Raw genomic sequence first — 57671 nt, 5'->3', positions numbered from 1 at the left:
TGGCAATGACAACCCCGCCTTCGGCCGTTGTCATGTTCTTGTTGCCATAGAAGCTGAAGGCGGCAGCGACGCCATACGTCCCTACCTCCTTCAAGCCAGGAGCATGCGCGGCGTCTTCGATGATGTGCAATCCGCGGGCCCGGGCAAACCTCTGCCATTGTTCCCGATTGGCGAGGTACCCTGCAAAGTGAACGAGAATTATTGCCTTGGTGCGCGGTGTGCAGCGGGCTTCCGCTTCCGCAAGCGACATCAACGGCACGTCGGCCGATTCGATATCGACGAAGACGGGAGTGGCGCCGACATAGAGCACCGAATTCGCGGTTGCCACGAAAGTGAGCGAGGGAACCAGAACTTCGTCACCAGGGCCGATACCAAGTCCGTGCAAAATGAGATGAAGTGCTGCTGTGCAGGAACTGACCGCCACACAGTCCTCTGCGCCATGCATGCTGGCAAAGGCCTGTTCAAAGGCTCGCACCTGCTCTCCCATGGTCAGCCAGCCACTATCGATGACTTTTGATAGAGCTGCCTTCTCCGGGACACCCAAAATTGGGGCACTGACCAAGAGCATAATGTCCTCCTAGACTATTATTTGCGATTTGAACTCGTGACGTGATTTGTCAGGCCGCTGCTGCGGCAACCTCGATCGAAGCCGATTGCTCTTCCCAGGAAATGGCTTGGGCGTTTTGGAAGTCGTCCACGCGACCAATATCGAGCCACAGGCCCTCGTGCTTGTAGGTATGCACGACCGTGCCTTGTTGCATCATCTGCAGCATCAAATCGTCGAATCCGAATGCAATACCCGATGGAATGAATTTCAGAACATCGGGGTTCATGCAGTAGATCCCCATGCTCACGAGATGAGAAAGCGTCGGCTTCTCGCGAAACATCTGGACTGCATTGTCGACTTCGTCGATGACGCCAAAGTCCATCTTGATCAGGCGGTTGGCGGTAGCGATCGTTACCGGATCCTTGTGCTTGCGATGTGCCGCAATGAATCGGCTGAGGCTGAGATCGGTCAGAACATCGCCGTTGAGCACAATAAAGGGTTCAGTCAGTTCATCCCTGATCAGCGAGAGTGGCCCGATGGTGCCGAGCGGCTCCATTTCTTGAGTGTATCGTATCTTCAGGTTCCATTGCGAACCATCGCCGCATACGCTGCGGATAAGATGGCCGAGATATCCGGTTGTGATATAGACGTCTTCAATGCCATTGCGCCGCAGCCACTTCAAAAGCAGCTCAAGTACGGGGCGAGCACCAATCGGCATGAGGGGCTTCGGCAGGACCGATGTGAAGGGGCGAAGGCGCGTTCCCATCCCGCCGCATTGAATAACCGCTTTCATCCGATCCTCCTGATTTAATACCAAGTCGATGGTGGTGTCCGGGAAGGCGCGTTTGGGTCTTTTCAAACGTGAAGATCGGTTGAAATTTTTGCCGACCCCCGCGCGTCAATCCGAGCATCATAGGAGGAACGGTAAGTGACCGTTGGCTGGATGTCGTCGTGCAATCGAATGGTAGCGATCCAACACTTCTGGTGTTCAATAGCCGTGCTGAAGGTAGGTTGGTCGGTCAGGCTGAGGCCTGCCCCGGACGGCGGCGAGCAGGCGGAGTAGCCATCAATGTCTGCCAAGAGATATTCAAACGTCCGTGACTTCCCAGGCGCCAAAACCAAGGATTTCGCGACTGCTGGAACGGTCTGCTGAACTCCAGCAAGACGCTGAAAATCCCAGCGAAATTTCCTTAGTTGGGGCTGAATTAGCGAGATTTAGAATCGGACGTTCCACAACGCCAGGTAGGGCTAATTCAACATGGTTAAACGACATCTAAAAAAAACAGGAGAGTTTTCCGCTATTTAGTATTACATTAGCAAAAGTGATAGTTAGCGATACGCGGGTTCTGCTAACATTGCTTGGGTTGGTTCGACGAGTGGTTGGCCACGCTTCTGAATGCCTTTCACCGATCGATCTCCCAATCGTAAGGGATGTTTCAAGGGTCCAATTATCCTTGTTCATTGGGCTCGAGTACGGGTTGGGGTAATGCAATGTATCGAATCGTCATTGCCGACGATCACGGTCTGTATCGTCGCGGCTTGCGACTGGCGTTAAGCGCCGGCATTCCGAATATTGAGATATTTGAGGCTGCATGCTTCGATGCCGTGGTCAGCCTCTTGGCGGATCAAGCTCCCATACATCTTGCGATCCTGGATCTGAATATGCCGGGGCTGTTCAATCAGCAGGTGCTCGCCGACGTTCTGTCGACATACCCGGATACGCGCTTCGCAATCGTTTCGGGCAACGATTCACGTTCGGAGATATTGACGGCTCTGTCGATCGGCCTTCACGGCTACATCGTAAAGTCGCAAAAAGACGAAGAAGTCGTTTTGGCGGTGAGCGAAATTCTGTCAGGCCGCATCTACGTCCCGGCGCTCTTGTCGCGGACTTCTGCGGGCCAAGGGCTGCACGCGCCCCCGCCCGAGAGAGCCTCAACTCAACCGCGGACCGGTACCGGCAGTCTTAGCAAGCTGACCTTGAGGCAGAGGGATGTCCTCAAGCTGATGGCGGAAGGCCATTCAAACAAGGAGATCGCTCGCCATCTTGACATCGCCGAAGCGACCACAAAAATCCATGCTGCTGCCATAATGCGTGAGCTTGGAGTGCGAAACCGGACCGAAGCAGCCCTTGTGCTGCAGAATTGGCTTTCGAAAAACGCGAGCTAGGATTCGATTTCATGCCGTGACAGGCGCAGCGAGTACCGCAACCCGTGGTCCAATATCTCCAGTTTGGAGGAGTGGCCGATAAGGGGTGCGCCATCGATCCCGATTATCATTGAACCAAAGCCGCGGCCGATCATCTTGGCCTTCTTGCGTCGGCCCGATTCCACCCAGTGGAACACAACGTCGTTTCCCTCACCTTCTGGAGCGAAGGACCAATTAACCGCAAGCCGGCCTCCTGGCTCGCCAAGTGCGCCGTGCTTTACGGAGTTCGTCGTCAGCTCATGAACCACCATTGCAAAGCTCTCTGCCGCACCGCTTGACAATATGATGTCAGGGCCGTCGACCACGATATCGCGTGTTCCCATGTAGAGTTGCAGTTCCCGGACAACCAGATCGTCGAGCAGCACCGAAGCGCTGGTGCGGCGTGAAAGCAGCGTATGAGTCGCTTCAAGGGCTCGAATTCGATCGATCAGGTCCTCCTTGTATTTGGCGACATTGTTCTCGGGAAAATCGACCATTTTTACCAGCGCGGTGATCACCGGGAAAAGATTGCTGAACCGATGGCGTTGTTCGAGCATTACGCGTTCCCGCTTCTTTACCGCTGCGCGCAGCAGCGTGGTCTGCCGGCGCTCTGTCAGGTCAGCTGCTACCCCGATGCGCAGCAGATGGTCATCATGTCTTTCCTCGCGCCCACGCAGAGCTATCCAGCGGATGTTACCGTCCGCTCGCCGGACGCGTATCTCGATATCGTGATTAGTAGTGGAGGCAGGTTCTGTCGTGGCTGCAAGCTTTGGCCAGTCCGCCGGGTGCACGACAGCAGCAAGATCTTGCAAGGGCCGGCTGGCGGCTGGAGGCAGGCCTAGAGTGTCCCAGAATTTGTCGGAACCTGTGACAGTCCCATCGGTGAGGTCGATTTGCCAAGTGCCCAAGCGGCCAGCAGAAAGCGCGAGAGAAAGCCGCTCCTTCTGCGCCCGGATCGCCTCGCGCGCCGTTCGTCGCTCCGAGATATCGTCGACAACCACGAACATACCCCCCGAAAGGACGCCGTCGGGCCGGGATGAAGACAGGACTACTCGAGCCCAGAATGTCGTACCGTCCTTCCTCAACAAACGGACCTCAGCACCGGAAGGGGTCGTGGCCTTGCCCTGACCTTCAATCAATATCAACATCGAATCCCGGTCGTCGGGATGAACGAGGCTCACAAGCCGCAATTGGGCGAGCTCCGCTTCAGTATAACCCGTCAGCTCACACAGCCGTCTGTTGGATTGCAGTAGCTCACCGTTCTCATTGGCGTTGGCAAAGCCCATGGCTGCACGTTCGAATGCCCACCGAAAGCGGCCTTCGGTCGCCTCGACAGCAGCGAGCCTGGACTCGGCGACCTCCACCGCCTTTCGCAGGTCTTGTCGGAGCCGGTGAAAGACAAAGGCTATCACGCCACCCGACACCAGAAGGTAGATTGCCCGCAGCCAGTCTTCGTTGGAGATCCGACCGCCAAGGACGTTCTGGGCCCACAGGCCGGCGCCGGCGATCGCCAGCGTCGCAGCGATCGCGGCTCGACGACCTTCAAGATACACGATGACAATTATAGCCGGAATAGTTTCAATAAAACTTGGCCCAAGACCAGTATGAATTATGCCATTTATTTCGAATATAATCGTGGCAACAAGCACCAATATTGAAGCCACGTGAGCTAAAGGTGTACCCAGCAAGCCGAAACCCAACCTACGCAAGCGCGATCCCATAAACCAGTCTACATCTTTCGGACTAGTCCGTCGAGGCTAGGAGGCAACCGCCTAACTAGTACCACTGCCGGATTGCCACACCCAAACACCAGATTACTATCCGTTCGACAAAGGAAAAACGCAGGAGATATCGAAGAGTTTCCGTCGGGTAGAAACACTGGGCTTGGGGTAGGAACAATGTCTCTGATTGATAGGCGCAACGACACCGTTGCGGGCGGGCGGTATGTTGTCTTGGGGAATAAATATGGTTGCGTAACGCGTACGACGGGGCGCACGCCAGATAGGCTGGCCGATGTCGGCGACTCGAAGCGCCGCGGCATGGAATCCGTCACCGGCATGCTTGACCGCATCGGCTGTGGGTATCTCGTCCTGAATCGCGAAAAGAAGGTGGTTGAATGGAACGCCGCCGCCCAGGACACGTTCGAACGCCAGGATGAAGCGGCTGGTACAGCCGCCGAGCTTTCGGCCGCACTAAGGCGCCTGGTTGCGAATGTTCCGGCCAACTTTCTGCCAGGCTCGCTGTCATGGGTGGTGATCCGCAGCGCCGGCGACCGGCCGGTAGTACTCAATGAAGGGGGGGTCGTTGCTCCTGATGGAACGAGCATCGTGGCATTGTTGGACCGCGAGAACAGATCGTCGGCCAATCCTCAGACATTGCAAAAGATGTTCGGCCTGACGAGTGCGGAGACCCAGCTCGCCATGCGCTTGGCCCAAGGGGATGCGCCCTTGGAAATCGCCCGCAGTTGGCGGCTTAGCCGGACCACGATCAGGTCTCAACTGGCGTCGCTCTTCGCCAAGACCGACACAAAACGCCAGGGGGAACTGGTGGCTCTTCTGGGGCGTATTTCCGTATTGCCGTGAGGGTTGCCGTCTCGATCGCGAGGCGGCGTCACTTGGAATTCTGGCCGCTGTGGAGCTGCCCTTGCGCAGCTCCCAGCCTGCCACGGCGCCATGGTCGGCCAGCTCGACGAGCTCAATCTTGAGGGGGGAAAATTTCGACATGGTCGGACAGAATTCCGAGGGCCACAGGGTGGGCAATGGTCAACGCGACAGGTCCGGTCCGGCGGAGGCAAAATCTGGACCGGCCCCATCGGACCGCGCGATCCTGCAACTGTCGCGGAAAGGACCGATCGTCGTCACCGGCGCAGCGGGCTTCATCGGGTTTCATGTCGCTTGGCGGCTTTTGCGCTCCGGTGCGGAAGTCGTAGGGGTGGACAATTTCACGCCCTATTACGATCCAAGATTGAAGGAAGCGCGATTTGCGCGCCTGTGCGCCGAGCCAGGGTTTACTCCGATGCGTCTGGATTTGGCGGATCGGTTGCCTGTGCAGTCGCTGTTCTACGACTTTCGACCATCGCATTTTGTTCACCTGGCTGCCCAGGCGGGCGTGCGTCATTCGCTGGTCGATCCGCATGCCTATGTACAGTCCAACATTGTGGCGTTTCTCAATGTCCTGGAGGGCTGCCGGCACGCCGGCGTCAAACACCTGGTCTACGCCTCGTCGAGTTCCGTCTACGGCGCCAATCAAACCATACCGTTTTCCGAACACCACGGTGCCAACCACCCCCTCAGCTTCTATGCCGCGACCAAGCGTGCAAATGAAGCCATGGCGCATTCGTACAGTCATCTGTTCGGCTTGCCCACGACAGGATTGCGGTTCTTCACCGTCTATGGGCCGTGGGGAAGGCCCGACATGGCGGTCTACGCGTTCACTCATGCAATCGCCCAAGGGAAAACGATCGCAGTGGCCAACGCCGGTCGTGTGTGGCGAGATTTCACCTACATAGACGACATCGTCGAGGGAGTGGTTCGAGTGCTCGCCGCCCCGCCGCGTGCCGAACCGAATTGGGATGGTTGCGCAGCGGATCCGGCTACGAGCTCGGCGCCATATCGTGTGTACAATATCGGCAATGATCGGCCCGAGGAGATCAACCGGCTGATTGCAATCATCGAGACTGCCCTTGGTCGTCAGGCTCTTCGCAAAGATGTGCCCTTGCCTCCCGGCGACGTCCTGGAGACTCGCGCCGATGTTGGCGATCTTCGCAGGGCCGTAAACTTCGCTCCCTCTACGGCCCTCGAGGACGGTGTTCAGCGTTTTGTCGAATGGTATCGACACTTTCATGGAGGCGATACTGTGGCCTCGGCAGAACAACAAAACCTCATGCCTGTGTAAACCATTGACCGCGGGTCCCACCCCGCCCAACTCATCCCGTCCGATCCCCCATTCAAGACGTGACCTGTTACCGGCTGCTTCGGGCAGAGCTTCTTCTATGTCGGCGCGACGCGGCTATTGGTTCGAGCGCTCGCCGATCCAATCGGGGAGATGCGATCCATCCCAGACAGCAATGCGCGGATAAGCGGCTTGCGTATCGGGCTCTCGATGAAACGCCAGATCACGAACGAGGCAAGGAGGGCAGTCGCCACTACGAGAAAGAACGCGACGTTCTTGCCGACCAGCGGGGTTAGGGCGTTGAGCGAGATGTAACCGATATATTGGTGCAAAAGATAAAGCGGATAAGTCAATCCGCCGAGCATCAGGACAGTCTTTGAAGGTGTTACCATAGAACGGATAAGTATTGCGCCTACGAAAATCCCAAAAACTACAGTTTTGGCTGCAAAGAGAGCAGGATAGGAAATGGCTACACCGTGATGCTCCAGCATCCAGCCATGGTCAAACCTGATAGTCTGGCAAGACACCAGGAATGCCACTGCAAGAAGGATGAGCGCCGCCGGCGAACGACCTTTTGCAACGATTTGTTGGGTCAGAATACCGAAGGCAAAGAAAGGCGCATAGTCGGTGATAAAGAGAACTCGTATTGCCATGCTCCCGAGGAAAAGCTCATTTCCTGCCGAAACTGCGAGCCAGATGGCAACGATGGCTAGTTTCCAGCGCTGAAATGCACCCGCAAGCATGAGCAGCGCGATCCAGCTGTAGAACACGATCTCGAGCATGATCGACCAGTAGACGCCGTCCATGGATGGCCTGTGGAATGCGCGGGCGAACATGGTAAGATTGGCGGCATAGGTCGAAACATTAGTCGGAAAACGGGGGTCGTCGGCGATTGAGAGAACGACGAACGTCACGGTCATGCAGACGAGGAATCCAGGATAAAGCCGGACAAAGCGCGCGACTGCGAATTCCTGCCAGGTTCGACCTTCGGCCGACCAAGTTATGACGAAGCCACTGATCAGGAAAAACACACTGACGCCGAGATAGCCGTAGATGGCAAACGGTGCAGCTGCTGCATATCCAACGTCGACATCGCCGGTTATTGGCCCGCGAAAAAGATAGTGAAAGGCCACAACCCCCAAGGCCGCAACCAATCGCAGCAGGTCGAGCGATGCCAGGCGCGATGAGTTGTTGCCCGCCTGTTGCATTACTACCTCCCCGGTCGCGTCATCCCTCTGCCGGATGATCAGCGGCCTGATCCTGTGTCATGCCCACAGCGCCATAGAGAACCCGCCAAGCGAGCATTGAATAGTGATTGCCGCATCGAGGCACATCATCGTGCGTTTGCATGAGGACGCCCTTCCACAAGCTGAACCCCAGAAAGGATTCACAAGTGTCCAGAAGGGACGTCGCCGATGGATAGTTCGCATGCCGTCTGCATCGCTCTGAATTCGAGCGACCGGAAACGCCTGTCCGGACGCGGCTCCCGGCCGTCAGGTCAACGCAAGAACCAATACCGTTGGTGACTTTCGACCGGGCGCGCCTTGAGTGACATCAATGCAAAGATCAACCCGGGAATGATCCTCAGCCGCTTGCGGATATAAATCGCCATCGCCACATTCCAGACCACCAGGGCAAGCGCGAGCCCCACGGCCGCGCCCAGTGGACCGTAGATTTCAATACCCACTGCACAGCCTATGACGCCAATCGCAGCGCCGACTATCATGGTTATGGCCGCGGCCCATTCATTTCCGGTCATGGTCAAGAGGTTCAACTGGGGTCCGCAGAGCGCGACGAAGACATATCCGAGCATCAGCACGCGCGCGATGGGCGCCCCTGTGCCGAAATCCTCACCAAACCAGCTCAAAAGAGGTCGCACGATCACAAGCAGCGGGAGCGCCATCGCTATGGCGCCGGCTGCGGCAAGCAAGGTCGCTCGCGAAAACAGCGCCTGCAGGGCTTTGCGATCGTTTTGAGCATAGAGGGTAGCTGCAGTGGGCGAAAACATTGTGGAGACGGCCACCAGGGCAAGACTGACAAGCAACGCCACGTTGAGGCCCAGGGCGAAAATGCCCGCGTCACGGATATGCCCAGTCCAGCCCAGCACCATGACCCCAGCCCGGTTGATAAAGACATCGAGCCCGGCCATGAGCATAATAGGCGGAACCACCGCCCACCAGTCTTTCGATGCGTCGGCAGGTTCAGCGTGCCGCAAACCGGGAGGCTGGAACCTTGTGGCCATTATGAACACCAGTCCGACCGTAACGCCCGAACTTGTCAGCACTGCTTGCATCACCAATGGGGCATTCATGGTCCACGCGCCGGACAGGGCAGCAACTCCAAGCAACGTCAACAACAACCCGTCGCGCACAATGCGTTCGGGCAAAAGGGCTGAGACGCCGCCCCCGAATGCACGAACAAGTGCAGCCCCCAATGCGGAGGCGGTGACCAAAGGCACGGCTGCCATGCCGAGAAGCTGGCTGATCTCAAGTTCCTTGTTGGAAGGACCAGAAAACAAAAAGATGAAAGTGGCGCCAGTCAAACCGAATAGAGTCGCCACCACCAGCGATCGTTGCACAGCAAATCGGATTACACCGTGCGCCAGGTCAAGTCGACCTTGGGCCCGATAGGCGGACACGAAGCGCAGCAAGGATACGTTGAAGCCGAGCGTTGCCAGATAGGCAAGAACCGAAGTCCAGGACAGGACATAGGAATAGATGCCATAACTGGTGGAGCCGACGATGCGCGCAATCAACAACTGCGCCAAGCTGGTCAGCCCTGCGCCTGCGACATAGATCATAAGAGCAAAGATGGCGGCATAGCCGAGGCTACGGGTCAGATCTTCCTTCTTCGGCAAAATGGTATCTGCAGCTGCAAGAGAAGTTGCAACATTTTGTGCGGTTATCGTACCTCCACACTCCTCAATATAGCATCCTACGCCACCTTCAAGCATTGGATGGCCTGCTTCGCCGCGTGGCAAATATCTGACCCCATCGTGCTGAATCTTTGAGATTATCTTCCGTGCGATGCGCTGAATGCTCGCCAACGACGACCGATCATTGAGCGTCTCAACAGGAAGAATATTCCTTTCGTTTCCGAGCAGAATATCATTTATGTTTTGAAATACACCAAACGCTCGCATGCTTGTGTCAAGATCCGCATCGAGAATTCGCTCAGCAGGAGCATCGTGCTTCATCCGCTCCCGCAAGCGTGTCTCCACGATGGGACGTGGCAGAACAACTCTGAGCGTAAAATCCGCCACCGGCGTGAGTTTTAGCGTCCGTGCGATTGCAATATTATCAGCCGCGCCGTTGAAAATCGCCAGCGATGCAACTGCCTGAACATATCCCTGCTCGAATATTATTATTTCTTCGGATTGCTTCGCCTCATCCCAGGTATGAGAAAGCTTCAAAATATGTTGCCACACCCTAGCCCGCCATATGAATTTCTTTGGCGGAATAATTCTTATCATGGCAAGTGAAAGCGAAAGATACTTTACTAAGCCTCTCGGTGATATCAGTACGCTAAAGGCAGAAAATATTGCCGCCCCGACTCTAAAAAGAAATAGGAATACTCCAAGGTCGACACTGCCCCCCCTCTTTCTGCGCTGACGACTGTGGACAACCCTCGTACGGTAGCCTTGTCCACGCAACCGTCCTGCAAGCGCATCAGCAAAGGCTGCCTTGCCGGATCCAGGTGGTCCGAAGAGTTCGATGATCATTTGCCGCAACCGGTGCTTGAGTCCTTTGTCATGCCCCCACGAGCAGCAGGTCGCCGCCGTCTCCAAAATGATACGCTGCATGCTGTTTGAGGTTGACCTGCGTGAGCACGGTTCCGACTGGAACAGATCCGGGCTCCTCGGGCTGAAGCAATTCCAGGACACCGCGTGCAACGTTGCGCGGTGTCTTTGCCCAGCGTACCGCAAACAGAACGGAATCCGCCCAACCCGCCAGCAGGCGGGATTCCGGGCCTCCGAGCCCCGGCGGTCCGTTCAGGACGACGAGACTGTAGACTGAGCCCAGCCTGTCCATAAATTGTCGCGGTGCGTCCATTGTGAACAGCAACTTCAGGAGGTCATCCGAGAGCGCCGGCGCAGCCATGAAATCGACGCCGATCTCAGGCATGCTCGAAATTACACCCTCCAGATCACAGCGCCCCTTCGCATAGTCTCCAAAGGATCTGTGCGGTTTCAAAATACTAAACTCGCTCACGAAATCGCTCGTAAGCCGCGCGTCGTGGCGATCAAAGTCGATGAAAAGCACACGGCCGCCCAGGCGCGTTGCCGCGAGAGCCAGGCTCCATGCGAGCTCGGTCTTCCCATCGCTTTGGTCACTGGACGTAACAAGGACGACCTGCGACGGGCGCCCCCTTGCCTGAAGCGGCGTTGCATTGACCAGCAGGGACATTGCAGCCCGACTGTATATGGATTGCTGCTGCCCAAGAACCAGCTGTTGTAGGCGCCTGGCACTTGGTCTTGAGACCTTCGGGAGCAATCCCAGGCATGGGAAGCCGAGGGCTGTTTCAGTCTCCGCCTCACCGCGCAAAGTCTGATCGAGACGATTGCCGAGAAGGACAAGGATGCCGCCAATGAGGCCAAATACGACCATGCCGGGTGGGATAAGGTAGACCGGCGAAAGGCTCTTGGGGTTCCTCGGCGGCCATGCCGTCGAAATTATCGAAACTCCCGACGAGGGGCTTGCAATGCGCCGGCTCAGATCCTGTTGTCTGGTCAGGAGCTCATTGTATCGCTGCGTCAGGATAGTAACCTTTGGTTCAAGTGCGCGCATCCCTGAAAGTCGGCCCGCAGTGTCGGTTACTACGGCTTCGAGGACATTCTTGCGCGTCTCTAGCGCCGCGATCTGGGCACGGTACGTACTCGCCTCCGCAGCGATACGTGCGATGCCCTGTTCGATCTCACGGTTAATCGCACCCGCGGGATCGTTTCCTGCCGTATTGTCTGCCGGATGGGCCAGAAGGTCGGCGAGCGCCGGCGATCCAATGACGTCCGCAAGCGCGGCTGGTGAGGCGCCCGACTTTTGCAGGTCCTGGATTTTTTGAAGACGGGACTCTGTCGTGGTGAGATCGGCCTTCGACAAGGCAAGCTGTTGGTTGAGATCGGCAGTTTCCCTGGCGGCGTTGTCGGCTGCACCCTGATCGACAGTGCCATGGCTCAGCCGATATTCCTCCAGACGATCGGTCGCTTCCGCCAGATCGCTTTGGACCGTGGGCAGAGCGGCGACGATGGACGCGAGTTCCGCCCTGTCGGCGGTTTGGCTGTTGCGTGCGAGATCATCGACATAAACCCGGGCGAATGTGTTGGCCACCAGGGCTGCCCGCACAGGATCCTTATCGCTGAACCCGACGGTGATAACACGCGATCGCAGTTCCTGGCCAACTCGCAGTCCACGTCGCAACGTCTTCAGTTCTGCGGCATCGTCACTGCCATGCGGCAAGATTCGATCCAACAAATTGGCTGCAAACGAACGCTTTTCCGTTGGCGCCTCAGGAGCCGATCCCTGCGCGACAGAACCACCGACGTCAGCCTGTTGATCAGCTTCGGTCTTGCGCAATGCCGCAACAACGCGACGCAGGTGCCCTTGCGACAGGAGCATGGTCAAATGGTTGTCGATGCTTGTGTCCAACATGTCCTGACCACCTGTGCCGTCAGGCGCAGTCCTCATCGAACTATCGACGATCACCTGTGTGGTCGCTTCGAACACAGCCGGGCGGGAAAAGCCAACAAGCCCTGCAAATGCGCCGCCAAAAACGACCATGGCAAGCAGGAACCATTTCCGCCTCGCGATGGTGATGATCAGTTGGCCGAAAGGGGTCTGCGTGTCCATCGGTTCACGCAACCGCCGCCGCATGCGTGGATTGGTCTCGTGCACTGCTACCCGCATCTCTGTGGTGCGCGGAAGATGAATGCGACTGACAATTGAACCTTCCATCTCAAACTCCCGTCAACTCAAGCGCGCCCGGCAGGGCTGTTGATGCCACTGATGGCCGATCGGCGTCGTGGCGCCATGCAAGGAACATCAACGTCGCCCACAAATCACGAGAATGATCCCGTTTTCCATCGAGGTGATCGCGCCAGCACGTCTGAACTTTTGCCACGTCGAAAAGCTCATGTCCGGAGTGGCGCATGTCAGCCAGAAGATCACTCGCCCAGGCACGCAAAGGCCCTCTCAGCCAGAGCGCCATAGGAACGTCGAAACCCTGCTTTGGTCGGTTTATCAGTCGCTGAGGAACGTACCGGCGCAGCAACTGGCGAAGGAGCCACTTGCCTTGTCCATGGCGAACCATTGCATTCGCCGGCATCCGCCAGGCGAATTCGACAACTCGATGATCAAGAAGAGGGCATCGGCCCTCAAGGCTGTTGGCCATGCTGGCGCGGTCCAGTTTTACCAGGATGTCGCCGGGCAGATAGTCAGCCATGTCGTTGTACAAAAGACGGGACAGCAGGTCATCCAACTGAGGCGCGCGGCGAACTGATGTGCGTGGCCCGGGGCGCGTTAGATTAACTGTCGATGAGCCTGTCAGTCGTTGATACAGCTCCTCTTGATCGGCGGCAGAAAACAGCCGAGCCAGCCGATCCAGACGATCGCTGCGCAACGCGTGCCGAGTAAGCCCTGAAAGCGGCAGCTTGCTGAAAATATTGTGACGGGTTGCGCGAGCCATCAGCGCAATGGCCGCCGCAAGGGTCTCCCGCAGCGGCGAGGGCATACCATGCTGTCGATTTGCCCGCGCCGCCATAAGGTGGCGGGCGTAGCCGGCAAAACACTCGTCGCCACCGTCGCCCGTCAACGCGACCGTAACGTGCTGGCGAGCGAGCCGCGCCACCAGCAGCGTCGGTATTTGCGATTCATCGGCGAACGGCTCATCCCAAGTCTGAGGCAGTTCTGGAATGATGTCACGCGCCGAGGCCGGCGAAAGGTGGAGTTCAGTATGGTCTGTGCCCAGATGCCGCGCAACCGCGGCGGCATGAGGAGCCTCATCAAATCCGCGCTCGCCGAACGCTATGGTGAATGTGCGTACGGACTTTTGCGATTGAGCCTGCATCAGGGCTACAACGGTTGAGCTGTCAACACCGCCGGACAGAAACGCGCCCAGCGGCACATCGGCGTTCATGCGCTCCCTGACGGCAAGTCGAAGTAGCGCATCGAGTTCACTCGTCAGTTCTTCGTCGCTGCCGACCATAGGGTCCTGTCGGCCTTTGGTGGCCACTTCGGCCAGTGACCACCAAGCTCGCACACGATGTCGAACGGAGCCGGTGCGACGCGCCTTGGCGAAGTCTTCGGCCGTCAAGGACAGGACCGAGCCTGGGGGTAGTTTGAACACCCCTCGCCAGATGCAATTGTGATCCGGCACCCATCCTCGCGACAGCATGGCCCTGGCAGCATTGGGATTAAGTTCCGGATTGAAACCCGGGAAACACCTGATGGCTTTCAACTCGGAGCCAAAAACAAGTGCATGGCGTGTCGGGGCGACATAAATTGGCTTTTTGCCCATTCGGTCGCGGGCCAGGTGAAGGGTCCTTGTCTTCAGATCCCACAGTCCAAACGCGAACATGCCGGCAAAACGCTTGAGTGAGGCATCAAGCCCCCAATTTTCGATCGCGCAGAGTATAACCTCTGTATCGCATGCTCCGCGGAACTGATGGCCGGCGCTCTCGAGTTCCCGGCGCAGATCGCGGAAATTGTATATTTCACCGTTGAAGGTAATGACATACCGGCCACTCGCCGAACGCATCGGCTGAAATCCTGCCTCCGACAAATCGACAATGGCCAACCGGTTGTGGCCGAATGCAATGCCGGCTTCACCATCGCTCCAGAAGCCTTCGCCATCAGGGCCGCGGTGACGAAGGGCAGCCGTCATTTGCGATATTGCCCGCAGCGGCCTTGTACTGGCTGAGTCAGGGGCAAGCAGGATCCCGGCAATCCCGCACATGCTATCGGCCCGCCGCTCGTGCAGTTGCCGCAACCGGTTTGGCTGTTCCGGCAACCAGGCAAAGAGTGATTGAAAACCAAACGATCGGGTGGCGAATGACCAGGTGCGGGAAGCCGAAGATGCCTATCGACAACACGAGCGCCACCAGAGCGTCGAGGCCTTTGCGCCATGCCTGGATTGCCGCGGTGCCAAGAATCCACAACAGGGCAAGGACCGCGAGAATGCCCCCTTGAGTGTACGTATCAATCAACGTGCTGTGAGCCTCGAAAGGCAGATCGATAAACTCCTTGGTCACGACATTCCTGTCGACATGAGGCCCGGGGCCAAGGCCAAGTGAGGCGGAGCCCAAGCCCTTGCCCAAAGCATTGGTCCAGATGTTGATCCGCAGATTGGCGGTCTCGGCTGTCGCCTCGCCGCCTTCTCCTTTGGTCAGGCTCTTGGCAAAGTTTTCGACACTGGTCGCTTCCGCAAGCACATAGGGTGTTGCAGAGATTGAGAGAGGAAGCAGAGCAGCCAATGACAGGAGCAGGACCTGGCGGCCGAGCGAGGCTTGTCCGCCTGTGGTGACCCAGGTCCGGACACGCAGCAGCAAGAAGATCAAGCCGGTCAGAACGATCGTCAAAAGATAGGTGTCGCTCTTGGTCAATCTCCCGACATAGACGATGAGAGCAATGCTCGCGAGCGCGTACGCCCTGGCGATCATGCTATGGGTTGTTACCGCCAGATGCAGTGCAAGAGGGCCGAAAAGTGCGCAATAAAGAGCCAGCTGGTTTGGATTGTCGGACCAACCCGTGAACCGGTCCCAGAACCACGGGTTTACTCCGGACTGATGGATCAGATTGAATCCAAGTGCCAACTGGAAAGCAAAACATCCATTCGCAATTGCGATCACCAGCCATGAGGTGCGGCGCAGATGGCGATCCGCGTTCGGATCTGCCGCAAGCAGGCATGTGACGGAGGCCAATAGCAGGTAGGCGATAGTGTCGTGTATCGGCGCTTCCAGATACTGAACGGTTGTAAGCATGCCGACGATCAGGCCCAGGCTGAGGGCGAATGTCATGATCGCCCAGAAGGCACTGAGAATGGAAAGTGCCGGCGTGACCACGAGTTGGCCCCCCGCAAGTACCCGGCCCAACGATATGAGGATCCACAAGGCCAGAAATAGTTCGCTGATGCCGAACGGCGCTCCCGGGATCTCAAGTTGAGATGCGTAGGCCATCGCGACGCCGCCGGCCAATAACACGTCTCGAATCATTGGCGCACCTCGCCCAGTCGGCCGAGCGCGGCATCCTTTCCAGCCTGCGAACGCAAATCTGCATCGCCAAGGGATCTGGCGCCAAGGACCTGATTGTAGAGGTCGCAATACTGATCGATCACCAGCGGCAGCGCGAAATGCGTCTTGACGAATTCGATAGACCGATGACCCATGGTCCTTCCGCTGCCGCGGTCGGACAAGATTTCTATTATTCTTGACGCAAGACCATCTGCATCATGGGCTGGGACCAGATATCCATTCCAGCCGTCTTCGACTACCTCATTGCAACCGGGCATATTAGAGGCGACGATCGGCAATCCCGCCAGTCCCGCCTCAAGCAGGACACGCGGAACTCCTTCCCGATATTGCGTTGGAAAGGCGAACAGATCGGCCATGCCAAGGAGGGCGGCAACGTCCTGTCGTGGACCCAAGGCGATGACATGAGGGGAATACCGATCGATGTCCGATTTGGCGACGGCAAACGGACCCTCGGATTCCCATGGGCCGACCAGCACAAAACGCGCATCGGGCCTCTTGGCGAGGACGCGGGGGACAGCCTCAAGCAGTGTCGGTATGCCTTTTTGACGAGTGAGCCGGCCGACAAAAATTACAACTTCAGCGGACTGGAGCCCAAGCTCTTCGCGCAATTTCTCTGGCAACGATGTGAGATGGGTTGCGGCAGCGAATGCATCAACATCGATTCCAGAACTGCGGATCACTCTTCCGCTACCGCGTCCGATCAGTCGGTAGCGCTCAAAGAAAGCGTGATCGTCCCGATTTTGGAATACTGTCGCAGCCGTCCAGAATGACGAAAGCCACTGCAGTGCGCAAAAGACTGGACGAAGGGCCAGAGCCCTTGGCTCCAGAGATGAAAACGTCCAGCCCAGCCCATTGATTGTACGGACGACCGGAACCGTCCCGCGCACCGCCAGTGGTGTTAATAGATTGGGCTTCGTGTCAAAGCTTTGGACAATATCCGGACGGAGCTCCGAAATCAGTTTTCGAATCGTTTTGATGGCGCCGCTACTGCCGCTGGAAAACCGGTCGAAGCCATAACGACGATGCGTAATGCCATGCCGCGAGAACGCGGCCTCATCGCCGGTGGAGACGGCAGTGACCCGAAAGCCCCTTTCGCGCATCGACAGCAGGAACGGAATTCTAAAGGCGTGATCCTCGCCCCCCACACACACGAGATGCGGGTTCATTCCCCGTCTCCTGACCGTGCGCATAACTCCGATTGTGCGCACTGGCCGGCTGTTGGTCCTGCTTTCATTGTCCTTGGTTCCGCTGCCTGGAACTTGTAATGCCAAGCTCCACGGTACGGTCAGGCTTGCCGACTGTCCTCGTCCGTTTGAATGAGCGAGTTCCACTCGTGCGCGCAGGGTCTCAGGCTTGGACCGAAATGATGCGCGTCGTCTCCCGGCAAGGCGCCTGAAGGAGCGCTTCAGGTGGCCTTCCCGCGCTAGCGGTTTGGCCTGGTTCGTTTACCCACCGGCCATCTCCCCGATAATGCGACTGGGGTCGCAAGACACCGTGACCTGGCTCAACACCAGTACAGGCAGACGCATGTCGCGCAGAAAGCGGTTCCTTTTCCGCCGCCTTTCGACTGCCTTCAGTAAGACGGATTGCCGGATATTAAGATTCGAAGTTTCGACGCATCGCATGAGAGATGATCGGCTCGAGAAAGCATCCCAAAAACGGGGTTTCTTCCAAAAAATTGCAGGTTTAACGCCGATGTTTTGAGCTCTCAGTAACCACGCCAGTAATCAGTGATTGTCAGTGAGTATCGGTTTTGATTTGGTACCGACAACGCCGCCGATTAGGCAAGGCAAGCGTGGTGTTGGGCCTCGTTGGCTTGAGGTTGCCGAGGTGTTCAAGGCTCAGATCAATGTTTCTATCAACGCATTTCCGTATTTGATTTGGCGCTAATGTAGACTCTCGGCTAGGCAGGGGGTGGGGCGCTACCAGTCAGAAGAGAGAACCTTCGTATGGCTACGATGCACTACGCCTATGGCGCCCCTGCCGCAGCAGCTGCAGCCAACGGCTTCAACCTAGTCGATCTCCAGTACGCCTCATCGGTCAACGCCCTGCCGGATGGCTCCAAGGCCTTGATTTGGCTCAATGAAGGCAACGGGGTAACCGCTTCTTTCATCAACAAGGTGACCCCGCTTATCGGCAATTCAAAGGTCTTAGCTTTTTATCTCACCGATGAGCCGGATCCCACGGGCAAATATCATACTCAGGTCAGCGCTGCCAATCTGAAGGCCGAATCGGATTGGATCCACTCCCATTTCCCGGGGGCCAAGACTTTCATCACTCTGATGAATATGGGCTCGTTCAACACCCCCGACTACACCAACACCTACAATCCGGCCAACACCGGCATCGATTTCTACGGAATAAATCCCTATCCGGTGCGATCGACGGTCGTCGACTTTAGTTACATCGACCGTTCCGTGACGGCCGCGCTGAATGCGGGCATCCCGCTGAGCTCGATCGTTCCCGTCTATCAGTCATTTGGCGGTGGTGGCTGGGCGACCAATACAGGCGGCTCCTATGTGATGCCGACCACTGCGCAGATGCAGACTATGATGGATCACTGGGAAAAGCTGGTTCCTTCACCTGTCTTCGATATGGCCTACAAATGGTCCTCGCAGAACGGCGAAACGTCGCTTGGCAACACGCCGTCAATGCAGGCTTTTTTCCAGGATCACAACAGCCAAACCGGGACAACGACCCCGCCGCCAACCACGCCAACCACTCCTCCCCCTGTCGATCCTACTCCGACCACGGACAAAGTCGTCGGTACCAGCGGCGCCGATGTTCTTCAGGCAGTCGGCGCGCACACGATGACCGGCTATGGCGGCAACGACACATATTATGTTGACAGCGCTGGTGACCGGATTGTCGAGGTTGACGGCGGCGGCACGGACAAGGCTCTCGCATCGGTAAGCTTTGCGCTCTCCGCCGGCTCCTCGGTGGGGTCTCTAACCACCACAAATGTGGCCGGGACAGCGGCAATAAACCTGACCGGTAACGAGTACGCCCAGACGCTCGAGGGCAATGCCGGCAACAACACGTTGAACGGGGGCGGTGGCGCAGATACCATGATTGGCCACGGCGGAAACGACGATTACTGGGTAGACAATGCCGGTGACAAGGTGATCGAGACCGCTGGCCAGGGTCAGGACAGGATATGGACCTCTGTAAGCCATGCGCTCTCGGCCGGCTCGTCGATTGAAGTCCTTGGCACCACGAGGGAGTCTGCCACCACGGCAATCAACCTCTCCGGCAACGAGTTCGCCCAGACCATCCAGGGCAATGCTGGCAACAACGTCATCAGCGGCGGCGGTGGCGCCGACACACTGACCGGTTTTGGCGGCAAGGATGTTTTCGTCTTCAACACTGCGCTTGGCGCCGGAAATGTCGACAGGATCACCGACTTCGACCCGTCGAATGACAAGATCTACCTTGATGATGCTATCTTCAAAGGGCTCAAGGCCGGAACGCTCGCAGGCGGTGCTTTCTATGGCGGGACGGCAGCACACGACAGTACCGACCATATTGTCTACAACAGCACGACCGGAGCGCTCTATTTCGACAGTGACGGAGCTGGTGGCGCCGCTCAAACGCAATTCGCCACGCTTGCCCCACATCTCGCGATCACATCAAGTTCATTCGTTGTGATCTGAGACCGTCAACTGCCCTCGCGCCGGCTTCGTGATCAATGAGGCCGCGCGAGGGAATCGGGCGTGGTTGCTACCGGGCATATGGCCCACGGAGGGAACCACGATTTTAGGACGCTGCTTCTGCAGGCAGAGGTCACGGCAGGCGGTAGTGGCAACGGCGCTGACCATGCGCTGCCTACAAAGCCGACCATCATCGGCGAAATCCCGAGATGGAACAACCTGTTACAGGCTATAGCGCACCAGACTACGCGTTGGGCCTTGCTGCTCTTGACCATAACTCCACCTTACGAGATCGACGGATATCGCCGAGTTGGCGTTCCCAACCCTTGGACCCGCTCGGGAGGCGTCACCCGTTTCGCGCGCGCTCGCCAGAAGCAGCTGAGTCCCGTTCGCAATCGGTGCACGGCCGATATGTCCGCATCAGGCCTGCCTCGTCCGGGGCAGTTGAATCCCGATGCAATCGCCCGCAATTCCCCTCTGAGACTGAAGTCACATACGCCCGTCATCTTCCGGGATTAATGGAAGGTATCTGCAGTTTGGGGCGTGACCATGCCTATAGCTAACGATCTGCTCGACGTGGCGCTCCAGTTTGAGTGCCCGGCCTGCAAACATCCAATCATTCGAAATGGCTCATGGTTTAAGTCGATTTCTCGCTTCACCTGTGACGGCTGCGGGGCTGGGCTTCGGCTAGGTTATTTCGACAAACTGGCTCTGTTCGACAGGCACAAGCATTTGGTCCACTCGCGCTGGCGATCAGCGGGATCGATTGAATAGTTGAATCGTCGGATACCGCGATCCGGATCTGAGGCGATGTCTGACGCCTGCACGCACCGGCTGGCCGGAATGGATAGCGATCGGACAGCAGTAGACCAACCCGTCGATTTACTCATCCGGGGCAGGATGGTGTGTCGGCAAGTCCGCCCACTCGCGTAGCGAGAAATGCGATGTCGGATCAACCGGGGCGGCGTCGCTGGCGCATACCCGGTCGAACCGGTTGACCACCCGGCTCCACACCCGGGAGAAAAGATTGCGGTACCTGATATCCAGGTTCAAGCGCGCCACCTCGGGCTTTGATGGGGTAGCATCCAAAACGCAATTCACGAGAAGCAAGCAAGCCTTCAGACCATTCTCCACGGCCGCCTCTACCGTGCGGTCCCACGGGGAAACCGACAACGCATTCCCGCACACGTCTCGCAGTAAATTTGGTATGCATATGCGAGGGAGAGGGGGAAACAGATGAAACACGATCCTGGCTTGCCGTCCGGCGCGACGTCGACGCTCCTGTTTCCGAAGACCTGATGCAAAAGCAAAGTAAGATCTCATGTCTTCTTCAGATGTGACCGGCTCATCCAGCCCCGCAGGCTGGGGATTGGCTGCAAAGCTGTTTACAACCCTCGTCCTTCTTGGCGCGATCGCAGTCATGGTCACCGGGGCGCTGGGTTACTTCCGCGCCCGCGACGCTCTCGAAAAAGCAGTCTTCGACCAACTCACGGCCGCCCGTCAGGCCAAGACGCGCCAGGTCGAAACCTACTTCCGCACAATCCAGGCGGAACTGCGACTGCTTGCCACTTCCAAGATGGTGGTCGACGCGACACGCGAGTTCCGGATCGCAGTCGACCAACTCGACCAGGCAGGCGCTCCGCCTGAACTGCGGCAGAGGGTCGGCGATTGGTACGCCGAGAACTTCATCCCCGGAATGACGCGCACCCTGGGCACGGAACCGGCCCTGTCGGACTACCTTCCGGTCGTTGGTGCCCCCTACTATCTGCAGTATCACTACATTGTGGAAAATCCCAACCCGGCGGAGCGACGCAAGCTTCTCGACGACGCCGGCGACGGAAGCGAATACTCCAGGCTGCATGCCATATATCATCCATTGATGCGCGCTGCGGCTACCACGGTCGGCTTTTTCGATTTCATGATTGCCGATCCCAAATCAGGTCGCCTGATCTATACGGTCGAGAAGGAGGTGGATTTCACCACGTCTCTTCAGTTGGGTCCGTACCGCCGCACCAACGTCGCGGCCGCCGTCGCCCGCTGCTCGCAGATCGCAGACCCGTCAGCCATCTGCCTCGTAGATTTCGCCTCCTATGCGCCATCAGGCGGCGCGCCGATCGCCTTCATGGCAGCACCGGTGATTGCCCAGGGCGTCGTCATCGGCGTGCTGGTCGCGCAATTGTCGAATGATGAGATCGACAACGTCGTCACCGGTAACCGCCGCTGGCGGCAGGAAGGGTTCGGCAACACGGGTGAGGCCTATCTCGTCGGGCCTGATTATCTGGTGCGCTCTGGCCCGCGGGCGTTCTACGAGAACCGGGATAACTTCTTCGCCGACCTCAAATCCGTGGGCACTTCGGACGAGGAAATCGCCGTCATTCAGCGTTACGGGACACCAGTGCTGCATCAGCGCGTCGACACCGAGGCCTCCCGTGCCGCGCTCGCCGGTGTCGAGGGCACGGGCGAGATCATCGGATACCGTGGCGTCCCGACGCTCGCTTCATGGGGACCGCTTGCGATTTCCGATGTCAAGTGGGCTCTCGTCGCCAAGATCGACAGCACCGAGGCCTTCGCACCGATCGCCGAACTCCGCCGGGATCTGTTGCTCGTCGGCGGACTGGCGATGCTCGTGGTCGCCGCCACCGCCGCCTGGCTTTCGCGCGCGCTGCTCGGACCGCTCCGCGATCTGACTGCCGGGGTGAAACGCTTCTCCGCTGGCGACTATGCGACCAGCGTGCCGGTCCGCACGCGCGACGAGATTGGCGAACTCTGCTCGGCCTTCAATGGCATGGTTGAGGATCTGCATCAAAAGAATGTCGTGATCGAGAACAAGAACCGCGAGAACGAGCAGCTGCTGCTCAACGTCCTGCCGGAACCGATCGCCAATCGGCTGCGCGCTGGCGAGGAGAGGATCGCCGACGGCTTCGCCGAGGTCACGGTCGCCTTCGCAGACCTGGTGGGGTTCACGGCACTGACATCGGAAATGCCGCCGCACGATGTCGTGACGTTTCTCAACGGACTCTTCACGCGCTTCGACATTGCCGCCAATGATCTCGGCATCGAGAAGATCAAGACGGTGGGCGACGCCTATATGGCGGTGTGCGGCCTACCCGTGCCGGTGGCCAACCACGCCGAGCGCATGGTCCGGATGGCCATCCGCATGGTCCACATTACCCGCGAGCACGCGATGGAACACAACGTCTCGATGAAGCTCAGGGTTGGCGTCAACAGCGGGCCAGTGGTCGCCGGCGTCATTGGGAAGAGTAAGTACATCTATGATTTATGGGGTGACACAGTGAACCTGGCGAGCCGCATGGAGTCGGGTGGAGTGCCCGACTCTGTTCAGGTGACGCGCCCCGTCTACGAACAGCTCAAGGACCAATTCATCTTCGAGCCGCGCGGCGCTATCGAAGTCAAAGGCAAGGGAAAAGTGGAAGCCTGGGTGTTGAGATTTTAGTGGAGGGGCGGCTCCTATGCCGGCTTGCCCTCCACCTGCTCGCGGTCAATGGCTTTCGTCGCGGGCGCAACTGGGCGTCCTGAGGGGAGCGGACCCGAATGTCCGCTTCGCGCCTCAACGCGGTCATAGAGTTCATTTTTGCGGTAGCCAGAAGCAGACATAGCCGACGACCGTTCTGGAGGCCACGGTTGCGCCAGTGCCGACGTGCGGCGCCTGGCGCGCGACCTGGATATCCAGATCGGCATCGTCTGCGAGCTGGTTTCCCATCCATCGCAGCTACCGGAGGTGCTGGAGGCCGCGGTCCGCACCGCGATCGGGCGGCGTGGTGTGGCGGTGGTCGTCATCCCTGGCGACGTTGCGATTCAGTATTACGAGGCGCCTTCTCGGCGCCGGCCGCTCTCGCAATCCGACAGCCGGTCGTCGTTGCTGCGGCCGATCAACTCGATGCGCTCGCCGACCAGCTCAACCGAGCACCGCCCGGAGCCCTGAGTCGTTCTGGCGGAGACGTTCCTCGATCCATTGCCCGGTGCGGTCGTAGGCGTCCGAAAACAACTCGGAATGCCGACTCCAATCCATGAAGGTGCTCGAAACCTGCGGACAGACCAAGACATCCTCGTCGCCGACGGCAATGTCCTGTGGCCCGTGTGCCAGGATACTCGCGGCAATAACCTGAAGCATGCTGGGAACCTGCGGCAGGCGGGCACGGCCGAAAGGGTTCAGCAGGGCGATCGCCAGTTCCGATCTTCCGGGGATGCGGTCATAGTCGATGTGGTATTTTTGCGGTGCACTGGACCTGAAGCTCACGATGACATTGGGGCCGGTCTTGAGTTCCCTCATCTGTTCCAGCGGCAAATTGTTCATGATGGCGCCGTCCACCAGCATATCGCCATCAGCCGTAAAGAACGGCGGCAGGACACCCGGGAGCGAGCCGGACGCCCGAACGGCTTGCCAGAGTTTTCCACGACGGTGGACATGGGGCTGACGGCTGCTCAGATTGCTCGAAAGCGCAAAGAACGGAAGCCAAAGATCTTCGATCAGAACGTCGCCGTATTCCTCCCGGAGGGCTCGATCGAAGGCTTTGTGATCCAGGAGTGCGAAACGCGGCCAGGTGGGGCGCCGAAACGCCCGACTTTTGACAAATACGTTGTGCGTGCCGCGGTCGATCTGCTCCGCGTCCAACCCTCTTGCGAAGCCGGCCATCATCGCCGCTCCGGAACTCGTCCCGCCGAGATAGTCGAAGCGCCCGCCCGCCTCGACGAAGGCCTTGTAGACGCCCAGATGGGCGCTGCCCAGGGACCCACCCCCCGCCGCCACGAAGCCACGTGCCTTGCAGGAAATAAATCGGACCAGGCGCTGGATATCAGACGCGTCCTCCAGCGCAACATGATGATGCTGGCCGACATGGGGGCGCTCATCGAGCCACGCAGAGGTGCCGGAGACCGCAGCCGAGCGATTGTCGTGAATTAGGACAAGCCGACCGGTCGATGGTGGATGGACCGATAGCGCCAACTCCTCGGACGTGTTCAAGCGAGGCGAAGAGGACGCGTTCGCTAACAGCAGGACGGTATCGGCCTGGCGAATGCAGACTCGGGTCCATTCATTAGGTTCTTCATCAGCGACGTAGACAACGAATTCAGCTTGCGCCTCCAGTTCGTTCAACCAGTTAAGGACCGGCTGGTCGTCGATCGGACGACCTGCGAACTTCGCGTGGACGTCAAGCCGGGAAACGAACTGAGCGCGCGTGACCGCACCGAACTCTTGCTGTAGCTGCCCGATGAAAACCGGTGAGATGCGACTTCCGCCGGCTGCGATGATGGCAAGCGTTCGGATCTTGGCAGGTTTCTGACGTGACAAAATCGGAGATTGCGTGGCGAACCGGCGCGCCAGAGATATTGTGACCGCCTCTCTCAGGTTCGGCAGAGCCTCGGCCGCCTTCTCGAAATGATTACGACTGATTTCAAGGACGATCGAATCGCGCGCTGCAAGGACAGTGGCCGTACGGGGCAGCCCTGCAAAGAAACCAATTTCGCCGACCAGTTCGCCCTGTGCGATCTCGGCGACCGAGCCAATCTGATCTCCTTTGTGTACCGTAAAGCGACCGGACAGCACGACGAAGAACCTGTCCGATGGATCGCCTTCGCGAACCAGGACCTCACCGCGCCTTAGAACCCGACGGTCGGATTCGGCAGCCAAGGCCTCGAGCGCCAGCAACGACGCACGATCGAACATCAATGTCGCCGACAATAATCTCGCGGCGAGAGAATCGGCGGAGGACATTTTGAGCCATCCGGGGAACGCATTCGCTCCGGTAACTGTATACCGTACCGCTCGTGTTTGCAGCATCGCAAGGCGCGATCCGGGCCGAACCGCACCTTTGCCGCTGGGGCTCGTCTAGGGGCGGGCAGCTCCGATGCCGGCTTGCCCCTCCTCCTGTCCGCCGTCAATGGCTTTCGCCGCAGGTGTGACTGGGCGCCCTGAGGGGACCCGCCTCGCGCCTCAGTCCGCAATAAACTTCGAGAACCACAAGGCGGACTGCCGGGGCCGCAAGAAGCTGTCGTTTTCCGCACTGGTGCGATCCGATACTTTACATACTATGTGACCTTCAATCGGGGGCCATAGCAAATGAAAGAAGAGACCGGCGTTCAGAAGTTGGTGCGCACGCTACGTGCCCGAGCACCTGATGACGCAGCTGAATTGCTCGCCAGAGAGTCTCCCGAGTTCATCCGCGACACACTGAAGCTGTTACCGGACGGGCACGCCCGTAAGGTGGCCGAGCATTTGCCACTGCATATGCGGCCCATCGGATCTCATGGCGGTGGCGAGGATATCGCGATGCCCGAGTCGCTCATCGAGCTGATGGACCCGATTTCCGCCAGCGTTCCTGTCGGGACGACCGTTGCTGCCGCGGTTGAAGCTGTCAGACGCGCCCAGGTGCCGACCGAACTCACTTATCTCTACGTCACGGACGAGGGCAATAAACTGGTTGGCCTGGTGGTCCTGCGCGATCTGATGCTGAGCGAACCGAACGCGATTGTCGATCAGATCATGCTGCCCAAGCCGTTCGCTCTCAATGTCGATCTCCCTTTGAGCAACGCATGCGAGGCAGCGGTACGGCGTCACTACCCTGTCTACCCGTTGGTGGACGCCGAGAACCGGCTGCTCGGGCAGGTTCGCGGTTGGCGCTTGTTCGAGCAGCAAATCATTGAGATTTCCGCCCAGTCTGGCCAGATGGTAGGTGTCCAGAAGGAGGAGCGCTCTTTTACGCCCTTGTTTTCAGCCTTCTTGAAGCGTCATCCGTGGCTGCAGTTGAACCTCCTGACGGCCTTCCTGGCCGCATTCGTGGTCAGTTCGTTCACCGGCACGATCGAGAAGATCGTCGCCCTGGCGGCGTTCCTCCCGGTCTTGGCCGGGCAGAGCGGAAACACCGGCTGCCAGGCACTGGCCATGACGCTGCGTGGCCTTGCCCTGGGGGATGTGGACAAACGACCGAAGCTGCACTTGGTGATGAGAGAGGGCGCGCTCGGGATCGCTAACGGCTTGCTCGTCGGCCTTCTTGCGGCTGCGGCGATGTGGTTCTACGCCTCGAGGCAGCCGGAGTCGGCGGCCCAAGCGCCCATGCTGGCACTTGTGATCCTGCTTGCCATGTCCGGAGCGTGCTTCTTGTCTGGAATCTCTGGGGTGCTGATCCCGTTGGGCCTGCGCCGGGTCGGCGCCGATCCGGCGGTGGCTTCGGCGATCTTCCTCACCACCTTGACTGATATTGTAGGCATGGGCCTGATGCTGTGGCTGGCCACGATGCTCGTGCTGTAGCAAGGCGCGTCCAGGGACGCGTCCCTGGGAATTGGGGGCAACAAGCTGACCTCGTCGCCTTCGGAGAAATTGCGAGAGCCCGGCTCGCGCACACATCGTGAGGACCACCTCAGCATTTCGACCTTTGCGCAACGCGACGGAAGACCTTTGGATAATTCGTGAGTGACCTTGAAGCCTCTTTCGGTGACCGGGTACGCGCAGAATCGCGCAACAACATAGATCTTGTCCCACTTAGGGGTTTGAATTATTTGCCACTAGTGCCGGATACTCCAATTACGCTCAGCAACGCTGACAAGATGTTTTGGCAAACGGCGTAGCCGAAATAGGAATGAACCCGAAAATTTGTTGCGCAGCTGCAACAGCTGCTGAAGCTCGCACGGTCTGGTGACAGTTCCGTCGCCTTTTTTCTTGTAGTCGTGCTAAATCCTTCGCACTAGTCGGGTTCGGGTGGGTCCTCGGCATGCTATCTTCGGCTCGAACGATCTTCGGCTTCGCCGCGGCGCTGCTTTTTAGCGGCGTATTGCCGGCCGGCGCACAAGGTCTTTTTACGGTCTATGACGATGCATTTTCGGCCCGCATCGCCAATCCGGCCGACAATGGAACCCTCGCCCAATTCGTCACGGTTGCGGTCAACGCGGGGCAATACGATCAGGCGATCTCCTCAATCGAGCAGTATCTGATCAAATACCCCCGCGATGCGCGCGCTCGGCTTGCGGCCAGCCGGTTGTATTATCATGTCGGATCCTATGAATTGGCCCGGCGGCAGGTGCAGTACGGCATCGAAGTCGGCGGTCTGACCACAAGTGAGCAGCAGGAAGCTGTTCGCTTGCTGGCCCGCATCGAGCGCGCGTTGCGTGGCGTCACCTGGGAACTCGCCCTGACTGGAGGCGTATTCAGCGCATTCACCGATTTTGAGCCAGGCGGGGCGCAGGACGACGACAGCTTCGTCTCGCCCTATGGGCGGGCCGACGGCTTTGTTCGGTGGGACCTCGGCACGCCAAGTGCTGACGCCCTCGTTCTTTCGGGCTCGTTGACGGCGACCGAGCGTTTTTTCACGGAAGACCTGTCAGTTCCGGGTAGCGACAAGACTTTTGTCCACGGCAACGCAGCGATTACCTGGGACAAGGGGCTGCCCAACAGTGGGATCGATTCGCTTCGCCTGCTGCTTTCCGCGTTTACCGTTACCGATCGTTTCGACAGCGATATCCACGAAACCGGCGTCGGCGTCAGTGGACGATTCCTCGTTCGCCCGACGGTCGAGACGACCCTCTTCGCCGGTGGCGGCTACATCGATCTAAGCGCCTCGCAAGGCATTCTCGCCGATAGCAGGGTCTTCTATGAGGCAGGCGGCAGCTACCGCTTCCGTAATGGCCAGGCGCTCGGACTGCGCTTTGTCGGCTCGAATGACTTCGCTTCAGGATCTGGCGAAATCGGCCGCAGCTACACGGGCGAGGTCCGCTATGGCGGCCTGTTGATGACCGTACCGGATCTTTTCGCATGGTCGCACCAGATCGCCTTCTCGGCCGGCCACAGCGACACTCCCGATTTGTCTGTCGGCATCGGCACAAATATCAAGAGCGACTTCTGGCGCATTGCCTCGGAAAGCGATTTTCAGATGACGGAAGCCCAGAAGATCAGCGTTGATCTCGCCTACCGAGAGACCAACTTCGCCGTCCCTGACCGCGACCGAAAATCGTTCGAAATGCTCATGAGCTATACGTTGACGCTCAATTGAAAGGGCCGCGATGGGCTACCGTCTGATCGCCACTCTTGTCGCCTGCCTTGCCTTCGCGGCACCCTCCGCCGCTGAGACGGTCGGATCGATGACAGCCTATCAGACCAACATCGTTCGCAATAACGGTGGGACAATGAACGTTGGTGCCGGCGTCGAGCTCGGCGACCAGCTGCGCAGCGATCCCACTGGTCTTGGAATGCTGGTGTTCCGGGATGAATCGAGCGCCAAGATAGGTCCGAACACCAGCCTGACGATCGATGAATTCGTCTATAATCCGGGCTCCGGATCGGGAAAGATCGACATCGGCATGAACAACGGCCTGGCCCGTTTTTATGGCGGCCAGGTTTCGAAACGGGGCGTCATGCAGGTTGCGACGCCGCATATGGTGCTCGGGGCGAGGGGCGGCATCATCGAAGTTCTGGTGGCAGCCGGCCAGACCGTCGGCATACTGCGCGCCGGCCGTATGACCTGCACGATCAATGGCAAACGGATAGTTATCACAAACCCGGGCTACGCCTGCACATCGGAAGATGGCAAGCTGCTGGCCGGCTACGGTGGAATCGACACCTTCCCGATATTGGACAGTATCGACCGGATAGCCGGCACCGGCCTGCCAGGCGCACCGGGTCCTGGATTGGACGTAAGCGCAATTTGTGCGTCGGCACTCGGCGGCTCGCTCAAAGTCTGCGACTCCACGGACGGCGCATTGCCAGGAGTGGTCATGGAATTCCCTGACAGTCCAACGCCACCTGTGGGCAGCGGGGGGCGGAGGGGCGATGGCGAGGGCGATGGCTGCTCCCGCTTCTGCAATTAAGCCCGGGCGCCCGGTATGAGCCCCTTTGCTGATTGGCGCTGGGCTGATCGACGTTGGGCTGATTGGCACTGGACCGCGAGGCGCAAGATATCCGGTCTTGTGCTCATTCTTTTGCTGCTCGCTTGCCATTTGGCTTTCGACGGGCCGCTGTCGCGCCTGCGCGAACGCACGTACGACTTCTACCAGTTTCTCGCCCCACGCCAGGCGACGAGCAATCCTGTCGTGATCGTCTCGATAGACGACGCCAGCCTCAACGCACATGGGCGATGGCCCTGGAACCGTGGCCTCTTGGCCGATCTGGTCGATGGCATCACCCAATCCGGCGCGTCGGTGGTCGGGCTTGCGCTGGTACTCCCCGAAGCCGACACCTCGCCTGAGGGCATCGCCGGAGACAAGCGCCTGGCCGCGGCGCTGGCCAAAAATCGGACGGCGCTTGCCGTCAGCCTGGGCAATGAGGCGACGGTTTCGGAAGCAGAGCCCAAAGCCGGCTGGTCGATCGTCGGGCAGGTCCCGGATACACTTCCCGGCTTCACCGGGTTGACCGGCTCGCTTGCCGAGTTCTCGAACGCCGCCGTGGGCCTCGGCGTGATCCGCACCTTGCCCGATCCCGACGGCGTACTGCGCCATGTGCCGCTGCTTTGGCTTCGCAACACCGCTCAAGGCGTGCAGCTGTGGCCGTCCTTCTCGCTCGAGCTCCTGCGCCTTTACACCGGACAGGACGGTTACATAACCCGGATGAATGCAGCCGGGTTCGACGCACTCAGGATGGCCGGGGCCATTGTGCCGCTCGAGCCGGAGGGGGGTATCCGCCTCTGGGAAACCGCCACCGATACGCCCCGCCTATCTGCCAGCACCATCCTTTCGGGCCATGGCGATCCGCGGCTGCGGGACGCTATCGCCATTGTCGACCTGTCGGCTGTGGGACTGACGCAGTACCTGCCCACGCCGACACATCCAGCGCGACCAGGCGCGGACCTCCACGCCGATGCGATCGCCCAGATGATTGCCGGACGCTACCTGGCAGAGCCAACGCACGCGAGAATGCTCGAACGGCTCTGGTTTCTCCTGAGCGCCGTCGTTTTCATCGGGCTTTCAGGAGTGCTCGCCGGGCGTGTCGTGGTTGGCGCCCTCGCCCTTGCGCTGCTGGCCGTCACCCCGTTCGTGTTCGGCGCTCTCGAGTACAGCCTGCAAGGCGCACTCTATGACCCGCTGCAGCCGGCGCTTGCAACGATCATGGTTGCGGGCTTCGAAGGCTATGTTCTGTACAGGCGCAGCGAGCAGCGCCGGTCCACCCTGACGCGACAGTTCTCCCAATATCTTTCGCCCTCCGTGGTGCAGCGCCTCGCAAGCTCGGACACCGAGGCAATCCTGTCCGGCGAGAAGCGCGAAATCACAATCCTGCTCAGCGACATACGCGGCTTCACGACGATGAGCGAACAGCTCGACACCCAAGAAATCGCCAAGGTGGTCAACCATTTCCTCGGCATTGCGACCGATGAGATCCTCAAGCGCGACGGCACCATCGACAAGTTCATGGGCGATGCGGTGCTGGCCTTCTGGAACGCACCGCTTGATCAACCCGATCATCGCGAGCGTGCGCTCGAGGCGGGCCTTGCGCTGATCGAGCGGGTGAAGCTCGAAGACGCCGCCTTCACGGCCGATGGCCATCGCTCCATCGAAATTGGCGTCGCCATCGAGACCGGCATCTGCTCGGTAGGCAATTTCGGGTCCGAACGACGCTTCGATTACACCGCGATCGGCTCACCGGTGAATCGCGCGGCACGGCTCGAATCGACGACCAAGAAGCTGGGCATCCCCTTGGTGCTTGGACCCGGCTTTGCGGCAGGAGCATCGATGCCGGTTGTCCAGGCGGGCGCCTTTGAGCTCCAGGGTTTCAAGGGCGAGGTACCGGTGTTCACCGTTCCGGAGATGCAAGCTGCTGAGCCACGAAGGAGAGAGCCAACGTGGTAACCAATCTGGCGCCCCTGCTGAGCGGTTGGTTCGCCGCCATCACTGTCCTGTTAGCCAACTTTCGATCCCGAAACCTGCCGGTCCGCTCTCGGCCCATTGCCGTCATGTGCGAAGTTGCATCCGATTGGCCGTTCTGGAGCTTAGCCGGTTGCTGAAGCCGCAGAACATCATCTATGGAACGGCAATCGTGGGTCTGTCATCGCGCACGGCATGCTTGCGTCGTCAAATTGCCAGGTGCTCTAACTCTAGATCAGCCCGCGCATCGTCAGTTCAGCCTTCAGATAGGCATAATAGATCGGCGCGGCGACAAGACCCGGCATACCGAACCAGGCCTCCATGAAAACCATCGCCAGAAGAAGCTCCCAGGCACGCGCATTGATCCGCGAGCCGATAATCTTGGCATTTACGAAGTATTCGAGCTTGTGAATGACGATGAGAAAGGCAAGCGAGCCTAGCGCTGCAAGGAAGGAGATGCTGAGGCTGACAACCACGATCACCGTGTTGGAGATCAGATTGCCGATGACCGGCAGAAGGCCGGCGACGAAAGTCAGCGCTATCATCGTCCTGATGAATGGCAGATCGATGCCCAAGGACGGCAGAACAGCGACGAGATAGATCGAAGTTAGAAACGTATTCAACGCAGAAATCCGGATTTGCGAGAACACGATGTTGCGAAAGGCCTTGCTCAGTAAGTTGACGCGATCCGCCAGCGCGTCCGCCAATGGGCCGGGCTCGCCCGATGGCGCCGCCGAGCTTACCGCGATCAAGCCGCCGATCACCATGCCGACGATAATGTGGACCACCAGGACGCCCAAATCCCGACCGACGAGTTGAAGCTGGCCGGCATGTTCGCGGAGCCATCGGGCAGCGAAGACTTCCAGTTCCTCGATGTTCGACGGAAAATAGTCCATCGCCCAGGTTGGGAGATGGACGCGCGCGGTATCGATGATCTCGGCCATCTTCTTGAGGAGCGTCACGACGTTCTCCGAACCGCCAGTCAGTTGCGACACGCCGCTAAAGATAGCAGCGGCGATCAGGAGCATGAAAATCAATGCCACCAAGGTCAGCGCAAGGCTTTTCGTCAGGCTGCTGGAGACCCCGATTCGATGGAGCATCGGTGCGGCGAAATGAACGAGGTTGAACACGAGAAGGCCCGAAAGCAGTGCCGGAAGCAGGCCGAGCTCAAGAACGGCGACGAGCGCAACAAGCGCGAGCAGGCACGACGCGAGATAGAACCCTGGGAAAGTCAGCACTTTTCACCTGCAGAGGCAGCCAAGTCCTCTTCGGTTCCAGTTAAGTTGATACCCGGTGAATCGCAAGCGAACAAGCGCGCCCAATACGTGTGTGAAGCTGTCCGAGTGCGATCTGAAACGCGATATTTGGATATGAAATCACGGAGCCCAGCTTCTGGCGCAAAGCGGTCGGCATTACCCTGGATGAAAAAGGTCGGCTTTCTAGCCCCATCATCCCGAAAGCGGACGTTCCGCTGTCGGCGGACTGAAGCCACGCAGCATTTTCCACTTTGAGGCGAAATAATTCTCAACTATGGTCAGCCAGGCTTAAGGCATGGGGGATTGCCGATGGTTTTATCACGCAGGGGTGTCGTGATCGGTGGCCTGGCGCTGGTCGCGGTCGGTGCAACTGGCAATATTGTTCAAGCCGCGGCGGCAAAATCCTTTTTCGCCGGTACCGCCAGCGACAACGATTTTGTCTATCGCAAGACCAACTTCGCCAAGATCGACAAGAAATGGCATCGCCAGATCGTCAAGTATTTCAGCAGCGAGCCGGTCGGCACCGTCGTGGTCGATACCCGCCACCACTTCCTCTACCTCATCATGGAAAACAAGACCGCCATCCGCTACGGCGTCGGCGTCGGCAAGGAAGGTTTCAAATGGTACGGCCGGGCGACGATCGACCGCCGCGCGCTGTGGCCGCAATGGGTCCCGCCCCCCGAAATGCGTAAGCGCAGGCCGGAGCTACCGCCCATGATCGCAGGCGGCGCGTCCAACAATCCGCTCGGGCCACGCGCGCTCTATCTGTACCGCGACGGCGCCGACATCGGCTACCGCCTGCATGGCACGCTGGAGCCATGGAGCATCGGCACCGACGCTTCCAGCGGCTGCATCCGCATGTTCCCGGAAGACATCATCGACCTCTACCAGCGGTGCCCGATCGGCACTGCGGTGGAGGTCCTGCCGCACATCGCCGACCAGGCGCCCGCTTCCACCACTGTCGAATGATGGCGCATCATGAACCGCATGATTGAAAACACGCGCCGGCTGCTCGCCGCCGGCCTACTGGTGGTGGCCGCATCCTGCTCGACCAGCAACACGCTGACCCCGTCCACGCCCGACGTCACCAACGCCGAGATTGCCGGCTTCCAGAACGTGCAGCCGGGCAGCGAGGAGGATTTTATCCTCAATGTCGGCCGCCGCACCTATTTCACGAAAGGTTCGGCCGAGCTCGATTCTGTCGCCAAGGCCACCCTCGACACCCAGATCGCCTGGTTAACAAAGCATCCGCGCTGGCTGCTCAAGCTGCAGGGTTTCGCCGACGATCCCGGCGCAAGCGAAACGGCGCTGTCGCAGAAGCGCGCCGATGCGGTGATGGACTACCTCGCCGCCGGCGGCATAGACCGCAACCGCATGTGGGCCAAGGGCTACGGCAAGGACAGGCTCGTCCGCGACTGCCCCGACGCCGCCTGCAGGTCGCAGAACCGCCGCGTTGTGTCTAATCTGCGCGATGAGAGGGACGAGTCGTAGGGGCTGCTGTTTTGCTTGTCACCAAATCAGAGTCTCACAACGCGACGGAATTTATCTGTCTCTGCACTCCTGCCTGTATCATCCGCCGCCGCCCGCTTTGGCTTCCGGCATAACTTGCAGCAACGGCTGCGGCGATACTGCGATCTCTCCCGTGAAGGGCCGATCGTGGGCGAGAATCAAGAGAACGGATGCCGCCACGCCGGTCGCAAAACTTCCAAGAGCGATCGCCGATGCCATTCGGTTATCACTATGAACGACCGCGATCGCGAGAAGAGCACAGAAGGCTTGCAGGATCAGGCAGGCCCACTTCCTGGGGTTGACTTGTGCCGAGCTGACGAGAATCCGTTGGCGACGCGCCTCAAAGGCGTCTTCGAGCCACCTCGTAATCTCGCGCTGCGCGATCTCCTGGCCGGGATTGCTTGGCGCCAAGGCCAGCGTCGTCCGCAGCGCCTCGTTAAGCGCCGGCGGGATTATGGTGAGGGTCGCCGCGCCCTCGGCCATCAGCGGCCACTCCTGGCTCGTCGTTTCCTCGATATAGCTGCGCACCAGCATCCGTAAGCGCGCCTCGGGCTCCCCGGGAAAGCTGCTCGCCAGAACCACGACCGACCGCAACGCACTGGTCTCGCGATTGACTGCCGCATTGGCGCGATCGTTGTCGCTCCACACCTGAGCCGCGGTGAACGCCACAAATAGGCCAAAGATGATACCGAGCGGCGGCAACATGCCAGGCGAAAGTGCCTTGAATGACCGCGCCGTGGAGCCCGCGGAAAGAACGGCGATGCCTTGGTGCAAGATGAACGCGACGATATAGGTGGCCCCGAACACGACGAGAGCCATCCAAGCGAGTGGGAGAGTATGCAACCAGCCACCCATGGTAGCGCCTGCCCCATCCTGAGAATTCGTCGTCAGGCGTTTGTAAGGCCGTCGTTCCACTCGTGGCAATGCCACTGTGTTCCATCGTGTCAACAAACTCCATGCTGCGGCACAGTGCTGTCTGGTCCAGGCGCGGATCCTCGATCAACGCCTGCACATCCCCGTTCACAGCGAAACCGGTGAAGAAGACCGGAAGCGGCGCCGCCGTTGGCCTTGGCATAGTGCTTGACTATGCTGGCCGCGCCATCCGCCGGACGCGAACGGACCAGAGCAGTTCCGCGAAAAGTGTGAAACGGGTTTCCCAGGAAAAGCGCGTGGGGCTTTCCCAGCGCAATTGCCTCAAAATCAAAGAGATGGAGCGGTTTCAACGTGTCCGTGGAACGATTGACAGCTCTAGGCCTTTTGTCCGGGTTGGCATGGCTGGACACGGGCGGCTAAGGCTGGAAATGTGATTGCGTCTTCGCTGCCGGGGGGCTGGCCGGGGGACGAGGAGGATGGCGCTGAATTTCGAATATATTGCCGGCCATCCGGCGCTGCATCGTTATGTCCAGGCGCAGTCGAAGGCGCTGCTGCACATCTATGAAACAAGCCCGCGCCTGGCCGCCGTATTCGCCACGCAACAGCGCTGGCTGCTGGCTCACACCGGCCTTGCCCTGCATTTCGCCCGAGACCCGCGCGATGCCCGCACGGAACTTACCCTCGCCCGCTTCATCGATGCCGTGCTCCGCTATTCCGTCGCCAGCCGCAACACGGCCGAGGCCTTCATCAAGGAGATGCTGCATTATCACATCATCGAATACCTGCCGCACACCGGTGATGGACGCGCCCACCCGTTTCAGGTGACGACAGCGGCGCTGAAGGAATTCGATGGCTGGGTGTTTGCGCATCTGCGCACACTCGACAGTCTGGACGGCGGGAACCGCCTCGCTTTGTTTCTCGAGCAGCCCGGCATGATTGCCAGGCTGCAGCCGCTGGTGGCGGAAGGCCTGCTCTCATCCGGCCCGGTGCGAGAGCCCAAGCAGACCTTCTCGCTGTTCATCTGGCTCAACAATGGCGGAATCGTCATGGATTGGTTGATGTCCGGCATCGATCCTGACAATGCCGGTCTCGACCAGATCCCGACCAGCGTGGTTTCGGTCGGCGAATTCGCCAGTTGGTTGAAACTCTCGCGCACCCATCTGGCGCGCAAGTTGCGTGACGCCGAAAAGCTCGGCAGCGTCGGCTGGATGGGCCGGCGCGGCCATTCGGTAATGTGGGTCTCGAACAGCTTCTACCAGGAATACATGACCGTCCAGGCCGCCAAGCTTGCGGTCATTGATGACGCTTTCGAGGCCTGTCGCCCGATGCAAAAGGCTGGCTGAACCCGCACGCTCACAACTCTTCGGACAGGTAGTCATACCAGTTGCCAAGACCTGGCAGCCGAACAGCTTCTACCAGGAAAATATGAGCGCGCAGGCCCTCAAGCTCCAGGCTGAACAATAGCGATCCATCCCGACTGAATCGGGATCAACTGGTCAGGGAAAGCCGGCGCAGCGCCTCAATCGATGTCGAAGGACACGCCCTGAGCCAGCGGCAGCGCCTTGGAATAGTTCACCGTGTTGGTGGCGCGGCGCATATAGGCTTTCCAGGCGTCCGAACCGCTCTCGCGGCCGCCGCCGGTTTCCTTCTCGCCGCCGAAGGCGCCGCCGATTTCGGCCCCCGATGTGCCGATATTGACGTTGGCAATGCCGCAATCCGAACCGTCGACGCCGAGGAAGCGCTCGGATTCCTGTAGGTCACGGGTGAAGATCGACGACGACAGCCCGGCACCGACCGCATTATGCTCGTCGAGCACGGCGTCGAAATCGGAATATTTCATCACATAGAGGATCGGCGCGAAGGTCTCTTCTGTCACCGGCGAAACCTGCTTCGGCATTTCGACCAGCGCCGGATGCACGTAGTAGGCGTCGGGGTGGCCGTTCTCGACCCGTGTGCCGCCGGTCACCTTGCCGCCATGGGCGGTGGCTTCCTTGAGCGCCTTCTGCATGGCGTCGAACGCCGCCTTGTCGATCAGCGGCCCGACCAGCGAGGACGTCTCCAGCGGGTTGCCAACCGAGACGCTCTCATAGGCCTTCTTCAGCCGCGGCAGCAGCGCATCATAGACGCTGTCATGCACGAACAGACGCCGCAGCGTCGTGCAGCGCTGGCCGGCGGTGCCCATGGCGCCGAAGGCAATGGCGCGCAGCGCCATGTCGAGATCGGCGGTTGGGCAGACGATGCCGGCATTGTTGCCGCCGAGTTCCAGCACGGCGCGGGCAAAGCGCTTGGCCAGCCGCGGGCCGACATCCCGGCCCATGCGCGTCGAGCCGGTGGCCGAAACCAGAGGAACCTTGGGATGATCGACCAGGATCTCGCCGACGGCGCGATCACCGATCAGAACCGACGCCAGGCCCTGCGGCGCGTCAGCGCCGAAGCGCTTGACCGCGCGCGCAAAAATCGCCTCGCAGGCGAGCGCCGTCAGCGGCGTCTTTTCCGACGGCTTCCACACCACGGCATCGCCGCAGACCAGCGCAAGTGCTGCATTCCACGACCACACCGCGACCGGGAAGTTGAAGGCCGAGATGACGCCGACGACGCCGAGCGGATGCCACGTCTCCATCATGCGATGGCCGGGACGTTCGGTGGCGATGGTCAGGCCGTAAAGCTGGCGGGAAAGCCCGACGGCGAAATCGCAGATGTCGATCATCTCCTGCACTTCGCCGAGACCTTCAGACGGGATCTTACCGACCTCGATCGACACCAGCCGGCCAAGCTCGGTCTTGTGCGCGCGCAATTCCTCGCCGAGCAACCGCACCAGTTCCCCGCGCCGGGGACCCGGCACCATCCGCCAGGCCTGGAACGCCGTGTGTGCGGCATCGATGGTCTTGGCAGCCTCGGCCGGTGAAATCGTCTTCAACGCCGCGATCTGCTCGCCCGTCACCGGGCTGCGCACGATGAGGTCGCCGCCGCTAAGCGCGTCCTTGGCCACGCCCAGTTTCGCCAGAAGTTCAGCCGTTTCCTTCGCTATCGCCATTTTTGTCCCTTTCAGATCCGCTCGCCGTCAGGTGGCGGCGGTCGAGCCTTCGCGCCACGTCGCCTGCGTGCCGCAGGCACGTCGGGCGCTGTCATGGCGTGGCATTACTCGTTTCAGGGGAAAATCGCCACCCCGGCATGGTCCAAGCCAGGATTGCACGATTGAGCCAGCAGTCTTCAGTGCGCTGTCTTCGCCGGCGCCTTCACGGCGCCGTCTCTCATCAACCGGTCGATATGCATGCGGATATGGGCGGCTTCCGCCGCCGTGTTGGCCAAGGCAATCGCACGGTCAAAGGCAACACGCGCCTCCTCGCCACGGTCAAGCTGCATCAGCAACCCGCCCTTGAGGCCAAAGAAGTGGAAATAACCGGACAGCCTTTCGCCGAGCGGCTCGATCATGGCAAGGGCGGCTTCGGGGCCACGCACCTTGGCGACCGCGACTGCGCGGTTCAGCGTCACCACTGGCGATGGCTGCATCCGCTCCAGCAGGCTGTAAAGCAGGTCGATCTCGGTCCAGTCGGTATCCTCGGGCGTTGCCGCCCGCGCATGCAGTGCCGCGATCGCCGCCTGCACCTGATAGGGGCCGGGCTTTTGGTGGCGCAGCGCCTTGTCGACCAGCGCCAGACCTTCGTCGATCATCTTCCGGCTCCACAGCGAGCGGTCCTGGTCGTCGAGCAGCACGATCTCGCCGTTCTCGTCGAAACGGGCCGGTGCACGCGCATGCTGCAGCAACAGCAGCGCCGTCAGCCCCATGATCTCAGGCTCGGTCTGGAACAGCCTGAGCAACAGCCGCGCCAGGCGGATCGCCTCCTCGCAGAGCGGCGCGCGCGCCGGCGCCTCGCCGCTGTTTGTCGAATAGCCCTCGTTGAAGATCAGGTAGACCATGGCCGCAACGGCTGCGAGCCGCTCCGACCGCTCGACCGCGCCCGGCGTTTCGAACGGCACGCCGGCATCGGCAATGCGCGCCTTGGCGCGGGTGATGCGCTGCTCCATGGCGCTTTCGCCGACCAGGAAGGCGCGCGAGATCTGCTTGACGGTGAGCCCGGAGACGATGCGCAGCGCCACCGCGATCTGCTGCGTCGCCGGCAGGTCCGGATGGCAGCAGATGAACAGCAGCCGCAATATATCATCGCGGTAATGCGCGCCGTCCAGCCGCTCGGCGATATCGCTCTCGGCATCCTCAAGGTCCGAGATCTGGTCCTCTTCCGGCATCGGCGCCTGCTTGGCGCGCTTGCGCACCGCATCGATGCCGCTGTTGCGGCCGACAAAGATCAGCCATGCCGCCGGATCGCGCGGCGGCCCGTTCTGCGGCCAGTTCTTGAGTGCCCTGAGACACGCATCCTGGAATGCCTCCTCCGCCGTATCGAGATCGCGGAAATAGCGCAGCAGCGCACCCATCGCCTGCGGGCGGGCGGCTGAGATCGCGGAGCTGATCCAGGAAAGGTCGGTCATTTCAAAACTCTGGTTGGGTCGAAGACGGAAACCGGTCGGATCTCATAGGATCCACCACTCGGATTGACCTCGGAAAGCTCGCGCGCGAAATCGACGGCCTCATCGAGATCGGCGCATTCCAACGTGTAGAAACCGAGGAACTGTTCCTTGGTCTCGGCAAACGGCCCGTCGATGACCACCGATTCGCCCTTGACCTGGCGCAGCGTTGTTGCGGCGGTGGTGGGCAGAAGCCGTGCCACCGGGCCAAGCCGGCCGGCGTCAGCATATTTCTGCTGCACATCGAGCAGTTTCGCCATCACCTCGTCATCCTGTGCCTTGCTCCAGGAGGAGACGACATCTTCGGAGGCATAGCAGAGGATAGCGTAGAGCATGGGACGTCCTTTTCTGTCTCAAAGGACGAAACAGTAGGGCCTATGCCGACATGGCGTCGACAAAAAAGTTAGGGCAAATCTTTCAGCCCTCGTCTGCCTTCAGCCATCTCAGCACCAGCGCCTCCTCGTCATCGAGACCATCTATGGATCGCTTGCGTTTGTTGGCTTCAGTCATTTCGCTGAGCAGCCGCCCCTGCGCCCAGGATTCGAAGACCTGCGGATGGATGTAGCATTTGCGGCAGACGGCGCGCGTGTTGCCCAACCGCTCGGCGACCTTGTCGATGACGGTGTTCATCACCCGCTTCACCCCGGCCTGGCTTTCGGGAAGCTCCGTCTGCGCAAACAGCGACGCGGCGTGGATGGTGCCGCCCCAGGTGCGGAAATGCTTGGAGCTGAAGTCTTCTCCGACAGCATCGCGTATGTAGCGGTTGACGTCGTCGGAGCGCACCGGATGCCGGGCGCCGTCCTCATCCAGATACTGGAACAGCTTTTGTCCCGGAATATCCTGCGCGCCGCGCACGACCCGGGCGATGCGGCGGTCGACAAGCTTCAATTTCCATTCCTTGCCGGATTTGCCCTTGAAGGCAAAGCGCAGGCTCGATCCCTTGATATCGACATGGCGGTCGCGCAGCGTGGTCAGCCCGAAACTCTTGTTGTCGCGGGCATAGGCTGCATTGCCGACACGGATCATCGTGTTGTCGAGCAGCCAGACGATTGCCGCCACGACGCGCTCGGCCGGCAGGCCGTGGCGGCGCAGATCGGCATCGATGCGGCGGCGCAGCTCCGGCAGGCTTTCGGCAAAAGCGACAAGGCTCGAATATTTGGCGCCGTCACGTTCCGCGGCCCACAGCGGATGGTAGCGATACTGCTTGCGCCCGCGCTGGTCGCGGCCGGTCGCCTGGATATGGCCGGCGGAATCGGGCGAGATCCACACATCCGTCCAGGCCGGCGGGATGGCCAGCGCCTTGATGCGGGCGATTGCCGCCGCACCGACGGCCTGCCCCTTGGGGCTTTTGTACGAAAATCCCTCGCCCGCCTTCAGGCGGCGGATACCCGGCTCGCTGTCGCTGACATAGGTAAGCGCGGCCTGATCGGCAGAGGCCTGCGCGCCATTCCTCGGCGTGTCATCGTCGCCCTGTCCGGCAACAGATCGGCCCGGTGGCGCCCCGGATTTGTCCAGCATGCCCGCTCCACGAGATTTTTCTCGTAGATAAGCGCCGGACAAACCACTGGTTCCGCCGTCAGACCTTTTCCAGCGCAACCGGAATGACGTCGACGGCCTGGTCGCCGACCTGACCGCCGGTGGTCTTCAGCACGCCGACGATCGGCGCCACGTCGGAATAGTCGCGGCCGTAGCCGACGGTGATATGGTCGTTGCTCGCCCGCATGCCATTTGTCGGGTCGAATTCCTGCCAGCCTGCATCGCGCCCGCACCACACCTTGACCCAGGCATGCATGGCATCGGCGCCTTCGAGCCGCGGCTTGCCCTTCGGCGGAATGGTGCGCAGGAAGCCGCTGACATAGCCGGCGGGAATGCCCAACCCGCGCAAGCCGGCGATCATGATGTGGGAGAAATCCTGACACACGCCGCGCTTCAAACGGAAGGCGTCGCTGGCCCTGGTATGAACCGTGGTCGCCTCACCATCATAGGTGAAGTCGCGGTGGATGCGGTTGCACAGATCGATGGCCGTGCCGACCGTCGAGCCGCTGGCCATGCCGCGTGCATAGGCGGTGATCGCCGCATCGATGCCGGCATGATCGCTGGCCGTGAGAAAGTGATGCGGTGCGTCAGGCGCCAGTGACCGCACCGCGCCGAGTTCTTCCCTCAGGCGCTGCAAGTCGGGCGACACATCGAGCCCAGGCTCCGGCCGCGACACCGACACGCGTGCGCTCATCCTGATGTCGAGCCCGTCATGGACATCGCGAAAGGCGATCGCGGTAACATTGTTACCGAAGAAATCGGCAAAATCCGTCCGCTCGGACGGGGTCGGCACAAACGACAGCGAGGCGGCGACCACACGCTGCACGCCAGCAATGGTCTGCGGCAAGACACGCACCTGATGCCGGCTGCCACCGGCTGCAGCGTCATAATCATAGCTGAGATGAAGCCTGATATCGTACAGCATGTTAACCGAAATACGCTTTGGCGAGGCTGTTGTAGAGGTTGCCGATCTCAGTGGCGAGATCGTCCAGCACCTCCGCCGACATCTCCGATGGCTCCATGACGGCAATTGCCGTGTTGAGCTGCAGGATTTCCTTGGCCGCCACCGACATGTGCCCCTCCGGACCAAGCGACGGCAAAAGGCCGATCTCGGCCTTCAGCCGCTCGAGCTGAAACAGGATCGAGCGCGGGTTGAGCGGATCGAGCGCCAAAAGGTCGACCACCGTGCGCCGCCCGGCCCGCACCGGATACTGCCGGCGATGGGTCATGACGCTGTCGCCGATCTCCAGCATCATGTCGAGCGAGCCGTCCGGCGCGCCGGAGCGGGTGAGACGGGCAAGCGTGCGGGCGATCTGGATGCCGCGCTCGATGCGCCGGCCGATTTCGAGGAAACGCCAGCCGGTGAAACGGTACATGTTCTCATGCAGCAGGCCGGAAAAGCCGGCGAGCTTGCGCAGCATCACCGTCATCGCCCGGGTCGCATCATCGCCCGGCGCCACCGTCGTTGCGAACTGGTGGATTGTCTTCGACAGATCCTTGAGCGCGAGCCAGCCGTCGGGCGAAAAGCGGTCTCTGATCTGCCCGGCGCTGTAGACGGCGCTGTCGAGCGTGCCGATCAATCCGGGCGGAATGGCCGCTTCGAGATCAATGCCGAACGGTTCGAGATAGTCCCTGACATCGGCGAGCAGCGGCATGTCCGGATCGGACGTCTCGGCCAGCCGCACATGATAGGCGCGCAGAATGCGCACCGTATCTTCCGAGCGCTCGATATAACGGCCGAGCCAGGTCAGGTTTTCCGCCGCGCGGCTGGGCAGGCTGCCCGGCATGGTGCGGGCAAAACTGTCATGCTCCTGCGGCAGCAGCGTCTCGCGCTCGACCGGCCTCTCGCTGACCACCCAGACGTCGGCCGCCTGGCCACCACGCTGCATGGCGATGGCGGTCGGGTCGAGCGACAGGCCAACGCGGGCGAAGCCGCCGGGCATCACCGTCCAGCCTTCGGGTGTGCGCGCAAGATAGACGCGAAGGCTTGCCGGCCGCGGCTCCAGCCAGCCGCCGACATAGACCGGCGTCGTCGACAGCGTCACCGCTTCCTGGCCAACGAAACCGCCGCCGTCGCTCTCGATCCGCGCAATCAGCGCGGCACGTTCCTCGGGCGTCAGCGCCGAACCGAGCCTGGTCTGATCATCGTCCTCGAAGGCAAGCCGCGTCGACAGCGCCGGACCGACCACCATGCGATCGAGATTGGCAATCACATGCCGGCGTTCGCTGTCCTGCCCGCACCACCAGGTGGCGACGCTTGGCAACAAAAGCTCTTCGCCGCGCAATGCGCGCGAAATTTTTGGCAGGAAGGCAAGCAGCGCCCGCGTTTCCATCAGGCCCGAACCCAACGCATTGACCGTCGAAACGGCACCGCGGCGGATCGCCTCGACCAGCCCCGGCGTGCCGATCTGCGAGTCCGGCCGGAGTTCCAGCGGATCGGCGAAGGCGGCATCGAGCCGCCGCCATAGCACGCTGATCGGCATCAGACCGGAAACCGTGCGCACCATCAGCTTGCCGCCGGAGACGGTCAGGTCCTCGCCCTCGAGCAGCATGATGCCGAGATAGCGGGCGATATAGGCATGCTCGTAATAGGTCTCGTTGAGCGGCCCCGGCGTCAGGATGGCGACGCGGCCGTCATTCTCCTTGGCCATGCCGATCAGCGCATCGCGAAAGCGGCGGAAGAAGCCGGCCAAGCGATGCACATGCATCTCGCCATAGATGTCGGACAGCGCGCGCGTCGTGGCGACGCGGTTTTCCAGCGCAAAGCCGGCGCCCGACGGCGCCTGCGTGCGGTCGCCCAGCACCCACCAGCTTCCGTCCGGTCCGCGGCCGAGCTCGAAAGCGCAAAAATGCAGGAAATGGCCGCTGGCCGGCCTGGTGCCGGCGACCGGCCGCAAATATTCCGGGCTCGCGGCAATCAATCCCGCCGGCAGGATGCCCTTCTCGATCAGCCGGCTCGGCCCGTAAATATCGGCGATTATCTCCTCGAACAAATCGGCCCGCTGGACGAGGCCGGCGCTGATCTCGGCCCATTCCTTGTCTTCGATCAGCAGCGGGATGTGCGCCAGCGGCCATTCCCGCTCATTGGCGCCGGCCTTGTCGTAGACGCGGTAATAGACGCCGGCATCGCGCAGATACTGGTCGGCGCGGGCGAAGCGCTGGCCGAGCTTTTCCGGGCCAAGCTCTTCGAGCGCCTCGATGAAGTTCTTCCAGACCGGGCGCGGATTGCCCGACGCATCGACCATCTCGTCGACGACACCGTCAATCGGCTGGTAGTGCTCCAGCAGACTGTGCCTCAGCGGCTTGCCGCGCAGCTTTTTCTGATTCCCCTTTGCCATTGCTGATCAGAGTCTGGGTGGCCGCCTGAGGTCAAGGGTCATCGGGAAGTCTTCAGAGGCTTCTTCGTTGCGCAGCACATAGGCCGACGGCGTGTGGCCGCGCGGCTCGAAGCGGGCGAGCCGCCGCGCCTCGGCCTCATTGCCGTTGACCGGGAAGGTGTCGTAGCTGCGCCCGCCGGGATGCGCGACATGGTAGACGCAGCCGCCAACCGCCCGTCCCGACCAGCGATCATAGATGTCGAAGACCAGCGGCGTGTTGACCGGCAGCGCCGGATGCAGGCCGGACGCCGGCTGCCACGCCTTGAAGCGCACGCCCGCCACCGCGACTTCCCTATTGTCGGTCACCTTCATCGGCACGACGCGGCCGTTGCAGACGATCGCGTGGCGTTCCGGGTTGAGGCCTTCGGTCCTGACCTGCAGCCGTTCGACCGAGGAATCGACGAAGCGCACGGTGCCGCCTATGGCGCCTTGCTCGCCCATGACATGCCACGGTTCCAGCGCTTGCCTGAGCTCCAGCTTGATGCCGGCATGCTGGACCTCGCCGCAGAACGGAAAGCGGAATTCGAGTTGCGCGTCGAACCATTCGGGACGGAACTCGAAACCGTTCAATTTGAGGTCGTCGAGCACGTCGAGGAAATCCGCCCAGACACAATGCGGCAGCATGAAACGGTCATGCAGCGAGGTACCCCAGCGCACGAAGCGGCCCTCGAGCGGGTTCTTCCAGGCGCGGGCGATGATCGCACGCACCAGCAATTGCTGAGCCAGCGACATGCGCGCATTGGGCGGCATCTCGAAGCCGCGGAACTCGACCAGGCCGAGACGGCCGGTCGGGCCATCGGGCGAAAACAGTTTGTCGATGCAGATTTCGGAGCGGTGCGTATTGCCGGTGACGTCGGTCAACAGGTTGCGGAACAGCCGGTCGACCAGCCATGGCAGCGGTGCATTGCCCTGGTCCGGGTGCGGCACCTGCGCCATCGCGATTTCGAGCTCGTAGAGCGAGTCGTGCCGCGCTTCGTCGAAGCGCGGCGCCTGGCTGGTGGGGCCGATGAACAGGCCGGAAAACAGATAGGACAGCGACGGACGCCGCTGCCATTGCAGCACAAGGCTCTTCAAGAGATCGGGCCGGCGCAGGAACGGACTGTCATTGGGCGTTGCGCCGCCGACGACGACATGGTTGCCGCCGCCGGTGCCGGTATGGCGACCGTCGATCATGAACTTGTCGGCGCCAAGCCGCGTCTGCCGCGCCTCTTCGTAGATCGCCGTTGTCGTTGCCACGCAGTCCTGCCAGTTGGCGGCCGGGTGGATGTTGACCTCGATGACGCCGGGATCGGGCGCAACGCGAATGACGTTGAGACGCGGATCGTGCGGCGGCCCGTAGCCTTCGATATGCACGGGAAGGCCTATCGCCTTGGCCGCATTTTCTGCGGCTGCGACCAGTTCGAGGTAGTCTTCCAGCGCCTCGACCGGCGGCATGAACACGCACAGCCGCCCGTCGCGCGGTTCGACCGACAGTGCCGTGCGCACCGCGCCGCCGATCTCGGTGATCTCCTGCTCGACCCGATCCTGCTGACCGGTCGTCGCGGTGAACGAAATCGCCTGCTGGCGCCGCGCCATTTCGTCGGCGCCTTCCAGTTCGGCCGGAGCGACGGAAGGCAGGATCGCTTCCCGCGCCGGCAGCGGACCACGCGGCAGCGACGGATCGACCGGCACGATATAGGGGAACTGCGCCGGCGGCACGTAAGGCAGCGTTCCGAGCGGCAAGCGGTAGCCGACCGGCGAATCGCCAGGCACCAGGAACAGCCGGCCGCGCCTGGTCTTCCATTTCTCCGAACGCCAGCGCTGGCCGGATGCCTGGCTGTTCCAGCGCTGCACCGGCAGCACATAACCCGACGGTTTGGTCAGCCCGCGCTCGAAGACTTTCGCCATGCGGCTGCGCTCTTCCGGGTCTTCCAGCTTGGAGTTGGACGGGTCGACATTGTCGGGCAGCTTGCCTTCCTTGAGCAGCCATTCGGCCGGGTCTTCATAGGCTTCGCTGACCATCGCCTTGTCGATGCCGAGTTCGCCGGCGATCGCCGTCAGCAGGCTTTCGGCTTGCTGCGGTCCGACCTTCGCATCGCTCTTTTCGCGCGCGATCAGCGACGGATCGCTCCACACCGGCTGGCCGTCGGTGCGCCAGTAAAGCGAGAAGGTCCAGCGCGGCAGGCTCTCGCCGGGATACCATTTGCCCTGGCCATAATGCAGGAAGCCGCCCGGCGCGAAACGTTCGCGCAGTTTGCGGATCAGCGCATCGGCCTTCTCGCGCTTGGTCGGGCCGACGGCGGCGGTGTTCCACTCGGCCGACTCGAAATCGTCGATGGACACGAAGGTCGGCTCGCCGCCCATCGTCAGCCGCACGTCGCCCGCCTGGAGCGCTGCATCGACCTTGTTGCCCAGCGCATCCAGCGCCTGCCAGCTTTCGTCCGAAAACGGCTTGGTGATGCGCGGATGCTCGGCGATGCGGTCGACCCGCATGTCGAAGCCGAACTCGACGTTGGCAAAGCTCGCCATGCCGGAGATCGGCGCGGCATTGCGGAAATGCGGCGTTGCCGCCAGCGGCACGTGGCTTTCGCCAGTGAGCAGGCCCGAGGTCGGGTCGAAGCCGATCCAGCCGGCGCCCGGAATATAGACCTCGCACCAGGCGTGCAGATCGGTGAAGTCGACCGCGGTTCCGGCCGGGCCATCGAGCGCGACGAGATCGGGCTTGAGCTGGATCAGATAGCCGGAAACGAAGCGCGCGGCGATGCCGAGGTTGCGCAGGATTTGCACCAGCAGCCAGCTCGAATCCCGGCACGAGCCTTTTTTCGCGGCCAGCGTCTCCTCCGGCGAAAACACGCCGGTCTCCATGCGCACGATATAGGCGATCTCGCGCTGCAGCCGCGCATTGAGGTCGACGACGAAATTGACGGTGTTGGTCGGGCTGCGGTCAATGGTTTTCAGAAAGGCGGACAGCAGCGGCCCCGCCGGTTCCGGCGTGCGGTAGATGGCGAGATCGTCCCTGATCTCTTCCGGATAGTCGAACGGGAAGGTCTCGGCCGCCGGCTCGACGAAGAAATCGAACGGATTGTAGACCGTCATGTCGGCGACGAGATCGACCTCGATCTTCAATTCCGTCACCGGCTCGGGGAAGACAAAGCGGGCGAGGAAATTGCCGTAGGGGTCCTGTTGCAGATTGACGAAGTGGTTAGCTGGCCCGACCTTCAGCGAATGGCTGAGCACCTTGGTGCGGGAATGCGGCGCCGGTTGCAGCCTGATGACCTGGGGTCCGAGAACCACGGGCCGGTCGTATTTATAGTGGGTCAGGTGGTAGACGGCTGCCAGAATTGCCATGGGGCCCCGGAGATCGGCGTTTCAAACGAATTCGCCGAACCCTGACACATCTCTTGGGCATTCTCCAAGCACAGATGTTGCGGTGCACCTAATTTAAGCAGCTAATGACTGCACTGCCACGTTGGCGACCGGTTCCAGCAGCCTCCAGCGAAGCGAAGAGGCTAGCTCAGAAAAACGCCTGTATCCCCGTCTGCGCCCGTCCCAAAATCAGCGCGTGCACGTCGTGCGTGCCTTCATAGGTGTTGACCGTCTCCAGGTTCTGCGCGTGGCGCATGACGTGGTAGCCGATCTGGATGCCGTTGCCACCATGCATGTCGCGGGCCTGGCGGGCGATGTCGAGCGCCTTGCCGCAATTGTTGCGCTTGATGATCGAGATCATTTCCGGCGCCATCTTGCCTTCGTCCATCAGCCGCCCGACGCGCAGCGAACCCTGCAGGCCGAGCGCAATCTCGGTCTGCATGTCGGCGAGCTTCTTCTGGAACAGCTGCGTGCCGGCCAGCGGCTTGCCGAACTGCTTGCGGTCGAGGCCATATTGCCGCGCCCGGCGCCAGCAATCCTCGGCCGCGCCCATCGCGCCCCAGGAAATACCGTAGCGGGCGCGGTTGAGGCAGCCGAACGGACCGCCGAGGCCTTTGGCATTGGGCAGCAGTGCATCTTCGCCGACCTCGACGCCTTCCATCACCACCTCGCCGGTGATCGAGGCGCGCAGCGACAGCTTGCCGCCGATCTTCGGCGCCGACAGTCCCTTCATGCCCTTTTCCAGCACAAAGCCGCGGATTTCATCCTTGCCGTTGTCGCCCTTGAGCTTCGCCCAGACGACGAAAACATCGGCGATCGGCGCGTTGGAGATCCACATTTTCGAGCCGGAGAGCTTGTAACCATTCGCCGTCTTCTCGGCCCGCGTCTTCATGCCGCCGGGATCGGAACCGGCATCCGGCTCGGTCAGGCCGAAGCAACCGATCCATTCGCCCGAGGCCAGTTTCGGCAGGTATTTCTTGCGCTGCGCCTCGGAGCCATAGGCATGGATCGGATACATCACCAGCGACGATTGTACCGACATCATCGAGCGATAACCGGAATCGACACGCTCGACCTCGCGCGCCACCAGCCCGTAGGTGACGTAATTGGCGCCGAGCCCGCCATATTCCTCGGGGATGGTGATGCCGAGCAGGCCGGCCTCGCCCATCTCGCGAAAGATGCCGGCATCGGTCTTTTCCTCGAGATAGGCCTCCTCGATCCGCGGCGCGAGCTTGTCGTTGGCGAAAGCCGCAGCGCCATCGCGCACCATGCGCTCGTCCTCGGAAAGCTGGTTCTCGATCAGGAAAGGGTCTTCCCAAACGAACGCGTTCTTGTCGGCGGCCATGGCTCTCGGTCTCTCCCAGCAAAATATTGATTGCCGGGCTTATCCGCCTCTACCTCAAAAAAATCAAACGAAATTGCATCACCGATCCATGAGAGATAGTAATGGATCATGAACGTCCAGCGCCGCCTTTTGCCTAGCACCAGCGCCCTTGCCGCCTTCGAGGCGGTGGCCCGTCTTGGTTCTTTCACTGCCGCTGCCCAGGAACTCGACCTGACCCAGGGCGCCGTCAGCCGCCAGATAGGGCTTCTGGAGGAACAATTCGGTCGCCGGCTGTTCGAGCGCGATAGCCGCAATGTCCGGCTGTCAACGGCGGGAGAAATCTACGCCGAGGCGGTGCACGCAGCGCTAGGCCAGTTGCGCGACGCCGCGCTCGGATTGATGAGCAATCGGCATAGCGGCATGCTGAACCTAGCCATCTTGCCGACCTTCGGCACACGGTGGCTGATGCCGCTGATCCCGGATTTCGTCGCAGAGAACCCCGACATCACCATCAATTTCGTCACGCGCATCGGCCGTTTCGATTTCGCCCGTGAGCGGCTCGACGCCGCCATCCATCATGGCCAGCCGGACTGGCCGGACGCCGACTCCACGCTTCTGATGCGCGAAACCGTGATGCCGGTGGTCTCGCCCGAATTTCTGGCCAGCCGCGACATCACTACTGCGGCCGACATCAGCCGGCTGCCGCTGCTGCACATGGCGACGCGTCCGGGCGCCTGGAGCGAATGGTTCGAGGAGCAGGGCCTAAGTGCGCCGACCGGGCCTGGCATGCAGTTCGAGCAGTTCGGCACCGTCGCCCAGGCCTGCATGGCGGGGCTTGGTGTCGCGCTCCTGCCGCAGGTTCTCATATCTGGCGAGTTGCAGCGCGGCCAGCTCGTGGCGACGCCCGGACAGCCGATGCAGAGCCGCACCGCCTACTACCTCGTCGTCCCACACGACAAGCGCGGCCACCCGCCGGTCGCCAGCTTTCGCGACTGGCTGCTGGGCCAGGTCGAGAAGGAGCCGGCTGTTCTGGCGTGGTAGTTACTTCCGCCTCAAGGCATCGGCCAGCGCCGCGCCGAACGCACCTTGCGACGGCCGCTCCGGCTGGCGCTGTGGTGTCGGCCCACGTGGCGCCGGCTTGCCGCCGCCATTGTCGCGCGGCCCTTTCGAGGCACCGCCCTCGCCGCCATCCTTGCGCATGGAAAGTGCGATGCGCTTGCGCTTGATGTCGACGTCGACGACGCGCACCTTCACGACGTCGCCGGCCTTCACCACCTCATGCGCGTCCTTGATGAAGCGATCTGCGAGTTGCGAGACATGCACCAGCCCGTCCTGGTGCACGCCGATATCGACGAAGGCGCCGAAGGCGGCGACATTGGTCACGGTGCCTTCGAGTAGCATGCCGGGCTTCAGATCCTTGATGTCGTCGACGCCGTCGGCAAAGGTCGCCGTCTTGAAGCCGGGGCGCGGGTCGCGGCCGGGCTTTTCCAGCTCGGCAATGATGTCGCGCACCGTCGGCAGACCAAAACGCTCATCGACGAAGACGCGTGGGTCGAGCGCCTTCAGCGCGGCGCTGTCGCCCATCAGCGCGCGCACATCGCGGCCGCAGGCGGCGACGATCTTCTTGGCCACGCCATAGGCTTCCGGATGCACCGACGAGGCATCGAGCGGCTCGCTGCCATTGGCAATGCGCAGGAAGCCGGCGGATTGTTCGAAAGCGCGCGGTCCGAGCCGCGCCACCTTCAGCAAATCCTTGCGGCTGGCAAACGGTCCGGTCGCATCGCGATGCGCGACGATGGCATCGGCGAGCGACGCTCCAAGCCCTGAAACGCGCGCCAAAAGCGGCGCCGAGGCGGTGTTGAGATCGACGCCGACGGCATTGACCGCGTCCTCGACCACCGCTTCCAGCGACCGGCCGAGCCGGTACTGGTCGACATCGTGCTGGTATTGCCCGACGCCGATCGACTTCGGCTCGATCTTGACCAGCTCGGCCAGCGGATCCTGCAGGCGCCGTGCGATCGACACCGCGCCGCGCAACGACACGTCGAGTCCGGGGAATTCCGCAGCAGCAGTTGCCGATGCGGAATAGACCGAAGCGCCGGCCTCGCTGACGATCACCTTGAGCGGCTTGGGGCCTGCACCGGCCGGCAGGTCGGACAGCATGTCGGCGACCAGCTTCTCCGTCTCGCGGCTGCCGGTGCCGTTGCCGATCGAGATCAACTCGACCTTGTGCTGGCGGATGAGCGCGGCGAGTTCCACTTGTGTGCCCCGCACATCGTTCCTCGGCGGGAATGGATAGACCGTCGTCGTCGCCACCAGCTTGCCGGTGCCGTCGACCACCGCGACCTTGACGCCGGTGCGGATGCCGGGATCGAGCCCCATGGTCGGCCGCGATCCGGCGGGTGCTGCCAGCAGCAGGTCTTTCAGATTGCGGGCAAAGACGTGGATCGCCTCCTCCTCCGCCCGCTCGCGCAGATCGCGCATCAGGTCGAGGGTCAGGTGCAGCGACAGTTTTATGCGCCAGGTCCAGCCAGCGACCTCCATCAGCCAGCGGTCACCCGGCAGACTGGAGCCGATGGCGTAGACATTGGCGATCATCCGCTCGACCGGTTTCACCGGTGAGGCATCGTCGGCATCGACCTCGATGTCGAGCGACAACACTTCCTCGTTGCGGCCGCGCAGCATGGCCAGCGCACGGTGGCTCGGCACATTGGCCCAGCGCTCGACATGGTCGAAATAGTCGGAGAATTTGGCGCCCGCCTCCTGCTTGCCGTCGACGACACGGGCACGCATGAAGGCGCGCTCCTTCATGTAGCTGCGCAATTTGCCGACCAGATCGGCGTTCTCTGCAAACTGTTCCGACAGGATGTCGCGCGCCCCCTCCAGCGCTGCCTTGGTGTCAGCCACTTCCTCGGTGACATAGGCTAGCGCAGCCTCGGCGGGCACCAGCGAGCGGTTGCCAAGGATCGTCTCAGCCAGCGGCCCAAGCCCGCGCTCCCGGGCGATCTCCGCCTTGGTGCGGCGCTTGGGCTTGTAGGGCAGATAGATATCTTCGAGCTCCGCCTTGGTGATGGCGGCAACGATCTTGGCTTCAAGCTCCTCGGTCAGCTTTCCCTGCTCGCGGATGGAACCGAGGATGGTGTCGCGCCGCGCATCGAGCTCGCGCAGATAGGCCAGCCGCTCGGCAAGGTCGCGCAGTTGCGTGTCGTCGAGTCCGCCGGTGACCTCCTTGCGGTAACGCGCCACGAACGGCACCGTCGCCCCCTCGTCGAGCAGCCCTATGGCTGCCGCCGCCTGTTCCGGCCGCGCGCCGATCTCGGCCGCGATGATTGCTGCGATGCGCTTGCTGTCCGATGCCATGCTGGTCCTTGTCGCAAAAGAGCGGCGACCATAGGCGCAGACATCAGCGCCGCCAACTGCCGCGATCTCACCAGCGCGCGGGGTCCACAAGAAAGCGCGCCGCAGTTCGGATGTCCGGGATCGGTTAAACCCGCCCGCTCAGCGCCTCGAAGAAGGCAACGATCTCGCGTTCGAGCGCAGGCTCCTCCGGCACCGGCTGCGACCCCATCTTTGCAATCACCACTTCGGTCTTCGGATTGACGTAGAGCCATTGGCCATGGATACCGATGCCACAGAAGGCGCCGTTTTCGTGTCCCGTCTGGTACCATTTGTTGCGATAGCGGCCCTTCGGGAACAGATGCACCATGGTGCCGCGCTGCCAGGCTTCCGCACTGCCGCCGGTAACGACCGTATCGCGCACCCAGGCCTCCGGCACGATGCGGCGGCCACTGGCCGTTCCGCCCTGCCGCATCATCTCACCGATGCGCGCGAGATCGCGCGGCGTCACCGAAATGCCGCCGGCGGTGCGTGCCGTGCCTTCCATGTCGACGCCGATCGAGGCCTCGCCGACGGCACCGAGCGGCAGCCACAATTTCTCGCGCATCAGGTCCGGGAAGCGCTGTCCCGAAGCGCGCTCCAGCAGGATGCCGAGCAGATCGGAATTGGGCGAGCGGTAGCGGAAGGTCTTGCCATGCGGTTCTTGGAGCCGCTGCAAGGTCAGGATGAATTCGCGCAGGCTTTCCGTGCCGCCGCCCGGGTTCCACAGCGTCGCGCGGCGGTAGCGGGCAAAAGCGCTTTCGGGATCGAGATAGGCCTCCTCGAAATCGAGGCTGACGCTCATGTCGAGCACATGCCGGCAGCTCGCATCGGCATAGGCCGAACCGGCGGCTTCCGGGATGTACTGCGCCACCGGCGCTTCCGGATCGAACACGCCCTCGCCTTCCAATATGCCAGCGATGATGGCGGTGACCGACTTGCTGATCGAGAAGATGATGTGACGGGCGCCGAAATCCATATGCGGCGCGAACCAGTCGCCGATGACCTTGCCGCCCTTCATCACCGTGAGCGCATCGCTGCTCGAGCGCGCCAGGAATTCGGCCACCGTCTCCGGCGCGCTGGCAACGGAGACCTTTTCGCCGAGCAGCCCGCTCATGTCCCGCACCGGCGCCTCGACGCTTCCAGGCGTCGCCGCCACGGGAGCGGTCGGCACCAGTTCGCCGAGATTCTGGAACGACCAGCGGTTGAACGGATTTTCCCGCCAGTTGGAAAGCAGCACCTCGTTGCGGGCAAAGCCGTAGCGGGTCTCGAACGCGGTCTTGCCGGTCATGAACGTTTCCTCAAAGGGATGGTTTGTGTGGTTTCAGCCAAGCGCCTTGGCTATGGCGTGCACGGCCTTCAGCGTCGCCACCGAATAGGCGACATTGCTGAAATCCGGATAGGTCGAAAGCTTGACCACGACCATGCTGGTGTCCCAGTCGATATGGATCATTTGCCCGAACACGCCCCGGCACATCAGCGCGCGCGAGCGCGGATTCTCGATCCAGAACTGGTTGCGGTAGCTGCCTTCCGGCAGGCTCGGATTGAAGTCCGGCCCATGTCTGCCATTGCGCGTCGCCGCAATCCAGTCGGCCGGCACGATGCCGCGGCCATTGTCGAGGATCAGCTGGCCGAAGCGGGCGTAGTCGCGCAGCGTCGCGTTGAAACCGCCATCGGCCAGCGCATAGCCGGCGCTGTCGACGGTGAAGCAGGCGCTCTCGTCGGCGCCAAGCTTTTGCCAGAGTTCCTCCGAGACCAGCTGCGCCAGCCGCTTGCCGGTCACCCGTTCCATGATGAAGGCCAGCACATCGGTTTCGATCGAGCGGTACTCGAACGCAGCGCCGTGCGGCCGCAGCTTGTCCTTCAGCCGCAGGATCAGTTCGAACAGATGCGACGGCCATTGGAAGTTCGGATCGCTACCCGGCGGCACCGGCTTCCAGCCGGTGGCGACATCGACCTGGCCGATGTCGGAATAACGGTCGGTATATTCCTCGGAAAAGCGCACGCCTGTGGTCATATCGAGCACATGCTGCACACTGGCGCCGGCCCAGCCGGTCTCGCCGAGTTCCGGCAGATAGGCGGTCACCGGTTTGGCAGGATCGATCAGGCCGCGCCCGACCAGTATGCCGAATACCGTACCGGTCACCGACTTAGCCATCGACTGCGACAGGTGCAGCGTGCGCTCGTCCATGCCGTTGAAATAGCGCTCATAGGCAATCTTGCCGTTCTTCAGCACCAGGAAGCCGTCCGCATAGGTCTCGTCGAGCAGGCCGGCGAGCGTCGTCGCACGGCCCTCGCTGTCCTCCACCGGCAGCGCGTCGAGATCGGTCTCTGCCCGTTCGAAACGATGGCGATGGCCGGTGCCGCGCCAGACCTCGATGGTCGGCAGGAATTCGCGGATATGCTGGAACGCCCAGCGGTTCCATGGCGGCCGGTCCCAGTCGAGCTTTGGCGGAACCATTTGCGGCGGCGAGCCCTGCATGATCGGCGGCCGCGGATCGCTGTTGCGATAGGAGTCCATGAAAATCATTCCAAAGGAAAGGCCCGGCGGCGGATGCCGCCGGGCCTTTCAGCTTGCGATTACTTCTGCAGTTCGGTCCAGATCTTGGTGTAGATGTCCTGGATCTCAGGCGCGCACATCTTCTGGAATTCGCCCTGTGCCTTCACAGCCTCCGGAATGACAACCTCCGGCGCGTCCTTCATATCGGCCGGCATGTACTTGTCCGAGCCCGTGATGGCATTGGCGTAGCGGTGGAAGGCCGAGAGGCCGGCCGCGTTTTCCGGATCCATGATGAAGTTCTGGAACAGCTTGGCGTTCTCGACGTTCTTGGCTTCTTTCAGAACGACAACGTTGTCGCTCCACAGGCCGTAGCCTTCCTTCGGATAATTGTAGTGGATGGCCGGATTGGCCAGCCGCTGGCGCAGCGCCGAGCCGTTCCAGTCGCTGGTCGCCTTGAAGTCGCCGGCGCCCATCTTCTCGATGGTGTTGTATTCCATCGCGATCCAGTTCGGCTTGGCCGCGACAAGCGTATCGCGCACCTTCTTCAGCACCGTCTTGTCATCGGTGCACTGCTGGCCGCCGACATATTTGATCGCCGCGAAGATAACGTCATTCATCTCGGGAACGACATTGGTCTTGCCCTTCAACTCGTCCGGCGTGTTGAAGATGATGCCCCAGCTGTCGGCCGGTCCCTTGTAGGCATCGGTGTTGACGACGACGCCGACAGTGCCCAGCGCCCACGGCACCGAATATTTGCGGCCGGGGTCGAAGTCGGGATTGGCCCATTCGGGCGCGACATTCTTGAAGTTCTCCATTTTGCCCGGATCGGTCTCCTGGACGAGGCCTTCCTTGATCCAGATCGGCACGTAGGTCTGCGACGGCACGGCGATGTCGAACCCGGTCCCGCCCTGGCGCACTTTGGCGAGCGCCGTATCGTTGGAATCGTAATCGGTGATGGTGACCTTGACGTTGTATTTGGCTTCGAACTTTTTGATCACGTCGGGGCTGGTGTAGTTGCCCCAATTGTAGATGTTCAGCTCGCCATCGGCACGGGCCAGGCCCGTCGTTGCGAGCAGCGCCAACCCCATGGCGGCTGTCATTGTCTTCCAGTTCATGGTTTTAACTCCCATTATTGTCGGTTCAGTCTCGTTTCCTGCTGACGAAGAAAAACAACGTGACGATCGCGACCGAAAGCAGCAGGAAGGCGGTCGATATCGCGTTGATCTCAGGCGTGATGCCGCGGCGGATCTGGCCGAGCATATAGGTGGGCAGCGTGTCCTGACCGCCCGATTTGACGAACTCGGTGATGACGACGTCATCGAGCGAGATGACGAAGGCCAGCATCAATCCGGCCAGGATGCCGGGCCACAAAAGCGGCAGCGTGATGCGGCGGAAGGTCTTCCATGGCGTCGCATAGAGATCGGCCGCGGCGCGCTCCAGCGTCAGGTCCATGTTCTCCAGCCGCGCCCGGATCGGCAGGTAGGCGAACGGAATGCAGAACGCCGTGTGCGCCGCAATCAGGTAACCGAGGCCAGAATAGCCGGTGAAGATTTTTATGCGCGAGAAGAAGATCAGCAGCGCCACGCCGGTGACGATCTCGGGCACCATCAGCGGCTGGTTGATCGCCGCATATTTGAAGGTAAGGCCCGGATAGGGCGCCGTGCGCGTGGTGGCGAGCGCGGCCATGGTGGCAAAGATCGTCGACAGCACAGCCGCGACGGCGCCGATCTGAAACGAGCGCAGGGTCGCGTCGATGACCTGCACATTCTGCCACGCCGACTGGAACCATCGCATCGAAAAGCCGCCCCATTCGGACGTCGAGTTCGCCGCATTGAAGGCGTAGGCGACCAGCACGATGATCGGCAGATAGAGCACGACGAAACAGGTCGCGGCGATCGCCGTGAAGCCCGGCTGGTGCTTGATCGAAAAGTTGCTAGCCATGCCGCACCCCCGACTTGCCGGCGTTGCGCACATAGGCAAGCAGCGCCACCATGACGATGATCATCACCGTGATCGACAGCGCCGAGCCGAGCGGCCAGTTGCGGCCCTGCCCGAACTGCAATTCGATCAGGTTGGACAGCATCATGTTCTTGCCGCCGCCAAGCACGCTGGGCGTCACATAGGCGCCGAGGGCCGGGATGAAGACCAGGATGGAGCCGGCGATGACGCCTGGCTTGACCAGCGGAAAGATGATCTTGCGCAGCACCTTGAAGCGTGTCGCGTAGAGATCGTAGCCCGCCTCGACCAGCCGGAAATCGAGCTTCTCCATGCTGGCATAGATCGGCAGCACCATCAGCGGCAGGTAGACATAGGCCATGCCGATCAGGATCGCCGTGTCGGTGTAGAGGATCTGCACCGGCGCCGAGACGATGCCGAGCTTGATGAGGATGGTGTTGATGATGCCCTCGTTGCGGATGATCTGCAGCACGGCAAAGGTGCGGATCAGAAGGTTTGTCCAGAACGGAATGGTGATCAGGAACAGCCAGAGATCCCTGGTCTTTTCGCTGCGCGTCGCCATGAAATAGGCGGTGGGAAACCCGAGCGCCAAAGTGGCGATGGTCGTCACCACCGCGAGCTTGATCGAGCGCCAGAAAATGGTGACATGCGCCGCCGCAACCGAAAGCGTATCGTCGAAAATGTCGCGTTCCATGAACACCGACAGCCAGGCATCGGGCGAAAACTGCCACTTCACGTCGCCATAGGGGCCGGGCGTCAGGAACGAGTAGATCAGCACGATCAGCAA

40 protein-coding genes (2 of these 40 only partly in view) are annotated in these 57671 nt (G+C 61.0%); 14 read left to right on the top strand and 26 right to left on the bottom strand.

Annotated elements, in window-relative coordinates:
* Window positions 1-568 carry the 5' end (the start) of a DegT/DnrJ/EryC1/StrS family aminotransferase gene (locus AC1D1N_RS22975; protein ID WP_436261154.1) on the bottom strand. 569 nt of this gene lie to the left of the window's left edge, so only the first 568 of its 1137 coding nucleotides appear in the window; its start codon is at window positions 566-568; its stop codon lies beyond the left edge, outside the window.
* 49 nt (window positions 569-617) lie between these two features.
* Window positions 618-1340, bottom strand: a complete 723-nt coding sequence (locus tag AC1D1N_RS22970; RefSeq protein WP_112559397.1) for a nucleotidyltransferase family protein — start codon at window positions 1338-1340, stop codon at window positions 618-620.
* A 698-nt stretch (window positions 1341-2038) separates the two neighbouring features.
* Between AC1D1N_RS22970 and AC1D1N_RS22965 the strand changes: the two genes are divergently transcribed.
* Window positions 2039-2713 carry a LuxR C-terminal-related transcriptional regulator gene (locus AC1D1N_RS22965; RefSeq protein WP_112559396.1) on the top strand — a complete coding sequence of 225 codons (675 nt, stop codon included), beginning with the start codon at window positions 2039-2041 and terminating at the stop codon, window positions 2711-2713.
* Here AC1D1N_RS22965 and AC1D1N_RS22960 read toward each other — a convergent pair.
* Entirely contained in the window at window positions 2710-4284 is a 1575-nt protein-coding gene (locus tag AC1D1N_RS22960; protein ID WP_436261155.1) for a PAS domain S-box protein, read from the bottom strand. The two genes, AC1D1N_RS22965 and AC1D1N_RS22960, sit on opposite strands and share 4 nt — an antisense overlap.
* Before the next feature lie 345 nt (window positions 4285-4629).
* Here AC1D1N_RS22960 and AC1D1N_RS22955 point away from each other — a divergent pair, with 345 nt between their 5' ends.
* Together AC1D1N_RS22955 and AC1D1N_RS22950 are read left to right on the top strand one after the other, a co-directional pair.
* The gene (locus AC1D1N_RS22955) at window positions 4630-5313 is read left to right on the top strand and encodes a helix-turn-helix transcriptional regulator (RefSeq protein WP_477351220.1); all 684 of its coding nucleotides are present in this window, start codon (window positions 4630-4632) and stop codon (window positions 5311-5313) included.
* A gap of 244 nt (window positions 5314-5557) precedes the next feature.
* On the top strand, window positions 5558-6625 hold the full coding sequence (locus AC1D1N_RS22950) for an NAD-dependent epimerase/dehydratase family protein (RefSeq protein ID WP_436262053.1): 1068 nt from the start codon (window positions 5558-5560) through the stop codon (window positions 6623-6625).
* A gap of 95 nt (window positions 6626-6720) precedes the next feature.
* Here the strand turns inward: AC1D1N_RS22950 and AC1D1N_RS22945 are convergent, their stop codons facing one another.
* The 6 genes from AC1D1N_RS22945 to AC1D1N_RS22920 all read right to left on the bottom strand — a co-directional run bounded on the left by AC1D1N_RS22945 (window position 6721) and on the right by AC1D1N_RS22920 (window position 17029).
* Entirely contained in the window at window positions 6721-7830 is a 1110-nt protein-coding gene (locus tag AC1D1N_RS22945) for an acyltransferase family protein (protein WP_436261156.1), read from the bottom strand.
* Between the two features lie 290 nt (window positions 7831-8120).
* On the bottom strand, window positions 8121-10343 hold the full coding sequence (locus AC1D1N_RS22940) for a lipopolysaccharide biosynthesis protein (protein ID WP_436261157.1): 2223 nt from the start codon (window positions 10341-10343) through the stop codon (window positions 8121-8123).
* A 28-nt stretch (window positions 10344-10371) separates the two neighbouring features.
* A complete protein-coding gene (locus tag AC1D1N_RS22935; protein ID WP_436261158.1) occupies window positions 10372-12570 on the bottom strand; it encodes a GumC family protein in 2199 nt (732 codons plus the stop codon).
* Between the two features lies 1 nt (window position 12571).
* Window positions 12572-14569 (bottom strand): asparagine synthase (glutamine-hydrolyzing), encoded by a 1998-nt coding sequence (asnB, locus tag AC1D1N_RS22930; protein ID WP_436261159.1) that lies wholly within the window; start codon window positions 14567-14569, stop codon window positions 12572-12574.
* Between the two features lies 1 nt (window position 14570).
* Window positions 14571-15824 carry an O-antigen ligase family protein gene (locus AC1D1N_RS22925; RefSeq protein WP_477351217.1) on the bottom strand — a complete coding sequence of 418 codons (1254 nt, stop codon included), beginning with the start codon at window positions 15822-15824 and terminating at the stop codon, window positions 14571-14573.
* Window positions 15821-17029, bottom strand: a complete 1209-nt coding sequence (locus tag AC1D1N_RS22920) for a glycosyltransferase family 4 protein (protein ID WP_477351215.1) — start codon at window positions 17027-17029, stop codon at window positions 15821-15823. Before AC1D1N_RS22920 ends, AC1D1N_RS22925 begins: the two co-directional genes overlap by 4 nt.
* A 783-nt stretch (window positions 17030-17812) precedes the next feature.
* On the opposite strand from AC1D1N_RS22920, the gene AC1D1N_RS22915 reads away from it, so the two are divergent.
* From AC1D1N_RS22915 to AC1D1N_RS22905, 3 genes are all read left to right on the top strand, one after another.
* The gene (locus tag AC1D1N_RS22915; protein ID WP_477351213.1) at window positions 17813-19516 is read left to right on the top strand and encodes a calcium-binding protein; all 1704 of its coding nucleotides are present in this window, start codon (window positions 17813-17815) and stop codon (window positions 19514-19516) included.
* Between the two features lie 1318 nt (window positions 19517-20834).
* Window positions 20835-22967 carry an adenylate/guanylate cyclase domain-containing protein gene (locus tag AC1D1N_RS22910; RefSeq protein WP_477351212.1) on the top strand — a complete coding sequence of 711 codons (2133 nt, stop codon included), beginning with the start codon at window positions 20835-20837 and terminating at the stop codon, window positions 22965-22967.
* Between the two features lie 204 nt (window positions 22968-23171).
* Window positions 23172-23456 (top strand): hypothetical protein, encoded by a 285-nt coding sequence (locus AC1D1N_RS22905; RefSeq protein ID WP_477351210.1) that lies wholly within the window; start codon window positions 23172-23174, stop codon window positions 23454-23456.
* On the opposite strand, the gene AC1D1N_RS22900 is transcribed toward AC1D1N_RS22905, so the two are convergent.
* Window positions 23430-25244 (bottom strand): patatin-like phospholipase family protein, encoded by a 1815-nt coding sequence (locus AC1D1N_RS22900; RefSeq protein ID WP_477351208.1) that lies wholly within the window; start codon window positions 25242-25244, stop codon window positions 23430-23432. The genes AC1D1N_RS22905 and AC1D1N_RS22900 overlap by 27 nt on opposite strands.
* A gap of 345 nt (window positions 25245-25589) precedes the next feature.
* Here AC1D1N_RS22900 and AC1D1N_RS22895 point away from each other — a divergent pair, with 345 nt between their 5' ends.
* The 4 genes from AC1D1N_RS22895 (at window position 25590) to AC1D1N_RS22880 (ending at window position 31297) form a co-directional block, all read left to right on the top strand.
* Window positions 25590-26777, top strand: coding sequence for a magnesium transporter (locus AC1D1N_RS22895; protein ID WP_477351206.1), 1188 nt, complete (start codon window positions 25590-25592; stop codon window positions 26775-26777).
* Between the two features lie 460 nt (window positions 26778-27237).
* Window positions 27238-28512, top strand: a complete 1275-nt coding sequence (locus AC1D1N_RS22890) for a tetratricopeptide repeat protein (RefSeq protein WP_477351204.1) — start codon at window positions 27238-27240, stop codon at window positions 28510-28512.
* 10 nt (window positions 28513-28522) lie between these two features.
* Window positions 28523-29326 (top strand): FecR family protein, encoded by an 804-nt coding sequence (locus AC1D1N_RS22885; RefSeq protein ID WP_477351202.1) that lies wholly within the window; start codon window positions 28523-28525, stop codon window positions 29324-29326.
* Between the two features lie 15 nt (window positions 29327-29341).
* Window positions 29342-31297, top strand: a complete 1956-nt coding sequence (locus tag AC1D1N_RS22880; protein WP_436261166.1) for a CHASE2 domain-containing protein — start codon at window positions 29342-29344, stop codon at window positions 31295-31297.
* 245 nt (window positions 31298-31542) lie between these two features.
* Here the strand turns inward: AC1D1N_RS22880 and AC1D1N_RS22875 are convergent, their stop codons facing one another.
* Entirely contained in the window at window positions 31543-32550 is a 1008-nt protein-coding gene (locus AC1D1N_RS22875) for an AI-2E family transporter (protein WP_436261167.1), read from the bottom strand.
* A gap of 327 nt (window positions 32551-32877) precedes the next feature.
* Between AC1D1N_RS22875 and AC1D1N_RS22870 the strand changes: the two genes are divergently transcribed.
* Window positions 32878-33537, top strand: coding sequence for a L,D-transpeptidase (locus AC1D1N_RS22870; RefSeq protein ID WP_477351199.1), 660 nt, complete (start codon window positions 32878-32880; stop codon window positions 33535-33537).
* Between the two features lie 9 nt (window positions 33538-33546).
* The gene (locus AC1D1N_RS22865) at window positions 33547-34059 is read left to right on the top strand and encodes an OmpA family protein (RefSeq protein ID WP_112559373.1); all 513 of its coding nucleotides are present in this window, start codon (window positions 33547-33549) and stop codon (window positions 34057-34059) included.
* Window positions 34060-34137: 78 nt separating this feature from the next.
* On the opposite strand, the gene AC1D1N_RS22860 is transcribed toward AC1D1N_RS22865, so the two are convergent.
* Window positions 34138-34884, bottom strand: coding sequence for a bestrophin-like domain (locus tag AC1D1N_RS22860; RefSeq protein WP_477351197.1), 747 nt, complete (start codon window positions 34882-34884; stop codon window positions 34138-34140).
* 542 nt (window positions 34885-35426) lie between these two features.
* Between AC1D1N_RS22860 and AC1D1N_RS22855 the strand changes: the two genes are divergently transcribed.
* The gene (locus AC1D1N_RS22855; protein WP_477351195.1) at window positions 35427-36293 is read left to right on the top strand and encodes a hypothetical protein; all 867 of its coding nucleotides are present in this window, start codon (window positions 35427-35429) and stop codon (window positions 36291-36293) included.
* 176 nt (window positions 36294-36469) lie between these two features.
* On the opposite strand, the gene amaB is transcribed toward AC1D1N_RS22855, so the two are convergent.
* The 8 genes from amaB to AC1D1N_RS22815 form a co-directional block, all read right to left on the bottom strand.
* Window positions 36470-37984 carry an L-piperidine-6-carboxylate dehydrogenase gene (gene amaB, locus AC1D1N_RS22850; RefSeq protein WP_477351193.1) on the bottom strand — a complete coding sequence of 505 codons (1515 nt, stop codon included), beginning with the start codon at window positions 37982-37984 and terminating at the stop codon, window positions 36470-36472.
* A 176-nt stretch (window positions 37985-38160) separates the two neighbouring features.
* On the bottom strand, window positions 38161-39435 hold the full coding sequence (locus tag AC1D1N_RS22845; RefSeq protein WP_436261173.1) for an RNA polymerase sigma factor: 1275 nt from the start codon (window positions 39433-39435) through the stop codon (window positions 38161-38163).
* Window positions 39432-39806: a YciI family protein gene (locus tag AC1D1N_RS22840; RefSeq protein WP_436261174.1), complete on the bottom strand. Its 375-nt coding sequence runs from the start codon at window positions 39804-39806 to the stop codon at window positions 39432-39434. The genes AC1D1N_RS22845 and AC1D1N_RS22840 overlap by 4 nt, the downstream gene beginning before the upstream one ends.
* An 82-nt stretch (window positions 39807-39888) precedes the next feature.
* Window positions 39889-40989, bottom strand: coding sequence for a DNA topoisomerase IB (locus tag AC1D1N_RS22835; protein ID WP_436261175.1), 1101 nt, complete (start codon window positions 40987-40989; stop codon window positions 39889-39891).
* Window positions 40990-41047: 58 nt separating this feature from the next.
* Window positions 41048-41932 carry a transglutaminase family protein gene (locus tag AC1D1N_RS22830; protein ID WP_477351190.1) on the bottom strand — a complete coding sequence of 295 codons (885 nt, stop codon included), beginning with the start codon at window positions 41930-41932 and terminating at the stop codon, window positions 41048-41050.
* A gap of 1 nt (window position 41933) precedes the next feature.
* Window positions 41934-44345: a circularly permuted type 2 ATP-grasp protein gene (locus AC1D1N_RS22825; RefSeq protein WP_477351188.1), complete on the bottom strand. Its 2412-nt coding sequence runs from the start codon at window positions 44343-44345 to the stop codon at window positions 41934-41936.
* Window positions 44346-44351: 6 nt separating this feature from the next.
* Entirely contained in the window at window positions 44352-47711 is a 3360-nt protein-coding gene (locus AC1D1N_RS22820) for a transglutaminase family protein (protein WP_477351186.1), read from the bottom strand.
* 166 nt (window positions 47712-47877) lie between these two features.
* Window positions 47878-49074: an acyl-CoA dehydrogenase gene (locus AC1D1N_RS22815; RefSeq protein WP_477351184.1), complete on the bottom strand. Its 1197-nt coding sequence runs from the start codon at window positions 49072-49074 to the stop codon at window positions 47878-47880.
* A 108-nt stretch (window positions 49075-49182) separates the two neighbouring features.
* Between AC1D1N_RS22815 and AC1D1N_RS22810 the strand changes: the two genes are divergently transcribed.
* A complete protein-coding gene (locus AC1D1N_RS22810; RefSeq protein WP_477351182.1) occupies window positions 49183-50094 on the top strand; it encodes a LysR family transcriptional regulator in 912 nt (303 codons plus the stop codon).
* Here AC1D1N_RS22810 and AC1D1N_RS22805 read toward each other — a convergent pair whose 3' ends face one another.
* The 6 genes from AC1D1N_RS22805 to AC1D1N_RS22780 form a co-directional block, all read right to left on the bottom strand.
* On the bottom strand, window positions 50095-52413 hold the full coding sequence (locus AC1D1N_RS22805; protein ID WP_477351180.1) for a Tex family protein: 2319 nt from the start codon (window positions 52411-52413) through the stop codon (window positions 50095-50097). It abuts the gene before it with no gap.
* Between the two features lie 124 nt (window positions 52414-52537).
* Window positions 52538-53719 carry a serine hydrolase domain-containing protein gene (locus AC1D1N_RS22800; RefSeq protein ID WP_477351178.1) on the bottom strand — a complete coding sequence of 394 codons (1182 nt, stop codon included), beginning with the start codon at window positions 53717-53719 and terminating at the stop codon, window positions 52538-52540.
* A gap of 33 nt (window positions 53720-53752) precedes the next feature.
* A complete protein-coding gene (locus AC1D1N_RS22795; protein ID WP_477351176.1) occupies window positions 53753-54949 on the bottom strand; it encodes a serine hydrolase domain-containing protein in 1197 nt (398 codons plus the stop codon).
* A gap of 59 nt (window positions 54950-55008) precedes the next feature.
* Window positions 55009-56043 carry an ABC transporter substrate-binding protein gene (locus tag AC1D1N_RS22790; RefSeq protein ID WP_352556247.1) on the bottom strand — a complete coding sequence of 345 codons (1035 nt, stop codon included), beginning with the start codon at window positions 56041-56043 and terminating at the stop codon, window positions 55009-55011.
* Between the two features lie 25 nt (window positions 56044-56068).
* Window positions 56069-56869 (bottom strand): ABC transporter permease, encoded by an 801-nt coding sequence (locus AC1D1N_RS22785; protein ID WP_112559357.1) that lies wholly within the window; start codon window positions 56867-56869, stop codon window positions 56069-56071.
* Window positions 56862-57671 carry the 3' portion of an ABC transporter permease gene (locus tag AC1D1N_RS22780; protein ID WP_477351173.1) on the bottom strand. It continues 111 nt past the right edge of the window, so 810 of the gene's 921 nt are visible here — the last part of the coding sequence; its start codon lies beyond the right edge, outside the window; it ends in the stop codon at window positions 56862-56864. Before AC1D1N_RS22780 ends, AC1D1N_RS22785 begins: the two co-directional genes overlap by 8 nt.

Source organism: Mesorhizobium sp. P2_B5 (genome assembly GCF_056404775.1).
Note: the sequence above shows the minus strand (reverse complement) of the source record. Positions and strands in the feature narration are given on the sequence as shown.

Coding starts and splice junctions, on each gene's coding strand:
- amaB (WP_477351193.1), bottom strand. CDS start 37,984: ATGGCGATAGCGAAGGAAACGGCTGAACTTCTGGCGAAACTGGGCGTG.
- AC1D1N_RS22880 (WP_436261166.1), top strand. CDS start 29,342: ATGAGCCCCTTTGCTGATTGGCGCTGGGCTGATCGACGTTGGGCTGAT.
- AC1D1N_RS22940 (WP_436261157.1), bottom strand. CDS start 10,343: ATGATCATCGAACTCTTCGGACCACCTGGATCCGGCAAGGCAGCCTTT.
- AC1D1N_RS22810 (WP_477351182.1), top strand. CDS start 49,183: ATGAACGTCCAGCGCCGCCTTTTGCCTAGCACCAGCGCCCTTGCCGCC.
- AC1D1N_RS22965 (WP_112559396.1), top strand. CDS start 2,039: ATGTATCGAATCGTCATTGCCGACGATCACGGTCTGTATCGTCGCGGC.
- AC1D1N_RS22790 (WP_352556247.1), bottom strand. CDS start 56,043: ATGAACTGGAAGACAATGACAGCCGCCATGGGGTTGGCGCTGCTCGCA.
- AC1D1N_RS22795 (WP_477351176.1), bottom strand. CDS start 54,949: ATGGACTCCTATCGCAACAGCGATCCGCGGCCGCCGATCATGCAGGGC.
- AC1D1N_RS22870 (WP_477351199.1), top strand. CDS start 32,878: ATGGTTTTATCACGCAGGGGTGTCGTGATCGGTGGCCTGGCGCTGGTC.
- AC1D1N_RS22925 (WP_477351217.1), bottom strand. CDS start 15,824: ATGATTCGAGACGTGTTATTGGCCGGCGGCGTCGCGATGGCCTACGCA.
- AC1D1N_RS22805 (WP_477351180.1), bottom strand. CDS start 52,413: ATGGCATCGGACAGCAAGCGCATCGCAGCAATCATCGCGGCCGAGATC.
- AC1D1N_RS22885 (WP_477351202.1), top strand. CDS start 28,523: ATGGGCTACCGTCTGATCGCCACTCTTGTCGCCTGCCTTGCCTTCGCG.
- AC1D1N_RS22890 (WP_477351204.1), top strand. CDS start 27,238: ATGCTATCTTCGGCTCGAACGATCTTCGGCTTCGCCGCGGCGCTGCTT.
- AC1D1N_RS22895 (WP_477351206.1), top strand. CDS start 25,590: ATGAAAGAAGAGACCGGCGTTCAGAAGTTGGTGCGCACGCTACGTGCC.
- AC1D1N_RS22910 (WP_477351212.1), top strand. CDS start 20,835: ATGTCTTCTTCAGATGTGACCGGCTCATCCAGCCCCGCAGGCTGGGGA.
- AC1D1N_RS22815 (WP_477351184.1), bottom strand. CDS start 49,074: ATGGCCGCCGACAAGAACGCGTTCGTTTGGGAAGACCCTTTCCTGATC.
- AC1D1N_RS22855 (WP_477351195.1), top strand. CDS start 35,427: ATGGCGCTGAATTTCGAATATATTGCCGGCCATCCGGCGCTGCATCGT.
- AC1D1N_RS22840 (WP_436261174.1), bottom strand. CDS start 39,806: ATGCTCTACGCTATCCTCTGCTATGCCTCCGAAGATGTCGTCTCCTCC.
- AC1D1N_RS22920 (WP_477351215.1), bottom strand. CDS start 17,029: ATGAACCCGCATCTCGTGTGTGTGGGGGGCGAGGATCACGCCTTTAGA.
- AC1D1N_RS22830 (WP_477351190.1), bottom strand. CDS start 41,932: ATGCTGTACGATATCAGGCTTCATCTCAGCTATGATTATGACGCTGCA.
- AC1D1N_RS22835 (WP_436261175.1), bottom strand. CDS start 40,989: ATGCTGGACAAATCCGGGGCGCCACCGGGCCGATCTGTTGCCGGACAG.
- AC1D1N_RS22785 (WP_112559357.1), bottom strand. CDS start 56,869: ATGGCTAGCAACTTTTCGATCAAGCACCAGCCGGGCTTCACGGCGATC.
- AC1D1N_RS22935 (WP_436261158.1), bottom strand. CDS start 12,570: ATGGAAGGTTCAATTGTCAGTCGCATTCATCTTCCGCGCACCACAGAG.
- AC1D1N_RS22825 (WP_477351188.1), bottom strand. CDS start 44,345: ATGGCAAAGGGGAATCAGAAAAAGCTGCGCGGCAAGCCGCTGAGGCAC.
- AC1D1N_RS22820 (WP_477351186.1), bottom strand. CDS start 47,711: ATGGCAATTCTGGCAGCCGTCTACCACCTGACCCACTATAAATACGAC.
- AC1D1N_RS22915 (WP_477351213.1), top strand. CDS start 17,813: ATGGCTACGATGCACTACGCCTATGGCGCCCCTGCCGCAGCAGCTGCA.
- AC1D1N_RS22865 (WP_112559373.1), top strand. CDS start 33,547: ATGAACCGCATGATTGAAAACACGCGCCGGCTGCTCGCCGCCGGCCTA.
- AC1D1N_RS22845 (WP_436261173.1), bottom strand. CDS start 39,435: ATGACCGACCTTTCCTGGATCAGCTCCGCGATCTCAGCCGCCCGCCCG.
- AC1D1N_RS22970 (WP_112559397.1), bottom strand. CDS start 1,340: ATGAAAGCGGTTATTCAATGCGGCGGGATGGGAACGCGCCTTCGCCCC.
- AC1D1N_RS22945 (WP_436261156.1), bottom strand. CDS start 7,830: ATGCAACAGGCGGGCAACAACTCATCGCGCCTGGCATCGCTCGACCTG.
- AC1D1N_RS22800 (WP_477351178.1), bottom strand. CDS start 53,719: ATGACCGGCAAGACCGCGTTCGAGACCCGCTACGGCTTTGCCCGCAAC.
- AC1D1N_RS22900 (WP_477351208.1), bottom strand. CDS start 25,244: ATGTCCTCCGCCGATTCTCTCGCCGCGAGATTATTGTCGGCGACATTG.
- asnB (WP_436261159.1), bottom strand. CDS start 14,569: ATGTGCGGGATTGCCGGGATCCTGCTTGCCCCTGACTCAGCCAGTACA.
- AC1D1N_RS22955 (WP_477351220.1), top strand. CDS start 4,630: ATGTCTCTGATTGATAGGCGCAACGACACCGTTGCGGGCGGGCGGTAT.